The 57,671-nt window shown below is 63.5% G+C and carries 55 protein-coding genes (2 of these 55 running past the window's edge); 29 read left to right on the top strand and 26 right to left on the bottom strand.

From position 1 onward, the window contains the following. On the top strand, window positions 1–25 hold the 3' portion of the coding sequence (locus tag KIT10_03350) for a T9SS type A sorting domain-containing protein (GenBank protein MCW5898283.1). It extends 950 nt beyond the left edge of the window; 25 of the gene's 975 nt are visible here — the last part of the coding sequence; its start codon lies beyond the left edge, outside the window; the stop codon is at window positions 23–25. 7 nt (window positions 26–32) lie between these two features. Here KIT10_03350 and KIT10_03355 read toward each other — a convergent pair whose 3' ends face one another. The 4 genes from KIT10_03355 to KIT10_03370 form a co-directional block, all read right to left on the bottom strand. After that, window positions 33–725 carry a class I SAM-dependent methyltransferase gene (locus tag KIT10_03355; GenBank protein MCW5898284.1) on the bottom strand — a complete coding sequence of 231 codons (693 nt, stop codon included), beginning with the start codon at window positions 723–725 and terminating at the stop codon, window positions 33–35. Window positions 726–859: 134 nt separating this feature from the next. After that, on the bottom strand, window positions 860–2,401 hold the full coding sequence (rny, locus tag KIT10_03360) for a ribonuclease Y (protein ID MCW5898285.1): 1,542 nt from the start codon (window positions 2,399–2,401) through the stop codon (window positions 860–862). A 66-nt stretch (window positions 2,402–2,467) separates the two neighbouring features. Then, entirely contained in the window at window positions 2,468–2,749 is a 282-nt protein-coding gene (locus KIT10_03365; GenBank protein MCW5898286.1) for a cell division protein ZapA, read from the bottom strand. Window positions 2,750–2,768: 19 nt separating this feature from the next. Then, the gene (locus tag KIT10_03370; GenBank protein MCW5898287.1) at window positions 2,769–3,062 is read right to left on the bottom strand and encodes a hypothetical protein; all 294 of its coding nucleotides are present in this window, start codon (window positions 3,060–3,062) and stop codon (window positions 2,769–2,771) included. Between the two features lie 148 nt (window positions 3,063–3,210). Between KIT10_03370 and KIT10_03375 the strand changes: the two genes are divergently transcribed. Further along, window positions 3,211–4,977: a M23 family metallopeptidase gene (locus tag KIT10_03375; GenBank protein ID MCW5898288.1), complete on the top strand. Its 1,767-nt coding sequence runs from the start codon at window positions 3,211–3,213 to the stop codon at window positions 4,975–4,977. Window positions 4,978–4,982: 5 nt separating this feature from the next. On the opposite strand, the gene KIT10_03380 is transcribed toward KIT10_03375, so the two are convergent. The 4 genes from KIT10_03380 to KIT10_03395 form a co-directional block, all read right to left on the bottom strand. Further along, window positions 4,983–6,713 (bottom strand): LysM peptidoglycan-binding domain-containing protein, encoded by a 1,731-nt coding sequence (locus KIT10_03380; protein ID MCW5898289.1) that lies wholly within the window; start codon window positions 6,711–6,713, stop codon window positions 4,983–4,985. A gap of 101 nt (window positions 6,714–6,814) precedes the next feature. Continuing rightward, on the bottom strand, window positions 6,815–8,347 hold the full coding sequence (gene guaA / locus KIT10_03385; protein ID MCW5898290.1) for a glutamine-hydrolyzing GMP synthase: 1,533 nt from the start codon (window positions 8,345–8,347) through the stop codon (window positions 6,815–6,817). Between the two features lie 99 nt (window positions 8,348–8,446). After that, complete coding sequence (bshC, locus tag KIT10_03390) at window positions 8,447–10,033, bottom strand: bacillithiol biosynthesis cysteine-adding enzyme BshC (protein MCW5898291.1); 1,587 nt, start codon at window positions 10,031–10,033, stop codon at window positions 8,447–8,449. Between the two features lie 36 nt (window positions 10,034–10,069). Beyond that, window positions 10,070–10,411 (bottom strand): hypothetical protein, encoded by a 342-nt coding sequence (locus KIT10_03395; GenBank protein ID MCW5898292.1) that lies wholly within the window; start codon window positions 10,409–10,411, stop codon window positions 10,070–10,072. Window positions 10,412–10,461: 50 nt separating this feature from the next. On the opposite strand from KIT10_03395, the gene KIT10_03400 reads away from it, so the two are divergent. The 9 genes from KIT10_03400 to KIT10_03440 all read left to right on the top strand — a co-directional run bounded on the left by KIT10_03400 (window position 10,462) and on the right by KIT10_03440 (window position 22,844). Next, complete coding sequence (locus KIT10_03400; protein ID MCW5898293.1) at window positions 10,462–10,803, top strand: DUF962 domain-containing protein; 342 nt, start codon at window positions 10,462–10,464, stop codon at window positions 10,801–10,803. Between the two features lie 89 nt (window positions 10,804–10,892). Further along, window positions 10,893–12,740 carry a tetratricopeptide repeat protein gene (locus tag KIT10_03405; protein ID MCW5898294.1) on the top strand — a complete coding sequence of 616 codons (1,848 nt, stop codon included), beginning with the start codon at window positions 10,893–10,895 and terminating at the stop codon, window positions 12,738–12,740. Next, the gene (locus KIT10_03410) at window positions 12,740–13,381 is read left to right on the top strand and encodes a response regulator transcription factor (protein ID MCW5898295.1); all 642 of its coding nucleotides are present in this window, start codon (window positions 12,740–12,742) and stop codon (window positions 13,379–13,381) included. Before KIT10_03405 ends, KIT10_03410 begins: the two co-directional genes overlap by 1 nt. A 225-nt stretch (window positions 13,382–13,606) precedes the next feature. Continuing rightward, window positions 13,607–15,847: a hypothetical protein gene (locus KIT10_03415; GenBank protein MCW5898296.1), complete on the top strand. Its 2,241-nt coding sequence runs from the start codon at window positions 13,607–13,609 to the stop codon at window positions 15,845–15,847. Further along, the gene (locus tag KIT10_03420; GenBank protein ID MCW5898297.1) at window positions 15,844–16,758 is read left to right on the top strand and encodes a tail fiber domain-containing protein; all 915 of its coding nucleotides are present in this window, start codon (window positions 15,844–15,846) and stop codon (window positions 16,756–16,758) included. Before KIT10_03415 ends, KIT10_03420 begins: the two co-directional genes overlap by 4 nt. A gap of 24 nt (window positions 16,759–16,782) precedes the next feature. Next, the gene (locus KIT10_03425) at window positions 16,783–16,989 is read left to right on the top strand and encodes a hypothetical protein (GenBank protein MCW5898298.1); all 207 of its coding nucleotides are present in this window, start codon (window positions 16,783–16,785) and stop codon (window positions 16,987–16,989) included. A gap of 119 nt (window positions 16,990–17,108) precedes the next feature. Next, window positions 17,109–18,632, top strand: a complete 1,524-nt coding sequence (locus KIT10_03430) for a hypothetical protein (GenBank protein ID MCW5898299.1) — start codon at window positions 17,109–17,111, stop codon at window positions 18,630–18,632. A gap of 320 nt (window positions 18,633–18,952) precedes the next feature. Further along, window positions 18,953–22,084 (top strand): hypothetical protein, encoded by a 3,132-nt coding sequence (locus tag KIT10_03435; GenBank protein ID MCW5898300.1) that lies wholly within the window; start codon window positions 18,953–18,955, stop codon window positions 22,082–22,084. A 97-nt stretch (window positions 22,085–22,181) separates the two neighbouring features. Continuing rightward, window positions 22,182–22,844, top strand: coding sequence for a response regulator transcription factor (locus KIT10_03440; protein MCW5898301.1), 663 nt, complete (start codon window positions 22,182–22,184; stop codon window positions 22,842–22,844). An 11-nt stretch (window positions 22,845–22,855) separates the two neighbouring features. Here the strand turns inward: KIT10_03440 and rimO are convergent, their stop codons facing one another. The 8 genes from rimO to KIT10_03480 all read right to left on the bottom strand — a co-directional run bounded on the left by rimO (window position 22,856) and on the right by KIT10_03480 (window position 28,455). After that, the gene (gene rimO / locus KIT10_03445; protein MCW5898302.1) at window positions 22,856–24,166 is read right to left on the bottom strand and encodes a 30S ribosomal protein S12 methylthiotransferase RimO; all 1,311 of its coding nucleotides are present in this window, start codon (window positions 24,164–24,166) and stop codon (window positions 22,856–22,858) included. 99 nt (window positions 24,167–24,265) lie between these two features. After that, window positions 24,266–24,613, bottom strand: coding sequence for a hypothetical protein (locus KIT10_03450; GenBank protein MCW5898303.1), 348 nt, complete (start codon window positions 24,611–24,613; stop codon window positions 24,266–24,268). 60 nt (window positions 24,614–24,673) lie between these two features. Next, complete coding sequence (ftsY, locus tag KIT10_03455; GenBank protein ID MCW5898304.1) at window positions 24,674–25,627, bottom strand: signal recognition particle-docking protein FtsY; 954 nt, start codon at window positions 25,625–25,627, stop codon at window positions 24,674–24,676. Window positions 25,628–25,699: 72 nt separating this feature from the next. Then, window positions 25,700–25,852 (bottom strand): DUF4295 family protein, encoded by a 153-nt coding sequence (locus tag KIT10_03460; protein ID MCW5898305.1) that lies wholly within the window; start codon window positions 25,850–25,852, stop codon window positions 25,700–25,702. Between the two features lie 23 nt (window positions 25,853–25,875). Beyond that, window positions 25,876–26,064 (bottom strand): 50S ribosomal protein L33, encoded by a 189-nt coding sequence (gene rpmG / locus KIT10_03465; GenBank protein ID MCW5898306.1) that lies wholly within the window; start codon window positions 26,062–26,064, stop codon window positions 25,876–25,878. A gap of 19 nt (window positions 26,065–26,083) precedes the next feature. Next, window positions 26,084–26,323, bottom strand: coding sequence for a 50S ribosomal protein L28 (gene rpmB / locus KIT10_03470; GenBank protein ID MCW5898307.1), 240 nt, complete (start codon window positions 26,321–26,323; stop codon window positions 26,084–26,086). Window positions 26,324–26,466: 143 nt separating this feature from the next. After that, window positions 26,467–27,753 carry a CinA family nicotinamide mononucleotide deamidase-related protein gene (locus tag KIT10_03475; GenBank protein ID MCW5898308.1) on the bottom strand — a complete coding sequence of 429 codons (1,287 nt, stop codon included), beginning with the start codon at window positions 27,751–27,753 and terminating at the stop codon, window positions 26,467–26,469. A gap of 120 nt (window positions 27,754–27,873) precedes the next feature. Next, a complete protein-coding gene (locus KIT10_03480) occupies window positions 27,874–28,455 on the bottom strand; it encodes a tRNA-(ms[2]io[6]A)-hydroxylase (protein MCW5898309.1) in 582 nt (193 codons plus the stop codon). Window positions 28,456–28,523: 68 nt separating this feature from the next. Here KIT10_03480 and KIT10_03485 point away from each other — a divergent pair, with 68 nt between their 5' ends. From KIT10_03485 to KIT10_03535, 11 genes are all read left to right on the top strand, one after another. Further along, on the top strand, window positions 28,524–29,282 hold the full coding sequence (locus tag KIT10_03485; GenBank protein ID MCW5898310.1) for a DUF2490 domain-containing protein: 759 nt from the start codon (window positions 28,524–28,526) through the stop codon (window positions 29,280–29,282). Between the two features lie 54 nt (window positions 29,283–29,336). Further along, the gene (locus tag KIT10_03490; protein MCW5898311.1) at window positions 29,337–30,164 is read left to right on the top strand and encodes a sulfotransferase; all 828 of its coding nucleotides are present in this window, start codon (window positions 29,337–29,339) and stop codon (window positions 30,162–30,164) included. A gap of 33 nt (window positions 30,165–30,197) precedes the next feature. Beyond that, entirely contained in the window at window positions 30,198–30,815 is a 618-nt protein-coding gene (gene recR, locus KIT10_03495; protein MCW5898312.1) for a recombination mediator RecR, read from the top strand. A gap of 17 nt (window positions 30,816–30,832) precedes the next feature. Continuing rightward, a complete protein-coding gene (locus tag KIT10_03500) occupies window positions 30,833–32,740 on the top strand; it encodes a glycosyltransferase (GenBank protein MCW5898313.1) in 1,908 nt (635 codons plus the stop codon). 81 nt (window positions 32,741–32,821) lie between these two features. Beyond that, window positions 32,822–34,156 carry a 2-oxo acid dehydrogenase subunit E2 gene (locus KIT10_03505; protein ID MCW5898314.1) on the top strand — a complete coding sequence of 445 codons (1,335 nt, stop codon included), beginning with the start codon at window positions 32,822–32,824 and terminating at the stop codon, window positions 34,154–34,156. A gap of 61 nt (window positions 34,157–34,217) precedes the next feature. Next, complete coding sequence (locus KIT10_03510; GenBank protein MCW5898315.1) at window positions 34,218–36,413, top strand: PD40 domain-containing protein; 2,196 nt, start codon at window positions 34,218–34,220, stop codon at window positions 36,411–36,413. Between the two features lie 69 nt (window positions 36,414–36,482). Continuing rightward, window positions 36,483–37,256, top strand: coding sequence for a 3'-5' exonuclease (locus KIT10_03515; protein ID MCW5898316.1), 774 nt, complete (start codon window positions 36,483–36,485; stop codon window positions 37,254–37,256). 90 nt (window positions 37,257–37,346) lie between these two features. Next, window positions 37,347–37,952, top strand: coding sequence for a fumarylacetoacetate hydrolase family protein (locus KIT10_03520; protein MCW5898317.1), 606 nt, complete (start codon window positions 37,347–37,349; stop codon window positions 37,950–37,952). 53 nt (window positions 37,953–38,005) lie between these two features. Continuing rightward, complete coding sequence (gene kdsA, locus KIT10_03525) at window positions 38,006–38,860, top strand: 3-deoxy-8-phosphooctulonate synthase (GenBank protein MCW5898318.1); 855 nt, start codon at window positions 38,006–38,008, stop codon at window positions 38,858–38,860. 65 nt (window positions 38,861–38,925) lie between these two features. After that, window positions 38,926–39,948: a CBS domain-containing protein gene (locus tag KIT10_03530; protein MCW5898319.1), complete on the top strand. Its 1,023-nt coding sequence runs from the start codon at window positions 38,926–38,928 to the stop codon at window positions 39,946–39,948. Between the two features lie 4 nt (window positions 39,949–39,952). After that, window positions 39,953–40,630 carry a hypothetical protein gene (locus KIT10_03535; protein ID MCW5898320.1) on the top strand — a complete coding sequence of 226 codons (678 nt, stop codon included), beginning with the start codon at window positions 39,953–39,955 and terminating at the stop codon, window positions 40,628–40,630. A 5-nt stretch (window positions 40,631–40,635) separates the two neighbouring features. Here the strand turns inward: KIT10_03535 and KIT10_03540 are convergent, their stop codons facing one another. The 6 genes from KIT10_03540 to KIT10_03565 form a co-directional block, all read right to left on the bottom strand. Then, a complete protein-coding gene (locus KIT10_03540) occupies window positions 40,636–41,058 on the bottom strand; it encodes a DUF2141 domain-containing protein (GenBank protein MCW5898321.1) in 423 nt (140 codons plus the stop codon). Then, entirely contained in the window at window positions 41,055–41,657 is a 603-nt protein-coding gene (gene aat, locus KIT10_03545; GenBank protein MCW5898322.1) for a leucyl/phenylalanyl-tRNA--protein transferase, read from the bottom strand. The genes KIT10_03540 and aat overlap by 4 nt, the downstream gene beginning before the upstream one ends. Continuing rightward, entirely contained in the window at window positions 41,651–43,294 is a 1,644-nt protein-coding gene (locus KIT10_03550) for a S8 family peptidase (GenBank protein ID MCW5898323.1), read from the bottom strand. The genes aat and KIT10_03550 overlap by 7 nt, the downstream gene beginning before the upstream one ends. A 2-nt stretch (window positions 43,295–43,296) precedes the next feature. Continuing rightward, window positions 43,297–43,968, bottom strand: a complete 672-nt coding sequence (locus KIT10_03555) for a hypothetical protein (GenBank protein MCW5898324.1) — start codon at window positions 43,966–43,968, stop codon at window positions 43,297–43,299. 29 nt (window positions 43,969–43,997) lie between these two features. Further along, the gene (gene mnmA, locus KIT10_03560; GenBank protein ID MCW5898325.1) at window positions 43,998–45,092 is read right to left on the bottom strand and encodes a tRNA 2-thiouridine(34) synthase MnmA; all 1,095 of its coding nucleotides are present in this window, start codon (window positions 45,090–45,092) and stop codon (window positions 43,998–44,000) included. 77 nt (window positions 45,093–45,169) lie between these two features. Then, window positions 45,170–46,165: a hypothetical protein gene (locus KIT10_03565; protein ID MCW5898326.1), complete on the bottom strand. Its 996-nt coding sequence runs from the start codon at window positions 46,163–46,165 to the stop codon at window positions 45,170–45,172. Between the two features lie 90 nt (window positions 46,166–46,255). On the opposite strand from KIT10_03565, the gene fsa reads away from it, so the two are divergent. Next, a complete protein-coding gene (gene fsa / locus KIT10_03570) occupies window positions 46,256–46,927 on the top strand; it encodes a fructose-6-phosphate aldolase (GenBank protein ID MCW5898327.1) in 672 nt (223 codons plus the stop codon). Window positions 46,928–46,932: 5 nt separating this feature from the next. Here the strand turns inward: fsa and KIT10_03575 are convergent, their stop codons facing one another. The 3 genes from KIT10_03575 to KIT10_03585 all read right to left on the bottom strand — a co-directional run bounded on the left by KIT10_03575 (window position 46,933) and on the right by KIT10_03585 (window position 50,315). After that, window positions 46,933–48,489 (bottom strand): NAD(P)H-hydrate dehydratase, encoded by a 1,557-nt coding sequence (locus KIT10_03575; protein ID MCW5898328.1) that lies wholly within the window; start codon window positions 48,487–48,489, stop codon window positions 46,933–46,935. Between the two features lie 92 nt (window positions 48,490–48,581). Further along, a complete protein-coding gene (locus KIT10_03580) occupies window positions 48,582–49,451 on the bottom strand; it encodes a hypothetical protein (GenBank protein ID MCW5898329.1) in 870 nt (289 codons plus the stop codon). Between the two features lie 216 nt (window positions 49,452–49,667). After that, window positions 49,668–50,315, bottom strand: coding sequence for a protein-L-isoaspartate(D-aspartate) O-methyltransferase (locus tag KIT10_03585; protein ID MCW5898330.1), 648 nt, complete (start codon window positions 50,313–50,315; stop codon window positions 49,668–49,670). Window positions 50,316–50,455: 140 nt separating this feature from the next. On the opposite strand from KIT10_03585, the gene KIT10_03590 reads away from it, so the two are divergent. Genes KIT10_03590 through KIT10_03610 form a run of 5 tightly spaced genes read left to right on the top strand, consistent with a single transcriptional unit; the run spans window position 50,456 to window position 55,199 of the window. Then, entirely contained in the window at window positions 50,456–51,427 is a 972-nt protein-coding gene (locus KIT10_03590; protein ID MCW5898331.1) for a Gfo/Idh/MocA family oxidoreductase, read from the top strand. Between the two features lie 36 nt (window positions 51,428–51,463). Further along, a complete protein-coding gene (locus KIT10_03595) occupies window positions 51,464–52,327 on the top strand; it encodes a hypothetical protein (protein MCW5898332.1) in 864 nt (287 codons plus the stop codon). Further along, entirely contained in the window at window positions 52,324–53,742 is a 1,419-nt protein-coding gene (locus KIT10_03600; GenBank protein MCW5898333.1) for a sugar transferase, read from the top strand. The genes KIT10_03595 and KIT10_03600 overlap by 4 nt, the downstream gene beginning before the upstream one ends. A 51-nt stretch (window positions 53,743–53,793) precedes the next feature. Then, the gene (locus tag KIT10_03605) at window positions 53,794–54,681 is read left to right on the top strand and encodes a 3-hydroxybutyryl-CoA dehydrogenase (GenBank protein MCW5898334.1); all 888 of its coding nucleotides are present in this window, start codon (window positions 53,794–53,796) and stop codon (window positions 54,679–54,681) included. Then, on the top strand, window positions 54,678–55,199 hold the full coding sequence (locus tag KIT10_03610) for a GNAT family N-acetyltransferase (GenBank protein MCW5898335.1): 522 nt from the start codon (window positions 54,678–54,680) through the stop codon (window positions 55,197–55,199). Before KIT10_03605 ends, KIT10_03610 begins: the two co-directional genes overlap by 4 nt. Here the strand turns inward: KIT10_03610 and KIT10_03615 are convergent. After that, complete coding sequence (locus KIT10_03615; protein ID MCW5898336.1) at window positions 55,196–56,524, bottom strand: hypothetical protein; 1,329 nt, start codon at window positions 56,522–56,524, stop codon at window positions 55,196–55,198. The two genes, KIT10_03610 and KIT10_03615, sit on opposite strands and share 4 nt — an antisense overlap. A 340-nt stretch (window positions 56,525–56,864) precedes the next feature. Here KIT10_03615 and KIT10_03620 point away from each other — a divergent pair, with 340 nt between their 5' ends. Continuing rightward, window positions 56,865–57,671, top strand: partial view of a hypothetical protein gene (locus KIT10_03620; GenBank protein ID MCW5898337.1) — the beginning only. It continues 3,114 nt past the right edge of the window; the window shows 807 of its 3,921 coding nt (coding positions 1–807); the start codon lies at window positions 56,865–56,867; its stop codon lies off the right edge, out of view.

Consider the following 57,671-nt stretch of genomic DNA (forward strand, 5'->3'; position numbering starts at 1 on the left):
GGCTTCGCGATTCGTGAAAGAGTAGGCTCGCTTCAGGCCGGCGGAAATGGACCGGCGAGGGCTTCGGGCTTGATCGCCACACCATACCATACCGTGCGCCAGCGCTTTGGCACCATTGGCATCAGCAGGCCATCCAGGCGGGCGAGGAGATCGCGTTGCTTTTCGCTGCGGCCCAGATTGGCGAGCAGACCGGTGCTGCCCGTGTGCAGCTCAGCGAAGGGCGCGAAGAGGTCGCGATCGTGCAGGATGTGCAGGTATCGCCAGCGGTGTTCCCAGGCCACGAAGCGCTTCCGCAGCCAGCGATGGAGGCGGGTCCCTTGCAGGTTCTCCGCGAAGAGCAGCACCCCGCCGGGCTTCAGCACACGGTGCATCTCGCGTATGGCGCGCATCTGCTTGTCCTTGCTGCCCAGCGCCCCGATCACGCTCTTGAAGAAGACCACGTCGAAGGTGGCGTCCGCGTGCGATAGCTGCAGCACATCCTCCTGGCCATACGTGATCCGGCCATCGCCCTGGATGTCGCCGTGCGATGCAAGCGTGGCCGCCGTGAACGGATGCAGGTCGGTGCAATGGGTGTCGAAGCCGAGCGTGGCGAGCAAAAGGCTGAGACCTCCCTCCCGCTCGCCGATGCCCAGCGCGGAGGCCGGACGATGTTTGGGCAAGTGCTGCTCCCACAGCGGCAAGGCCCGCGACCAGGTGCGCACCTCCCATTGGAAGATGTCTCTCAAGGTCGGGATACCCTGGACCGGCATGGTGGCAAAGAAAAGGGGCGGCACAGTGCCGCCCCCTGGTTCGGGTGGGTGGTGGACGTTGGGTCGCGGGGGACGTGACCGTGGCCAAGTGGGCCGGTCATGACCGGCCCCTACTTGGCCACCGCGACCGATCGCTTCTCCCTGATCACCGTGATCTTCACCTGGCCGGGATAGGTCATCTCGTTCATGATGCGGTCGGCGATGCTCATGCTCAGCTCATCGCTCTGTTGGTCGGTGATCTTTTCGCTCTCCACCATCACGCGCAATTCGCGGCCGGCCTGGATGGCGAAGGCCTTGGTGACGCCTTGGTAGCTCATGGCCAGGCTCTCCAGGTCCTTGAGGCGCTGGATGTAGGCTTCGGTGGCCTCGCGGCGGGCACCGGGGCGGGCACCGCTGATGGCGTCGCAGGCCTGCACGATGGGACTGAGCAGCGTGGTCATCTCGATCTCGTCGTGGTGGGCGCCGATGGCGTTGCACACGTCGGGCTTCTCGCCGTACTTCTCGGCCAGCTTCATGCCCAGGATGGCGTGCGGCAGCTCGGGATCCTCGTCGGGCACCTTGCCGATGTCGTGCAGCAGACCCGCGCGTTTGGCCACCTTGGGGTTGAGGCCCAGTTCGGCGGCCATGATGGCGCTGAGGTTGGCCACCTCGCGGCTGTGCTGCAGCAGGTTCTGGCCGTAGCTGCTGCGGTACTTCATGCGGCCCACCATGCGGATGAGCTCGTTGTGCAGGCCGTGGATGCCCAGGTCGATGCAGGTGCGCTTGCCCACCTCCATGATCTCCTCCTCCAGGTGCTTGCGCGTCTTGTTCACGATCTCCTCGATGCGGGCCGGGTGGATGCGGCCGTCCTTCACCAGCTGGTGGAGGGCCAGACGGGCCACCTCGCGGCGAACGGCGTCGAAGCAGCTGAGGATGATGGCCCCTGGGGTGTCGTCCACCACGATCTCCACGCCGGTCATTTCCTCCAGCGTGCGGATGTTGCGCCCCTCGCGGCCGATGATGCGGCCCTTGACGTCGTCGTTCTCGATGTGGAACACGCTCACGGCGTTCTCGATGGCGTGCTCGGTGGCCACCCGCTGGATGGTCTGGATGACGATGCGCTTGGCCTCCTTGTTGGCGGTGAGGCGGGCCTCCTCCTGCGCGTCCTTGATGTGGGCCATGGCGGCGGTGCGGGCCTCGTCCTTGAGGCTCTCCACCAATTGCTTCTTGGCCTCCTCACCATTCAGGCCGCTGATGTTCTCCAGCAGGGACACCTGCTTGGCGTGGAGTTTCTCACTTTCCTCGCGACGACGTTCCAAGCCTTCAAGCTTCTGTTCCAACTCGCCCTTCAGGCGGTCCACCTGCTTCTCCTTGTTGGCGAGTTCCTGCTGCTGGCGGCTGAGCTGGGATTCGCGCTGCTTGGCCTTCTCCTGGGCCTGCTGCACGTTGCGTTCACGCTCGCGCACCTCCTTCTCATGCTGTTCCTTCAGTTGCAGGAACTTCTCCTTGGCCTGCAGGATCTTCTCCTTCTTGAGGGCCTCGCCCTCGGCCTCCGCTTCCTTGAGGATGCCCGAGCGGCGTTTCTTCATCACGCTGTTGAGCGCGGCGAATACGATGGCCCCACCGGCCACGAGGCCGGCCAGGAGGCCGATGATGATGCTGATGATGTCCATGGTCCACGTTTTTTCCGGTGGACCCCGCCGTGGGTCTCCACAAAGGCTCCAGGGGAGCGAAGGGGATCAGACCCGCCGATCGGAGAGCAAGCCTTCGAGCGCGGCCACCGCCGCCTCCACTTCCGCCTCGTGCTCCGGGGTGGCGCTGTTGAGCGCGCGCACCGTCACCTCCAAGGCGGCCATGGCCAGTTGGTCCTGCCGATCGATCAGCGGGTGGCTGGCTTTGAGTCGCGAAATGCTCTCGTTGATCTCATCCACGGCCCTGCGCACGTTCACCTCTTCACCCGCATGGATGATGAGGGGGTACGCACGGCCTGCGAGTTCTATCCTTACCGATCGGTCTTCCATGGTCGCTCGTTCGCCGCCGTCAGGCCTGTATCAAAGCCAGGCAACGGTCGATCTCGTTCACCAGTTCGTCGATCTTTTCCTTCGTTCCCGTGTCGGCCGGCCGGCTGCTCGCCACCCGGGCCTTGCGGAGACCCTCGTTCTCCCTTTCCAATTCCGCCACCCGGGCCTTCAGCACATCGCACATGCGGCGATGTTCCAAGACTTCGGCCTCCAGTTCGGCCGCCTTGCGCTGCGCCTCCCCGTGTTCCCGCACCAGGCGGGTCACTTGTTCCTGGATCGCCACCAAGCGGTCCTTCAGGGGGGGTGCGGTCATGGATCGGTTTCCTGATGACGAGGGTCCGAGGCCAAAGATAGAAGGCGCCTTGGACCAGCCCCTTGTTTTGTTTGAACCCCAAGCTGTTGATGCCACCGAAGAGGTTCCCGGATCGCCTGATACGGCATGGCGATAGCTTCGGGGCCGCTTGCATCTCCACGCCGACCTGCTCCCCATGCGGCCGATCCACTCCTGCGCCCCTATCATCATTCTGCTGCTGCTCAGCACCATAGCCCCATTCGCTTCACGCGCGCAACAGCCGAAGACCCACACGGGCTACATCCAGCCGATGGACATACCGCTGGACCTGAGCGGCAACTTCATGGAGCCCCGTAGCAACCACTTCCACAGCGGGCTGGATATGCGCACCCAGGGCCGGGAGGGTATTCCCGTGCGGGCCGTGGCCGATGGCTGGGTGTCCCGGATCAAGATCAGCCCCTGGGGCTATGGCAAGGCGGTCTACATCGACCATGAGGATGGCCACACCACCGTGTACGGACACCTTCAAAGGCTGGAGGGTGCCACCGCCGAGGCCTGCCTGGATGCCCAGTACCGCGCCAAGGACTTCAGCATCGACATCTACCCGGACAAGGGCAAGCTGCCCGTGAAGCAGGGCGAGACGATCGCCCTGAGCGGCAACACGGGCAGCAGCGGCGGTCCGCACCTGCATTTCGAGGTGCGCAAGACGGCTGGCCAACGCGCCATAGATCCCGAACTCTTCGGGTTGCGCGCCCCGGACCGCACACCGCCGGAGATCGTGGGCGTACGCATCCATCCGTTGACGGACTCTTCGCAGGTGGCCCCCTACCCCGGCAAGGCCCTGGGCTTCGCCGCCCAAGGCGGTGGGGGGCACTACGGGCTGAAGCCCGGCGAGCGCGTGGCCGCCTTCGGCACCGTGGGCTTCTCCATCAACACCTTCGACCGTTACGACAACAGCACCTTCCGCATGGGGGTGCGCCGCATCGAACTCTTCGTGGACAGTGTGGCGGTCTTCACCACCCGCTTCGACGAGGTGGACTTCGACCACAATCGCTACTGCAACGCCCATGTGGAGTTCGGTCTCTTCAAGGAACACAAGAAGGACTACCACCGCTGCTTCAAGCTGCCGCACAACAAGTTGCGGATCTATGGCAAGGAACCCGCCCAAGGCCGCATCGTGCCCGTGCCCGGCCGCGACCATGCCGTGCGTTTCGTGGTCACTGATGGGCGTGGGAACACTTCGGAACTGACCTTCACCCTGCATGGAGCAACGGCGGAAGAAGCCGCCTCCTGGCCCATTCCCATGCTGGAGGGCAGCTTGTTCCGGTATGATGCCGCCAACGTGCTGGAGGAGGAAGGCGTGCGCATGACCCTTCCCGCGATGGCGCTGTACGATGATGTCTTCGTGCGTTATGCCCGCAAGCCGGCGCCCGCCAAAGCATATGGTCCGTTGCACCTGCTGCACGACCCCCTGGAGCCGATCCACGCCAACTGCGGACTGTGGATCGCGACGCCGGACATCCCAGAGCGGCATCGAAGCAAGGCCCTCATCGTGAGCATGGAGGCCGACGGCAAGCTATCCCCACAGGGTGGCACCTGGCAGGACGGCGGGGTGCGCGCGGAAGTGCGGGCCTTTGGCCACTACACCGTGATGCTGGACACCGTTCCACCCAAGATCGCGAACGTGGACCTGCGCGCCGAGATGGCCAACCGCGAGGGCTTCACCATACAGATCACGGACGACCTGTCCGGGATCGCCGGTTGGCGCGGCACACTGGACGGCGAGTGGATCCTGCTGGAGTACGACCCCAAGACCAAGACCATTTACCACCGCTTTGACAAGCATACGAAGGCGCCCGGCAGGAAGACCTTCAAGGTGCAGGTGACCGACGACCGCGGCAACCGCGCCGAGTGGGGCCAGGTGTTCAACCGCTGACGCGGCTATGGCGCCTTCACCAGGCGATACTCCTTCTGTTGCAGCATCACCGCATACTCGTTGCGCCAGCCATTCTCAGGACCGGTGCGCGTGAGGCGGAAGCCCATGTGCAACAGGTCGTTCTGGGGAAGGTCCATGCGCACGGGTGCACCGCCGTCCGTTGCGGCCATGGCGCGCAGGTAATGGCGGGTGACGTCGTAGCCCAGGAAGGCGTACTCGTCCACATCATGGCCGAACCGCTCCCGGAAGGTGCGCGTAAAGGCCTGCACTCGGGCTTCGCCATGGTCCACCCAGGTGGGACTCGCGTACATGAAGCCCAACACCTCCAGGTCCGTCGCGGCCACGGTCTCCATGGTGGCCCAACTTTCCAGGCCCACCAATATGATGCGCTGCTTGGTGGCCAGGCTCTTCAACTTGCCCACCAGGTTGGTGACGAACTCCACATCATCGCTCGGCGCCACCACCACATTCAGCCGATCGTGGCTGAGCTTGCCGGGCAGGTCACCCAGGTCACGGCGGCCGGGCCGGGCCACCAAGGCGGTATCACGAAGCCGTGAATTCTGGTTGGCCAAAGCATCCGCCAAAGCGCGGGACATCTGGTCCTGCGCATCGCGGTCGGCGTGGATGTCGGGCTTCAGCAGGATGATGTTGTCGCGGCCATGGCGCTGAGCCACGTAGCGCGCCGTGTGGCGGATGAGGTCGTTGCGCGAAGCGGTGGCCTTGCTCACGTTGGGGTGGCCCAGGATGACCTTGTTGCTCTGCGGTACCGGACACACGATGTGCGCGCCGGGATGCGCCCGCGCGAGCTGCTCGATGGCACTGCGGTGGAAGGGTCCGATGAACAGGTCCTGGCGCTGCAGTTCGGAACGCTTCAGCACGGAGGCCCATGTGCGCGCGTCCTCACCCATGTCCAGCACGGTCACTTCCGCCAGCAGACCTTCTAGCTCCGCCGCCTCGATGGCCAAAAGCGCTCCGGCATAGAACTGCGCGGCGATGCGCGTGGCCTCGTGCAAGGGCTTGTCGCCCGGCGCCAGGCGAGCCGCACGCAGGCTGTCGTTCCGGTCCAGCGCGAAAGGCAGCATGAGCCCCACCCGGTGCATCGTGCCTCCCATCACCGGCCGGGGATCGGTCGCCACCGGAATTTCGGTCCCCGCGGGCAGCGGGATCCGCACGAAGCTGCCGGCCTTCAAGCCTTCAGGCAGGCCATTGTTGGCGGCAGCGATCCGGTCGGGCTCCACACCGTAGAGTTGACCGAGACCATAAAGCGTTTCGCCCGGCCGCACAAGATGCTCGTGCACGTTTCCTCCCTCGGCTGGCCGCAGCGCGGGATCGCGGACGTCGGTGCGCTGGGCCATGGGGATGATCACTTCCATGCCTTCGCGCAGACCGGAAGCGTTCAATTCCGGGTTCCGCTCGAGCAGGTCGTTGATGTGCAGGCCGTAGTTGCGGGCGATGCCGAAGAGCGTCTCCTTCCTCGCCACGGTGTGCAGCAGTTCGCCATCGCGCAGCAGCACCGGAGCGTTACGTACCTCCTTGCGCACCACGGCATCCTGGGGGATGAGGATCTCCTGACCGATGCTCAGTCCCTCTTTCGCCTCCGGATTGGCGGCGAGGAGGGCTTCGACCGGCACGGCATGGCTGCGGCCGATGGCGAACAGCGTCTGCCCGGCTTCCACCACATGCACCGTGTAGCGCTTGCCGGCGATGGTGCGGGTCTCCTGCGCCTGGGAAAGCATAGGCGCAAACAGGAGCCACAGGCAAGCCACCACCAGGGCGGAACCGGAGCGTAGACCCAAGCTCGCCGAGTTGGATGCAAGGGCGCCAATCGCTTTCAACTTCACTCCCATTCTATCGTGGCCGGGGGTTTCGAGCTGATGTCGTACACCACGCGGTTCACGCCGCGCACCCGGTTGATGATGCGATTCGATATCCGTGCCAGGAACTCGTAGGGCAGGTGGCACCAATCGGCCGTCATGCCGTCGGTGCTGGTCACCGCGCGCAGGGCCACAGCGTTCTCATAGGTGCGTTCATCGCCCATCACGCCCACGCTGCGCACAGGCAGCAGGATGGCGCCTGCCTGCCAGACCTGGTCATAGAGGCCTTCTTCCTTCAGTCCTGCGATGAAGATGTCGTCCACCTCCTGCAAGAGGGCCACCTTCTCGGCGGTGACCTCGCCCAGGATGCGGATGGCCAGACCGGGACCGGGGAAGGGGTGGCGGCCCAGGATGATGGGATCCAGCGCCAACTCGCGGCCCACCCGGCGCACTTCGTCCTTGAACAGCAGCCGGAGCGGTTCCACCACCTGCAGCTTCATGCGCTCCGGCAGACCACCCACGTTGTGGTGGCTCTTGATGGTGACACTGGGGCCGTTCACGCTCACGCTCTCGATCACGTCGGGATAGATGGTGCCCTGCGCGAGCCACTTCACGTCCTGGATCCGGTGCGCTTCGCGGTCGAAGACCTCGATGAAGGTGCGGCCGATGGCCTTGCGCTTCTCTTCGGGATCGCCCAGGCCGCTCAGCGCCGCGAAGAACTCGGCCCTGGCGTCCACCCCTTTGATGTTGAGGCCCAGGTGACGATAGCTCTCGAGCACGCGGGCGTACTCGTCCTTGCGCAACAGGCCGTTGTCCACGAAGATGCAGTGGAGCTGGTCGCCGATGGCGCGGTCCAGGAGGAGGGCCGCCACGCTGCTGTCCACCCCACCGCTCAACGCCAGCACCACCTGGTCGCCGCCGATCTGCTCGCGCAGCCGAGCCACGGTGTTCTCCACAAAGGCGTGGGGGGTCCAATCGCCAGCGCATCCACAGATGCCGATGACGAAGTTGTGCAGCAATTGCAGGCCATCGGTGGTGTGGTACACCTCGGGATGGAACTGCACGGCGAAGGTCATGTGGTCGCGCAGGCGGAAGGCGGCCACGGGCACGTCGGCGGTGCTGGCGATCACTTCCATGGCCTCGCTGGGCGCGGTGATGCTGTCTCCGTGGCTCATCCACACCTGGGTGCCGGCCTGGATGCCGTCGAAGAGGTGGCTTGCCCCAAGGGTGCTGAGGTGCGCGCGGCCGTATTCGCGGGTGTTGCTGCGCTCCACGCTGGCTCCGGCGCGCTTGGCCAGCAACTGGGCACCGTAGCAGATGCCCAGTACGGGCACGCGCCCGAAGAAGCCGGTCAGGTCGGTGTCCGGCGCGTTCTTATCGTGCACGCTGCTGGGACTGCCACTGAGGATGACGCCACGCACGGCGGGGTCGTCCTTGAAACGGGAGGCCTGACTGAAAGGATGGATCTCGCAGTAGACGTTCAACTCGCGCACGCGGCGCGCGATGAGCTGGGTGTACTGCGAACCGTGGTCAAGGATGAGGATGAAGCCGGTCACGAAGCGTACGGCACCGGTGGGTCGGTTGCTGCCGATGCGTGGGCGAAGGTAGCCAGCGCGCCCGAGCGGATCTTCGAATGAACAAGGTGTTCCGGAACGCTATGCCACCTCGAACACGGTGAAGCGTGGGTCCAGCGGATCGAGCCGGTCGAGCAGCAGGTCCAACACCTCATCACCCTGGTCCGCGATCAACTTGATGAAGCTCTCCACACGTTCCTGCGGTTCGCCGCCAGGGAAGAGTTGGGCATGCGTGCGCGTGATGCGTTCGATGGTGGTGCTTTCGCGGCGCTTCACCGCGCGCAGCATGCCCTCCGCGATGCGGTCCAAACCCTTCACGGCTTCCGCGGCCCGGCCCTCCACAAGTCCGCGCAGCGTGGGATCCACGGTGGTGGCACGCGCGGCTAGCCCATCATACATGGCACGCAAGGTGGCCCGCTCCTGCTCCACCCCGATGACGTCCGACGCGCCACGCTCCACCACCTGCCGGTGCACCTCGGCCTCCGGGCGGAACAGATCGCCGATGGTCAGCTCCATATCGTGCCATTGCCGCAGTTGTTTGGCGGCAACGAATGCCGCACTGCTGCGCAGAAGCACAGCGGGCATGGGCACCCGCAGCGCTTGGAACAACCACCGCAATTGCAGCCAGTAGGCGAGCTCCCCTCCCCCTCCGATGGTGGCCACATTGGGCAGGATGTGCTCCTGGTAGATCGGGCGCATCAACACGTTTGGAGAGAAGACCTGCGGATCGTTCTCCAAGGCGGCCAGCAATTCGTCCAGGGTGAGGGCCGGACCACCATCCAGCACCTGGTAGCGGTCATCGCGCAACTCGATGCGTGAACGATGCCCCGGACGCAGGTGGAACAGGTTGATCTCGCGCACATGGGCCTGCGCGCCGTATCGTTCACCGAGCTTGTCGTTGGCGTAGGTCACGGCCCTGAACGCGACCTGGTTCAGCAATTCCTCCCGCATCAGCGGCGCGAAGAGCTGTTTGAGCGCCGGGTCGTCGCCGTCCACGATCACCACACCGAAGCGGCCGAACACCGCGTGCAGGAAATGTCTTGTAGCCTGGGCCAACGTGCGCTCCGGTCTGTAGGCGGCACGCAGCATCTCCACGATCGGGCCGGCATGCGAAGAGCTCCCCAAGGCGGCGATCGCCTCTTCCACCACCGCTGCGACGCCGGTCAACTTCATCACCCCTACGGCCCCACCTGCCTCACCGGGCCATTGCACGTGCCGCCCGCCGATGGTGACGTGGTCGATCTCCGCCCGGTCGTGGTCCTCGCTGGCCATCCAGAACACGGGCACCACGGGGCGGTCCAGCGCGGCCGACAGGTCGCGTGCCAAGCGAACAGTGTTGATGATCTTGAAGGCCACATACAGCGGTCCGCCGAAGAGGCAAAGCTGGTGGCCTGTGGCCACTGTCAACGCGCGGGGATCGGCGAGCGCTTCCAAATTGGACCGGACGGCGGGATGCGGGTCCGGATCGGCATGCTGTCGGCGCAACACCTCGCACAGCACCTGCCGTTGCGCGGGGTCGAAGCTTCTCGCGTTGGCCGAGGCCGTCAGGCCCTCCAAGGTGTGGGGATACGCCCTGAACTCCCCGATCTCCTCCGCATCGGCGAGCAGGTCCAGCACGATGCGACCGAAGCGATGCGTATCACGGTAGGGAATGCGGTGGGCCTGCATGCGGGCGGCAAAGGTAGACCCGCCCCCTCAGCGCCCTCAGCACTTGCCCGTACCCTTGGGCTCGATGTGGATGTGAACGAAGTCGACCTTCGCGGTGATGCCGGCTTCATCGAAGAGCCTGCGGGCCATGGTCACCACATCGGCGCGTTCGCCCGTGCTGATATCGGCGAACTTCACCACCACCAAGCCGCTCCACGCGCAGCTGTACTCCAAGGTGACACCCCTGCGCGGGCCCACCTGCTTGGCCAGGTTCGCCAATTGCGCATCGTCCAGGCCGTCGATCACGGCCACGGCCATGGCATCGTATGTAGCTGCTGCGGTGGGTGGCGTGGCGAGCGGCAGGGCCAGACCCAGAAGAAAGACGATCAAGGACAGCATGACGAAAGGTTTTGGTTGTGCTAATTTCGGATCGAAGCGGAGATCGCCACATGACGAAGGACAGTTCCACCGGACGATTCCGCAGCCTGCGGGAGTTCTATCCCTTCTATCTGAGCGAACACCGGCATCCGGTGAGCCGTGTGTTGCACTTCACCGGCACCAGCCTCATCGCCCTCTGGATAGCACTGGCCATCCTGCAGCGCAACGCCTGGTGGTTGTCGCTCATCCCCATCGGTGGCTATGGCTTCGCGTGGGTGGGCCACTTCTTCTTCGAGAAGAACAAGCCGGCCACCTTCCAGTACCCGGGCTACAGCCTGGCGAGCGACTTCATCCTGTGGTGGCACCTGCTCACGGGCCGCGAACGCTTCGATCCACGCGCCCAAGGGTCATGATGGATGACCCCGGATCGCTTGGGAAGGCACGGCCCAAGCCGCCGCCAGCGGTCGCACGGCACGCGCATGTCCTTTGGATCGCAAGCATCATGTTCTGCGGTTGCATCGGCCAGCTTGCCGCGCAACAGACCGTGGGACGCACCATGCGGCAGCTGCCCTACTTCGCGGACAGCACCCTGCATCACACCCTCCAGCGGATCCTGGTGGAGATGGACGCCTTCAGCGCGGAACGGTCCATGGACCTGATCGGCGATGCGCTGTTGCGCATCGATCATGACCGGGACACCGAGGCGCTCTACTACCTGCTGAGCTACCGCGCCGAAGTGCTCTACTACGAGGGCCTCTTCAATGATGCCATGCGCGACCTGGACCGCTGCATGGAACTGGCACACGAGCTGGCGGACAGCACGCTGGTGGCCAATGTGAACAACTTGCGCGGCCTGCTGCATGAGAACATCCAGGACAACCGGCAGGCCCTGCCCTATCTCCGCGAAGCCTTGGCCTGGTTCCCCCGTTCGCCCGCGGCGCGCTACCCGGTCACGGAACTGCACCACATCCATGGCAATCTGGGCAGTTACCTCACCAACCTGGGGCGCTTGGACAGTGCGGCGCTCCACCTGTGGCGCTCCCTGGAACTGGCCCGGGCTTCGGGCGCGGAACGGGCCGAGGCGGTGGCGCACTGGTCGCTGGGGAACCTCGCGCTTAGGCAGCAGCGGCCCGACAGCGCACTCCGGCACTACGAGCGATCGGCCGCCATAGCACGAAGGGCGAACGACCACGACATCGGTGTGGACGCCTTGGTGGGCCGTGCCAACGCGCTGGTAGTGGTAGGCCGGCGAAAGGATGCCGCCATGGTCCTGGACAGTGCCGAAACCTATCTGGCCACCCACCGCTCGGGGGTGGGCATGGTCACCCAAAGGAACTTCGCCCGGGTGGGTGCCAAGACCGCCCGCGACCTGGGCGATCTGGAACGCGCCCTGCGGCTCACAGGCGAATGGCACCGCATCGACAGCACCATCACGGCCCGCAACATCCACTCGGCCCTGAACACGCAGGCGGAGCTGATGCGCAGCGACCGCGACCTGGAGGTGGCCATGCTGGAACAGCGCCAGCTCTTCGAAGCCCTGGACCACGTTCAGACCACACGCCTCATCGCCATCATCGGCTCGGGCATCATCATGGCGGTCCTGGCTTTGCTCTATCTGGTGAACATGAGCCGTCTGCGCCACAAGGAGCGGCTCGCCGGGCTGGAAGTGCTGCGGCTGCAGCAGGAACGCACTATTGCCGAGTTGCGGATCCGTGAGGAGGTGGGCCGCGACATGCATGACGACCTCGGCGCCGGACTGGGCGCGTTGAAGCTGCGCAGCGAGATGGCCCTGCGTACCGAAAGCGACCCGGAAAGACGTGGGCAGCTTATGGATCTGGCCCAGCGCACCGGCGAACTCATCAGCAGCATGCGCCAGATCATCTGGGCCATGAACAGCGACCAAGGCAGCCTGGAGGACCTGGTGGCCTACACCACGGGGCACGCGCGCAGCTATCTCCTGGAAAATGGCCTCGAAGCCGAGATCGATGCCACAGGCCCATGGCCGGACATGCAGCTCACCACCCAGCAGCGGCGCAACATCTTTCTGGTTGTGAAGGAATGCCTGCACAATGTGGTGAAGCATGCCAGGGCCCAACGGGTATCGCTGGTCATGCGCTGGGACCGCGGATTGCATGTGGCGGTGCAGGACGATGGCACCGGCCTGGTCGTCACCTCGGCCGCTAACGGCGGCAACGGATTGCGCAACATCCGCAGGCGCATCACCGATCTGGGCGGCAGCCTCTCCGTGGGCGGCACGCAAGGCACACGGGTGGAATTCCATGTGCCCCTCGCGGGCACTAACAAAAGTTCCCTTGTCAGTGACCAAGGCTCGGCACCATCTTCGTCCTGATGAATGGTGCGAGCGACATCCGCGTGGCGTTGGTGGAGGACGACCCGGTGATCCGGGAGACGATCGCGCATCTGCTTCGGCTTGAAAAGGGTTTCGATCTGATGTCCGTGTTCGCCAATGGCGAGGATGCTGTGGCCGGTATGCCGCGCAAGGAGGTCGACATCGTGCTCATGGACATCAGCATGCCCGGCATGACCGGGATCGACTGCATGCGCGAACTGCGTGGTGACATGCCCGCCACACAATTCCTCATGTACACCATGCACGACGATGACCACCGCGTGTTCGAAGCGCTCAAGGGCGGCGCCACGGGCTACATCCTCAAGAGCAGTTCGCCGGACCAGATCATCGAGGCGATCAAGGAGCTGCACCAAGGCGGCGCGCCCATGAGTACCGCCGTGGCCCGCCGCGTGGTGGCCCATTTCCGGCCCGTGCATCAGCAGAGCGCCAAGGGCAAAAGCCCCCTCTCCGAGCGCGAGCACGCCGTGCTGGAGCTGCTCTCGCAAGGTCTGCTCTACAAGGAGATCGCCGACCGCCTCGGCCTCACCATCGGTACGGTGAAACAGCACATCCACCGCATGTACGGCAAGTTGCACGTGCAGAATCGTGTGGAGGCGGTCAACAAGTTCTACGGGCGGTAGAAGCCAACCTCCAATGAATTCGCAGGCGAGCGAATGGGCATGACCCAAGGCACCGTAGGACAGCACGTGCGCAGCATCCAACACTGACCGCAGGTGAGGGACCACGTGAAGGCGATGGACCGGTATCGGAGGCGTTAGCGCAATGGCCTCCGCGCGGCATTGAACGAATGTTCTATTGTGGCGGCCCATTGGAGCCGGGACCTTCGCAGGCAAAGCCTGCTATCCATGCGTTCCCTGATCCTGTTCTTGACCCTGATCGCCAGCCACGTATCGATCGCCCAAGGTGTGGGCATCAACAACCCTGCGCCCGACCCCAGTGCCCTGCTGGACCTCACCAGCACCGACAAGGGCCTGCTGGTACCGCGCATGACCACCGCCCAGCGCGATGGCATCCCAGTGCCGGCACTGAGCCTGCTCATCTTCAATACCACCAACGAGCGCTTTGAGTACCACAATGGCAGCGCGTGGGTGCCCTTCATTCTGAACACCGGCTGGCTCACCACCGGCAACGCGGGCACCAATGCCGCCACCAATTTCGTGGGCACCACGGACAACGTACCCTTGGTATTGCGTACCAACAACACGGAACAGCTCCGCATACAGGGCAATGGCAACGTGGGCATCGGCGTCAACGCTCCCATGCACCGGCTGGATGTGCAAGGCGATGCCTTCTTCCGGTCCGCGTTCATGGACCCCGGCCTCAGGATCAGCACCAACGAAGGCTCCCTGACCTATGTGGACCTCATTGGTGAGCAAGGGTTCACCTCTGGTGGGATCCGGTTGCGTCCACGGAACATTGTATCCGACCGCTATCTGTACATGGCACCCAGTGGCCAGATCGGTATAGCGACCATTTTCCCTGAGGAGAACCTGCATGTGGTCGGGAACATCCGCATGGTGGATGGCAACCAGGCCGCCGGGCGGGTCATGGTCAGCGACTTTTTTGGTACGGCGACCTGGACCGACCCCAGTGGATTGGGCGGCGGAACATTGGACGATGCCTACGACTTCGGTGGGCCGGGGGCAGGCCGCACCATCACCGCCGATGCCGGGGCCGTGCGGGTGGAAGGCACCGATGGCCTGCAGGTGACCGGCACCTTGAACAGCGGCGCCACGCTTGACCTGGCCGGACCGGGTACACGCATGTTCTTCCACCCCCGCAAGGCGGCGTTCCGGGCGGGGCAGGTGGCGGGGGCGCAATGGGATGATGCCAGTGTCGGAGTCCGTTCCACCGCATGGGGGCTGAACACCACGGCCTCCGCAGATGGGTCGACCGCCTGGGGGGATCTGACGGTGGCTTCCGGTGCGTTATCCACCGCGTGGGGCTTGAGCAACACGGCGGCATATCTCGGTACGGTGTGGGGCTATGAGAACTTGGCCAACGGGACGCAAAGCACGGCATGGGGGGAAGGCAACAGCGCTTCGAGTTACCTGGCCACGGCCTGGGGCGAGGACAATATCGCTTCCGATCACAATACGACGGTATGGGGACGGCTGAACCAAGCCACGGCGATACGCTCCACGGCTTGGGGGAGCAACAATCTCGCAAGTGGGAATGGTTCCACCGCGTGGGGTGGCGGCAATCAAGCGACAGAGAATTACGCCACCGCATGGGGCAGCACCAACCAAGCCACCGAACTCTACTCCACCGCTTTCGGGAGCTTGAACCAGGCAAGCGAAGTAATGTCCACTGCTTGGGGTTTCATGAACCAAGTATCGGGGAACATGGCCACTGGATGGGGCATGATGAACATCGCTTCCGGGGCCCTTTCAACTGTTTGGGGGAGGGAAAGCACCGCCTCGGGACTCCATGCCACCGCCTGGGGTAATGGCAACATCGCATCGGGGGAGCAGGCCACGGCCTGGGGGGAGTACAACAACGCCTCGGGCCACCGGGCCACGGCCTGGGGCTTTCTCACTGCCGCCAGTGGCGTCCTGAGCTCTGCTTTCGGCAGGAACCATGTAGCATCCAGCTATGGCGAGACCGTCCTTGGAATAGGCGCCACTGCGTACACGCCCAGCGTCAATGGCGCCACGCAATTCAGGACCGCCAATGCGAACGACCGCTTGCTGGTGGTCGGCAACGCCATCGATGCCAACAACAACGATGCGGTGGACGCTGCGGAACGAAGCAACGCCCTGCTCATCCTCAAGAACGGCAACACCACCATCGGCAATGCCAACCCCAACACCCGCCTCGATGTGGTGGCGGGCACCACGGGCACCATCACCCGCGTGATGACCGTGCGCAGCGCCTTCACCGCCAACAACACCGGCACGGGCATCGCCCTGATCAACTCCACGGGCAACGCGAGCGATGTGGGCAGCGAGATCATCTCGGTGACCACCAACGCCACCTCCGGGTTGAGCGATCTGCGTTTCCATGTGCATGGCGGCGGCGGTGCCAATGGTCCCCTCGATGAACGCATGCGCATCCTGGGCAACGGCAACGTGGGCATCGGGTGATCGCCCCCACCCAAAGGCTGCATGTGGCAGGCAGCATCCGCATGGTGGACGGCAACCAGGCCGCCGGCCGCGTGCTGGTGAGCGCCGCCGACGGCACGGCCAGCTGGCAGGCGTTGACCCCCGCCCAGACCAGTGCCTGGAGCCTCAACGGCAACGCCATCACCGCCGCGCATGTGCTGGGCAGCACCAACAACATCTCGCTCAAATTCATGGTGAACAGCCAGACCGCAGGCGAGGTCAGTAATGGGGGATTGCGCACATTCCTGGGCTACCGCGCGGGCGAGAGCAACACCGGGGCCGCCAACACCTTCATCGGCTACTTCAGCGGCCTGGGCAACACCACTGGAGCCAACAACACCTTTGTGGGGGTGGGCACGGGCGAGAACAACCTCAGTGCGAGCGAGGGCACCTTCGTGGGCCGCAGTGCCGGTATCGCTAATGAAACGGGCGAGCGCAACACCTACATCGGCCGTTTTGCCGGCAGCGCCAACATCGCGGGATCGAATAATGCAGCGCTGGGCTGGAGCGCCGGCAACGCATCCAACGGCTATGCGGCCTGCACCTTCGTAGGCTATGATGCCGATGGCAACAACGCCACCGCCTACAGCAACTCCGTGGCAGTGGGCAACCTGAGCCGGATCACCGCTGACAACCAGGTGCGGATCGGCAATGCCGGCAACGCCAGCATCGGTGGCTTCGCCGCCTGGACCAACCTGAGCGATGGCACCTTCAAGACCCAGGTGCAGGAGAACGTGCCAGGCCTGGCCCTGATCATGGCCCTGCGGCCCGTGACCTACCGCCTGGACCGCGACCTGATCAACGAGATGATCAACGTCCACACCGAGGCCCCAATGGGCCTGTCCGATGTACACACCGGGTTCATCGCGCAGGAGGTGGAAAACGCCGCATAGGCGCTGGGCTACGAATTCAGCGGCGTGGACGCCCCCAAGAACAGCGCCGACCACTATGGCCTGCGCTACGCCACATTCACGGTGCCTCTGGTGAAAGCCGTGCAGGAACAACAGCAGCAGATAGAGGCCCAGCGACAGCAGTTGGATGAACAGGGGGAGACCATCGCGCGCCTGCTGATAGAGGTGGAGACCCTGCGTGCCGCGGTCGGCACCAACACCACGGCGCGATGAAGACCATGGGAACATCCGGGCGGGCCATCAAGGGCGGGCGGCACGCCAACGGCCTACTGGTTTTCCCTGTTGCCAAGGCACGGACCGGCGCCTACTTTTCCGGTATCATCCCAAGCAGCATGAAACCCACCCTCACCTTCCTCGCATCGCTGCTCGCATACAACGCCCACGCGCAGTTGCTCACGGCCGACAACGTACCGGTGACCCTCACGGGCGGCGTGACCGTGACCGTGGAGGGCGGCGTGCGACTCCAGAACGCCGCCAACTTCAGCAACGACGGCCTGCTGCGCCTCACCGGCGATTGGACCAACAACAGCGGCAACAGCGGCATCACCCCTGCCTCCGGCGGCGGAGTGCTGCTCTTCGGCGCCAACGTGCAGCAGGTGGGTGGTGGCAGCGTCACGGACTTCCGCCATCTCACCATCACAGGCGGCGACAAGCTGCTGCTTCAGGATGCCGTGGCCGGGCTGCCCACCACCCCCACCGGCACACTCACCCTCGATGGTGCACGCCTGCTGCTCAACGGTCGCACCTTCACCCTCTTCAACCCCACCGCCACCGCGTTGGTGGATGCCGGCGGCAGCATCGTTAGCGAGACCTCCGACCTGCTGAGCCGCTTCCAATGGGCGTTGGGAGCCGATGTGGGCGAGCACCGCATACCCTTCAGCGATGCCGCCGGTGCCGTCTTCCCCTTCGCCTTCACCCCCGCCGCTCCTTACCCCGCCAACACCCTGCTGAGCGTGGCCACCTATCCCACCGCGCCCGACAACACACCCTACCCGGTCACGGCCGTGCAACAGGTCACTCACATGGCTGGCTACTTCGTGGCCGACAACAGCGACAACACCGCCGACCGCTTCTGGCTGGTGGACCTGCCCAATACCGACCTCACCGGCACCCTGTTGCTGAGCCACCTGCCAGCCGAAGACCCCCTCTCAGGCCCCGGCCCCATCCGCGCGCAACGCTGGCTGGAAAGCATCGGCACCTGGCAGGCGCCGCTGCCCGGCCAAAGCAACCCCGGACTGCGCGAAGCACTGGTGCCCGCCGTGCTCTTCTCCGATGGCATCGCCCCGCAGAACGAACACATCTGGGCGCTGGCCTACGACCTCACCCCGCTGCCCATCAGCCTGCTGTACTTCGACGCCAAGGCCGTGGACAACACCTTCGTGCGTTGCACCTGGGCCACGGTGAGCGAGCAGAATAACGACTTCTTCACCGTGGAGCGCAGCCGCGACGGCATCACCTTCGAGGAGGTGGGCCAGGTGCCGGGTGCGGGCACCAGCATCACCACCCTGCACTATGCCTTCGATGACCAGCGGCCATACTCCGGCGTGAGTTACTACCGCCTGCGCCAGACCGACTACGATGGCACAGCCACCTGGAGCCAGACCGTGCCGGTGATGATCAGCCCTGCGGTGGACATCGCCGTGTTCCCCAACCCCAACCAGGGGCAGTTCACCATCGCCCGCAGCGATGCCGATGAGGACCTGCACATCCACTTGCTCGATGGCGCCGGACGCCTGGTGCGCCAATGGGTGATGCCGCGCGGCACCGACCGCCAGTGGGTGGACCTGGGCGCCGCCAGCGGCCTGTACACCCTGCATTGGCCCGGCGGAAGGATCAAGGTGAGCGTGGGGCGGTAAGAATTTGGCAATGAAGAGACTGCGGTGGACCGATGCCTTCGGCCGCGGAAACAGGTTGCTGGCCCGAGGACGTGAAAATGGACGGCATAGTAAAGCACACCGGCATCGCCAACGACCGCGATCCGATCCTCAGCAACATCGGAGGCACGGTGCCTTCGGCGGTGCGCGTGGAGCAGCTGCCGTGATGCCGATCTTGCACAGAAACGCCAGCCACAGTTAACTTGCTTCCGAGGTCCACGTAACCTGAACGGCCCACATTCCTGCGCCCGACAACGGTTCGCCGGGATGTGGCCCGCACGCAGGCGGACCGGTCCGGTCCTGTGCTCCGCTCAACCCCACTCACCGTTCTCGCCGCTTTGGCTTTCGCCTGCTCCGCCTGGGCGCAGCGGCAGCCCTATTTCGACCGCATCACCGTGGAGGACGGCCTGCCTGGCCGGCAGGTGCTGGCATTGGCGCAGGACCAGGAAGGCTTCGTATGGCTGGGCACGGACAATGGTCTGGCACGCCATGAAGGGGTGCGCATCCGTAGCTGGCACCACGACCGGTATGACCGCAACAGCCTGTCCAACGAGCAGGTGAACTGCATCGCCGAGGATGGCCACGGCCATCTGTGGGTGGGCACCGCCAATGGTGTCAGCCGCTTGGATCCCTCGCGGAGCACTTTCCAACGCTACGCCCTGCCTGCGGCCGAGGCCGACGTGACACGTGCCAACCGGGTGCGAGACCTGCTCTGTGATGTGGATGGCTTGACCTGGGTGAGCACCGAGTTGGGTCTCTACATCCTGGACCCGGCGAGCGGAGAGGCGCGATACGTGGAGGATGCGGATGTGGAACGAGTGGGTCCACCCAGTACACGCATCGCCAAGCACGCCCTGGTGCGCGACACCTTGCGACACGGGATCTGGCTCGGCACCGAAAAGGGCCTCGCCTTCCATCACCTGCCCTCCAGTGCCTGGTACCACGCCGGCCATGACCCTCTGGAGTGGGCTTGTTTCACCGATGCGGACGCCGGCTCGCCCCTGCCACTTGCCGATGGAAGCCTGCTCTGGTTCGATCAACGAACGCTCGCACTGATGCATGCCGACCTGCGGGGTTCGATGCGCGTGTTGGACCACCTGGCCGGGGAGCGGATCGCGTTCACGCCCCGTTTCCTGGCGCAGGATCCGGACGGCACCATCTGGCTGAGCACATGGACCTACCGGCTCTACCGCATGAACGCGGACCTGACCGACGTACAGCGGATCGACGATACGCCGGGACTGCCAGGCGCCATGATGGAAAATGGCCCCTACACCACCCTGATGGACCGCAGTGGCGTTCGCTGGTTCGGCACGGCCGAGGGTCTGGCCCTACTGGCGCCCTGGCGGCAAGGCATGCAGGTGGTCAGGCCCATACCGGGCAGCGCCCTGATGGGGGTGGTGGCCCAACATGGCGACAGCTTGCTGGTGGGTACCCAGGACCATGGGCTCCTCACTGTGGACCTGCGGCGGAACACCGTCCGTCAAATACTCCCGGACAGTGGCGACATCGCACCGGATCTGCGGCGCTGGGCACGGCGAATTTCCTGTGCCTTGCACATGGAGCGGGACCAGTACCTCATCGGTTCGGGCCTGGGCCTGCACTGGCTCGACCTGCGCCAAGGCACGCTGCGACCAGCGCTGGAGCGGCTGGCCCAACTGGGTTATCAATTGCCCGACGGATCGAGACGCTCATCCATCACGCGCTTGAAACGAGACGCCCATGGAAGGCTCTGGGTGGGCACCTGGAGCAGGGGTGTCTATCGTGCCACCAACAATGGGGAGACCGTGCATTTCCACAGCAAAGCCCAGGACAGTACATGGCATCTGCCCATGAACGGAATACTCGACATCCTGGTGGCCCGCAACGGCGACGTCTGGTTGGGCCTCAACGATGGCGGTGGTCTGATCCACCTGCGCGGCGGCGAAGGCCCCGGCGATCCGCGCTACCAGGAGCCGGGCAGCGACGGGTTCCATGCGGTGGTGATGGCGCTCGCCGAAGGACCCGATGGCAGCATCTGGTCGGGCACCCACCAGGGAGGTCTTGACCGCATCCGCCCTGGAACGCACCATGTGACGCACTGGACCCGGCGCGAAGGTCTCCCCAGTGACCGCATCGGTGCCGTGCTCACCGATGACAAGGGCGAGATCTGGACGGTGACTTCCGCCGGTGTGGCGCGCCTGCCCGTGGATGCGGAGCGCTTCATCGTATTGAAGCCACCACAAGGCATCAGCCCCCTGCATTTCCTGTCCCGCGCAATGCTGCTGGAGGATGGCAGGCTGGCCTTGGCGAACAACGACCAATTGCTGTTGGTGACCATCGGCGCTGGCATGGCGCCCATGCCGGTGCCCGAAGTACGCATTGTGGAGGTACTCGGCGGCGAAGGGCGCATCTCGGCCGGCCAAGGCCCGCTGAGGCTGCCTTATGACCGCCGCACGGTGGTGGTGCAAGCCGCCACCATCGGTCACGGTGGCTTGGGCGGTATCGTCTTCCGTTACCACATTCCCGGCATCACGCCGGAACCCCAGGACATGTCGCCCACCGGCCGCCTGGACCTCATCGATCTGCCTGCGGGCGATCATGGCGTGGAGATCACCGCCTCGCTGGATGGCCGCCATTGGAGTGCCGCCCCGTCCGTTCTACAACTGACCATTCTGCCACCCTTCTGGGCCACTTGGTGGTTCCGAAGCTTCATCCTGCTGGCGACCGGCCTGACCGTGTACCTGGCCGTTCGTTCCTATGTTGGGCGAAAGCTGGCCGCACAGCGCATCGCCTTTGAACGGGAGCAGGCTTTGCTGGCCGAACGCGTGCGCATCGCCAGCGACATGCACGACGACCTGGGGGCCGGGTTGAGCGGATTGAAACTGCGCGCGGAACTGGCCCTGCGCAAGGAGCAGGACCCTCAGAAACGCTCACAGCTCGAATCACTGGCGGCCATGGCCGGCGAATTGATGGGCAACATGCGCCGCATCATTTGGACCATGGATGGCGGACAGGGCACACTGGAGGACCTGGTGGCCTATTGCTCGAACTACGCACGGCAGTACCTGAGCGAGCACGACATCAGCTGTACGGTGGTGGTGGCCGACACCTGGCCACGCATACAGGTGAACTCCGAAATGAGACGGAACGTCTTCCTCGTGGTGAAAGAGGCCCTGCACAATGTGGTGAAACATGCCGGTGCTCGGGAAGTGGTGCTCGGACTGCGCTTGGAACAGGGGGAACTGGTCCTGGAGGTGGCGGATGATGGGCAAGGCATGGGGATCCCTCCTGTGAAGCCCGCTGCTGATGCCGGGAGCGGCAAGGGTTTGCGCAACATGCGACAACGGATGGAGCAACTGGGTGGCCAACTGGAAATGAACGGGGCGATGCAAGGCCGAGGCACCCTTGTGCGCGGCAGGGTGCCCCTGCACAACGCGGACGAAACCGTGTAGAACAAATGTTCTATTGGACAGATCAGCTGCCCACAGGCACCTTCGCAGGGTCCAGCATCCCCATCCGGACCGGTCCACCATGATGCATGTGACCACCATGAACCAAGCAGCACAGCGGCCCACCCATGCCGGCACCATAGCAGTGGGTCTGGTGGAGGATGACCCGATACTGCGCGAAGCCCTGGCCGGTCTGCTTGGTGATGAGGCGGGCTTGCGGCTGTTGACCGTATGCCAGGATGGTGAGCAAGCCTTGCAACACCTGCCAATGGCACCCCCGGACGTGGTGATCATGGACATCGGTCTGCCGGGGATCAACGGCATCGAATGCGTGCGGACACTCGCCCCCATGCTGCCGCACACGCAGTTCCTGATGTACACCACGCACGACGACGACCTGCGCGTGTTCGATGCGTTGAAGGCCGGGGCCAACGGCTACATCCTCAAGAGCAGCACGCCCGATGAGATCATCGCCGCGGTAAGGGAGTTGTTGACCGGCGGCGCCCCCATGAGCACCGCAGTGGCCCGCCGCGTGGTCGAACACCTTAGGCCAGGCGATGCGATCGACCGAATGGCCGGGACGCAACTGACCGAACGCGAACGTGAGGTCCTGGAGAATCTGGCGCAGGGGCTGTTGTACAAGGAGATCGCCCACCGACTCGGCATCAGCGAGAACACCGTGCGCCAGCATATCCACAAGATCTATGAGAAGCTGCACGTGGGCAATCGCACCGAGGCGGTGAACAGGTACTTCGGCAGGTAGGTCCGGCGGGATCACACCACCACCCCGCGCAGGTCGTGCTCATTCGCCTCGGTGATCCGCACCTCCGCGAAGTCCCCGATCCGCAGGTAGTTCCCTTCGGAGGGGATCAGCACCTCGTTGTCCACCTCGGGTGAATCGAACTCGGTGCGGGCGATGTAGTGTCCGCCCTCGGCCTTATCCACAAGGACTTTGAAGGTCTTGCCCACCTTGGCCTGATTGAGTTCCAGGCTGATGCCACCCTGCAGCTCCATGATCTCCTGCGCGCGTTGCTCCTTCACCTCGGCGGGCACATCGTCGGCCATGGTGTGGGCGTGGGTGTCCTCCTCGTGGCTGTAAGTGAAGGCGCCGAGCCGGTCGAAGCGCATGCGTTCGATCCACGCGAGGTTGTCGTCGTGGTCGGTTTGCGTTTCACCAGGGAAGCCCGCGATCAGGGTGGTGCGGATAGCGATGCCGGGCACCTTCTCGCGGATGGTGCTCACCAGCGCCTCGGTCTTCTCCTGCGTGATGCCTCGGCGCATGCGGGTGAGCATGCGGGAGCTGCCGTGTTGCAAGGGCATGTCCAAGTAGTTGCACACGTTGCTGCGCTCACGCATCACATCCAGCACTTCCATCGGGAAGCCTGAAGGGAAGGCATAGTGCAGTCGGATCCAGTCGATGCCCTCCACATCGCTCAGTTTCGCGAGCAGCTCGCTGAGGTTGCGCTTCTTGTAAATGTCGAGGCCATAGTAAGTAAGGTCCTGCGCGATGAGGATGAGTTCCTTCACCCCTTGTCTTGCCAGCGCTTGGGCGTTGGTGACGAGTTGCTCCATGGGCGTGCTGATGTGCTTGCCGCGCATGAGCGGGATGGCGCAGAAGGAGCACTTGCGGTCGCAGCCCTCGCTGATCTTGAAGTAGGCGAAGTGCGCGGGCGTGGTCAGGAGCCGCTCCCCCACCAGCTCGTGCTTGTAGTCGGCTTTCAGCGTCTTCAGCAGGCGGGGCAGGTCGCGTGTGCCGAACCAGGCATCCACCTGGGGGATCTCCGCCTGAAGTTCGGGCGCATAGCGCTGGCTGAGGCAGCCGGTCACATACACCTTCTCCACTTCGCCGCGGTCCTTGGCATCGGCCCAACTGAGGATGGTGTCGATGCTCTCCTGCTTGGCGTTCTCAATGAAGCCACAGGTGTTGATCACCACCACGTTGTGGTCGTTGTGTTCGGCCTCGTGGTCCACGGCGATGCCACTGGCCTTCAGCTGGGCCATCATCACCTCGCTGTCGAAGGTGTTCTTGGAGCAGCCCAGGGTGACGACGTTCACCTTGGTGCGCTTGCGTGTGCGGGCTTTCATGCTGTGCTCATCGCCCCAGGCGGGGCGTGCTCGGATCCCATGGACCCGAAAGACGGACGCCCCGCCTTGGTGGCAGGGCGTCGCAGGAGTTCCATCCGGTCAATTGAACGCGCCACTGAACCACTTCTGGAAATTCGGGCCAAAGACCGGTGCTGGCTTCAACTCCCCGTTGATGGCCGCGATGAGTCCCATGATCCACATGATCAGGTTGATGAGGCCGAGCACCATGATGGCGATCCATCCCAGGATGGGGATGAAGATGAGAACGTAGGAAGCCATGCCGAGTATCACGATGCCCAGCATCTGGCGCAGATGGAAGGAGCCGAGCGCCGTCTTCTTCGAGCTGTGCAGCACGATGGCCACAATGAACCCGATCAGGGTGATGTACGCCAGAATGGCCACGGTCTTGTCTTCACCTGCCGGTACTGGTGCGCTTTGCTGTTCCATGCTGGAGTAGGGTTTTGGGGTGCGGCCCGAAGATAGACCCGTAGCCGGGCCAGGCAAGTATCAACCCTTGAACAATGCCTCCACGAAGGCCTGCTTGTCGAACATCTGCAGATGATCGATCCCCTCGCCCACCCCGAGGTACTTGATGGGGATCTTGAACTGCTCGCTGATGCCGATGGCCACGCCGCCCTTGGCCGTGCCGTCGATCTTAGTGAGGGCCAGCGCGGTGACGTCGGTCGCCTTGGTGAACTGGCGGGCCTGTTCGATGGCGTTCTGGCCCGTGCTGGCATCGAGCACCAGGAGCACCTCGTGCGGCGCGTCTGGGATCACCTTGCGCATCACGTTGCGCACCTTGGTGAGTTCGTTCATCAGGCCCACCTTGTTGTGCAGCCGGCCTGCGGTGTCGATGATCGCCACATCGGCCCCCCTGGCCTTGGCGTGTTGCACGGTATCGAAGGCCACGGCGGCGGGATCGGCGTTCATGCCTTGCTGTACGATGGGCACACCCACGCGCTCACTCCAGATGCGGAGCTGGTCCACAGCGGCGGCGCGGAAAGTGTCGGCGGCGCCCAGCACCACGCTGCGGCCTTCACGCTTGAAGGCGTGCGCCAGCTTGCCGATCGTGGTTGTCTTGCCCACGCCGTTCACCCCCACCACCATGATCACGTAAGGCCTGATGGCGGGGTCCATCGGAGCGGGATCCTTCATCAGCGCCGCGATCTCCTCCCGCAGTATGGTGTTGAGTTCACCGGTGCCGGTGTACTTGTCGCGTTTCACCCGTTGTTGCACACGGTCGATGATCCTCAACGTGGTCTCCACGCCCACATCGCTCTGGACCAGGGTCTCCTCCAGCTGGTCGAGCACCTCGTCATCCACCTGGCTCTTGCCGGCGATGGCACGTGCCAACCGGCCGAAGATCCCCTCGCGCGAGCGCTGCAGACCGGCGTCCAGCGCTTCACGGCCGGCTTCATCCGCGGTGGATCCCTTCCTGGAGAATAGTCCGAACAATGCCATGGGCTGGTCCTGATGCTCGGAAAGGCCTCCCCTCCATGCGGCGGGGCGGCCTTTCCAGCAGGGTGACGAAGCTTACTTGCCCGCGATCAGCTTGTCGGCCTCATCGCTGGGCAGGACCTGTTCCACGAAGGAATATCCTCCGGAGTCCTTCTTCATCATGCGGATGACCTTCGTATAGGTCTTGCCGCCTTCCTTCTTAAGAGTGGCAACGGTCTTCTTGGCCATGGCTGTAGGGTCTTAGGCGGCGATCACTTGATCTCCTTGTGCACGGTCATCCGGCGCAGGATGGGGTTGAATTTCTTCAACTCCAGGCGCTCGGTGGTGTTCTTGCGGTTCTTGGTGGTGATGTAGCGGCTGGTGCCGGGCTGCCCCGAGGTCTTATGCTCGGTGCATTCCATGATCACCTGGATGCGGTTGCCTTTCGCTTTCTTGGCCATGGTTCAGCGGTGTTCGGGGTCAGGCGTTCAAATAGCCCTTGGCCTTGGCCTGTTTCAGGGCGGCGGCGATGCCGATCTTGTCGATCGTGCGCATGCCTGCGGCGCTCACGCGCAGGGTCACCCACTTCTTTTCCTCGGGAACGAAGTACTTCCGGTCCTGGAGGTTGGGGGCGAAGGTGCGGCGGGTCTTCCGGTTGGAGTGGGAGACCTTGTTGCCGGTGATGACGTGCTTGCCGGTGATCTGGCAGACCTTGGACATGGCTTTCTTGGATAACGGGGCGGCAAATGTAGGGTTTTCGTCGGAAGTTGAGGAGGTTGGAAGTTGAAGGTTGATGTTGCCCCCCCGGTCAACCTCCCCCCGATAGGCATCGGGGCCCTCCACCTGCCAACCTCCAGCAGCGATCATAGATTCTCGTCCACCATCGGCTTGGCCAGGGGTCTGTCCAGCAGGGCACGGCGCAGCATGTTCAGGGCGGCCAGGGCGCTGCGTTTGATCACCAGATCGCGGGTGCCCGGGAAGAGGCCCACGTGGCTGCGAACGCCCTCAGGACCGGCCACGGCGATCCAGACGGTACCCACGGGCTTCTCCGGGGTTCCGCCATCCGGGCCGGCCACACCGCTGAGGGCGATGCTCCAGGTGGTGTGCAGGGCATTGCGCACGCCCAAGGCCATCCGTTCAACCACGGGCCGGCTTACAGCGCCCTCGAGCTCGAGCATATCGGCCGGTATGCCCAGTTCCTCCATCTTCACCGCATTGGCATAACTCACCAACCCGCCGACGAAATAGGCCGAGCTGCCAGGTACGCTGGTGATCAGGTGCCCGACATAGCCGCCCGTGCAACTCTCGGCCACCGCCAAGCTGTCCCCCCGCTCTTTCAATAGCCGACCTGTCACCTGCTCCAGTCGTTCCTCCCCTTCTCCGAAGATCAGTTCCGGAATGAGACGGTAGAGCTGATCGGCCTTGCGGTCCACCCGGGTCCGGGCACCTGCGGGGTCCTGGCTGGCATAGGTGCTCAGGCGCAGTTTCACCAGCCCGGGGCTGGGCAGGTAGGCCAGTTTGATCGCGTCGGCCGCCAGACTCTCTTCCCAAGCCGCGATGCGCTGTGCCAGGTGGCTCTCACCCAGCCCGGTCGTCAGAATAGTACGGTGTACGATGGCCGGAGGCGCCAGCACACGCTTCAGCTCGGGCAGGATGTGCCGCTCCATCATCGCCTTCATCTCGTAGGGCACACCCGGCATGCTCACGTACACACGCCCCTGGTGCTGGAACCACATGCCACTGGCGGTGCCATGGTCGTTGGGGACCACCGTGCAGTTCTCCGGCAGGTCGGCCTGCGCCAGGTTAACTTCCAGGGGTTCCCGGCCAATGCTCTGGAAAAAGGCCGCGATGCGTGCCTCGATGTGGGGATGGCGCTTCAGACCGGTGCCGAAGAATTCGCACAGCACCCGCTTGGTGATATCGTCCTTGGTGGGCCCCAGCCCTCCGGTGATCAGCACCACATCGGTTCCCGCCCCACGCAGGGCGTCCAATATCTCCTCCCGTTCATCGCTGATGGCCAGCACCCGGCGCGGCCGGATGCCGATGAGCGACAGTTGTTCGCCGATCCAGGCCGCATTGGTGTTCACGGTCTGCCCGATCAGCAACTCATCACCGATGGAGAGGATGGTGGCTGTTACTTCGGTGGGCACGTAGCGGTGAAATTGATCGTTGGCGAACTGAGGGGTTGGACAGGAAGCGATGATAGAGGCCGCTGAAGCGGTCGGAAGTCGCAACGACCTCCAACCTCCAATGCCACGACTTCGGCTTCTTCAACCATGCATGGTGGGTGTCTTGCCGTAGCGTGAAACGACCTCGGCCTCATAGGCAAGGAAGGCTTTCCAGCGCGCATCCACATCCACCCTGCCGCCATGGATGCGCGCGAAACCGATGAAGGTGGTGTAGTGGCCGGCCTCACTGATCATCAGTTCGCGGTAGAACGCGCGCAGTTCGGGGTCGTCACATTCCTCGGCGAGCATCTTGAATCGCTCACAACTGCGGGCCTCGATCATGGCGCTGAAGAGCAGGCGATCCACCAGGCGTTCCTCCTGCGTACCATCCTTGCGCACAAAGGCCATCAGTTCGTTCACATAGTGGTCCTTCCGTTCAGGGCCCAGGGTCCAGCCACGCGCGTGGATCTTCTCCACCACCTGGCGGAAATGCTCCAGTTCCTCCTGGGCGATACGCGTCAGTTCGGAGACCAGGTCGCTCAACCCCGGGTAGCGCACGATCATGCTGATGGCGTTGCTGGCGGCCTTTTGCTCGCACCAGGCGTGGTCGGTGAGCAATTCGGGCAGATCGTTGCGCACCAGTGCGGACCAGCGGGGATCGGTGGGAAGCTGTAGGCCGAGCATGCTGGTCCGGAAGTATTGGGCTGGCAAATGTCAGCATACCGGCCCGATGCGCGTACGATCTTGGCCGCGTGTCCCGGTATCACATCGCCTTCAACCCCGTCTGCTTGGTGATGGTCACCTGCACCGCAACGGCCCAGTACGATACGCATCACGGGGAGCTGTGGGCGGGCTACATCGGCACCATCCGCGTGGCGGAGAAATGGTCCGTTTGGCAGGACTACCATGGGGTGCCGGAAGCTTTCGCCGTGGCGCGATATGGCGTGGTGTGGAAACCCACCGCGCATTGGCAGGCGGTGGGCGGTTTCGGGTGGGTGTGGACCTCCACATCCTTCACTTCCGAACTGGTGCGTGGCGAATACCGGCCTTGGGGCCAGGTGCTGGGCCAGACACGCCTGGGCGAGCGGTGGGCCGGGCAGTTGCGCTTCCGCTACGACGCCAGGTTCAGGCAGCGCCTGGGGGACGGCGTGGTGCTCGACGATCATGGTTTCAACCACCGCCTGCGCCTGATGGCCCGCGTGCGCCGCGACCTGCGCACCATGGCCAATGGCGATGTGCTGCATCTGAACCTGATGGACGAACTGCTCTACAACACGGGACGCGAGGTGCGTGACGGCGTTGACCAGAACCGCTTGTATCTGCTGATGGGCTTCACCCACAAGCGGTACACCTTGCTCGGCGGATATCATGTCCGGATGATACCCCAGACCGCCGGTGGCATGCGATACAACCATGGCATCACGCTTTGGCTCCTCCATACCATCGATGTGCGACACCGGTTCAAGCGGCCCGATGAAGAAAAGCCGCCGCCGCTGCCGCATGGTGGCTGAAGCATACGCTGCGCCCGCACCCATGCTACTTTGCACACCGGTCATTCCAGCCGCATGAAGGTCCACGCCATCATCCTGGGTGCGCAGAAATGCGGCACCACCACCTTGTTCGACCTGATGGCCGTGCACCCACGGCTGGTGGGTTGCAGCACCAAGGAGCCGCACTTCTTCAGCACCGCGAAGGACTGGCGCAAGGAATGGCCACGCTACGAGGCCCTTTTTCCGAAGCGTGAGGGCGCTCTCCTTTTCGAGGCGAGCACCTCCTACACCTTCCATCCGCTACGCAACCCGGATATCGCGGGCGACCTGTACGCGCACAACCCGGATATGCGACTGATCTATCTGGTGCGCGACCCCGTGCAACGCGTGCTGAGCAGTTGGATGCACGCCTTCGAGCGCGGCTACACCGACCTGCAGCTGGAACAGGAGATCATCGCGAACCGACTGCACCTGGACGCCACCCGGTACGCCACGCAGATCGGGCCCTTCATTCGCCGCTTCGGCCGGGATGCGGTGCTGGTCCTGGACCTGGCCGAATTGGAGGCCGATGCGCATGGCACACTCCAACGCGTGGCCGAACATCTGGGCATTGATCCGGGTGGTTTCCCTCCACCTGATGGACGCCGCTTGAACGTTTCGGTGGGAGGCGGCAAGGTCCATCACCGTTGGGACCATCCCGGCCTGGTACTTCGTGCCTTGCGGAAATTGTCGCCGGCATGGTGGCGATCGCTCACGGACAACCGCAGGCGTGCCTTCGCCAGCAAGCCCGCCGTGCCGCCCCACCTCAGGCGCCTGATCGTGGACCAACTGAGCGTGGAGATCGACGCCTTGGCGGTGCTGATGGGGCGGGACCTGCGACACTGGAAGCGGCAGGATGGCTGATCGCCGCCCCGGCCCACCGCTACCTTAGCGCCAATGACACTCTCCTCGGCATTGCTGGAACAGGCGGTGGACCAGATCGCCACTCTGCCCGGTATCGGGCGCCGCACCGCCATGCGCCTGGCGCTGGACCTGTTGCGCCGCGAACCCCAGGAGGTATTGCGTTTCACGGAAGCCATCCGCCGCATGCGCGAGGGTCTGCGCCCCTGCACGGAATGTTGCAACATCAGCGACGAACCGCGCTGCGCCATCTGCCGCGATCCCGCGCGGGACAGGAGCCTGGTCTGTGTGGTAGAGGACATCCGCGATGTGATGGCCATTGAGAACACGCGACGCTACAAGGGCCTCTACCATGTACTGGGCGGGGTCATCAGCCCGCTGGACAGCATCGGGCCGGAGGACCTCACCACCGAGCGCCTGCAGGAGCGGATCGCGGAAGGTGGCGTAGGCGAGGTGATCCTGGCCCTGCGCGCCACCTTGGAAGGCGACACCACCGCGTTCTACCTGGACCGCAGGCTGAAGGACCTTGGCGTACGCATCACCACCCTGGCGCGCGGCATCAGTGTGGGCGGCGATCTGGACCAGGCCGATGAGCTCACTCTGGGGCGCAGCATCGAGGACCGCAAGCCATACGCCCACGTCACCCATAATTGAGTACGCCGCCGCAACGCATGAAGCTCTCCGTCATCATCGTCAACTACAACGTGCGCGCCTACCTGGAGCAATGCCTGCGAACGGTGTTCACGGCCATGCAGGGGATCGATGGCGAGGTGTTCGTGGTGGACAACCAGAGCAACGACGGCAGCGTGGAGATGGTGCGCGCCAAGTTCCCGCAGGTGAAGCTCATCGCCAATACGATCAACGTCGGATTCAGCCGGGCGAACAACCAGGCCATACGCGCCGCACAGGGCGACTATGTGCTGCTGCTGAACCCCGACACCGTGGTGGGCGAGGACGTCTTCGCCTTGACCACCGCCTTTCTGGATGAACGGCCGCGGGTGGGCGGCCTGGGGGTGAAGATGATCGATGGCACCGGTCGCTTCCTGCCGGAAAGCAAACGCGGCCTCCCCACCCCACAGGTGGCCTTCTTCAAGATCATCGGCCTCACGCGTCTCTTCCCACGCAGCAGGGTGTTCGGCCGCTACCACATGGGCCATCTGCCGGAAAATGAGGCTGCACCCATCGAGATCCTGTCCGGAGCCTGCATGTTCCTGCGCCGCAAGACCTTGGAGGAGGTGGGACTGCTGGACGAGAGCTTCTTCATGTACGGCGAGGACATCGACCTCAGCTACCGCATCACCCTGGGCGGATACGAGAACTGGTATTTCCCCGAGGCGCGCATCATCCATTACAAGGGCGAGAGCACCAAGAAGAGCAGTGTGAACTACGTGTTCGTGTTCTACAATGCCATGGCCATCTTCGCCCAGAAACACTTCACCCGGCAGAGTGCGGGCATCTTCCCGCTGTTGATCAACGGCAGCATTTATCTCAGTGCCGCAGGCGCCATAGCGGTGCGGTTCCTGAACCGCACCTTGCTGCCCGTGCTGGACCTCCTCGCCGTGCTCTTGGTCCTCGCCTTGTCGCCCCTGGTGCCCGAGCGATGGCCCATGATCACGGAAGTGGGTCTGGACCTGGGTCTGGCATTGGGCGTAGTGGGCTGGATCGCGCTCTTCGGCGCGTATGACCGGCCGTTGCGTGTGCTGGCGCCGGTCGTTGGCCTGGCCACGCTGCTCGGCATCGCCGCCATCGCCCTGTTGTCCACTACCCATGGGCCCAGTGACCTGCTCCCCATCGCCTCCCTCACCGCCTGGACCGCCCTGGTGATGCTCACCGTGCGCTGGATGCTGCACGCATTGCGGCTCAAAGGCTATGGCCTGCGCCACAAGGAAAGGGAACGTGTGCTGGCCGTCGGTTCCGAAGAGCAGGCCCGCAAGGCGCTGGCCCTGCTTTGGCAGACCCATTTCGGACTGGGCTGGACCGGCGTGACCACACCGGCCGAACTGGAGCGGGACCCGGACCGGTTGCGCCAACGCGTCCGCCGGCGCCGTGTGGGGGAAGTGGTCTTCTGTGCCCACGATCTTCCCTGGCGGTCGATCATCGCGCACATGGAACGCGCACGCGACCTGGGGGTGGAGATGAAGATCGCGCAGCCCGACCTGTCCTACATCATCGGCCCGAGCACCCTGGAAAGTCTGAACGACCTGTACGTGCTGGACGACCATGCCCTCACCGGACCGACCGCGCGGCGCATGAAGCGGATCCTGGACGTGCTGGTGGCTGGCGCCGCTTTGCTGGTCTGGCCTTTCGCCGCGCCCTTCGTGGAACGCCCCGCACGCTGGGCCTCAAATGCTTGGGAAGTGCTGCGCGGAGGGCGCAGTTGGGTGGGTTACAAGCTGCCCTTGCCGGCCGGTCTCCGACTGCCCCCCCTGCGCCCTGGGATCATCGACCCCATGCCAGGCGGATACGCCGGGGACCCGATGGTAACGGCCCGGGTGAATGCCACCTACGCCAAGGACTACAGTGTGTGGGGCGATCTGGCGCTGATCCTCAGAAGCTGGCGCAGGATCGGTTCAGCCTGATCGACGGGGCTTTCATCAACTGGCCCCACTTGGAGGGTGGTGGTTACTTTTGGCCGGGCCCTTCCGGGGCCAGAACGGAACATGCCGCAGTTGGAGATCCTCCTGCCCAAAATGGGCGAAAGCGTGGCCGAGGCCACGATCATCAAATGGCTGAAGAACGAGGGCGACCGCGTGGAGGCCGATGAGCCCATTGTGGAGATCGCCACCGACAAGGTGGACAGCGAGGTTCCCGCACCCGAGGCGGGGGTGCTGGTGAAGCGCCTGGTGAATGAGGGCGACGTGGTGAAGGTGGGCCAGGCCATCGCCATGCTCGGCGCCGAGGGCGACAGCGCCGCACCACAGGCCACCGCCCCGGTGAGGACCGAGGTGCCAACCGCACCGGCACCCGTGATGGCCGGCAACGGCCATGCGGCCCCCACCCCCACACCCATGGCCACGACAGGCGGCACACCCGTGGGCCGTTCCGGGCCCAGCGGCAAGTTCTACAGCCCCTTGGTGCGCAACATCGCCAAGAGCGAAGGCATCAGCCTGGAGGAGTTGGAGGCCATCGCTGGCAGTGGACAGGGTGGCCGTGTGACCAAGAAGGACGTATTGGACTACCTGCCTGGCCGTGGCACCGTGAAACCCAGTGCGCCCGCCTCCCCGCCAGCCCCTGGTCTCGCCCCACCCCCCGCACCCGCTGCGGCACCCGCCCTCGTTCCCGCACAGGGGGATGAGATCATCGAAATGGACCGCATGCGCCGCCTCATCGCCGACCACATGGTGATGAGCAAGCGGACCAGCCCGCATGTCACCAGCTTCGTGGAAGCCGATGTGACCAACCTGGTGCTTTGGCGCGAACGCGTGAAGAAGGAATTCGAGAAGCGCGAGGGCGAGAAGCTCACCTTCACGCCGGTCTTCATCCTGGCCATCGTGGAGGCCATCAAGGAGATGCCCATGGTGAATGTGCAGGTGGACGGCTACAACATCATCCGCAAGCGCGACATCAACATCGGCATGGCGGCGGCGATGCCCAACGGCAACCTCATCGTGCCGGTGATCAAACAGGCCGACCAGCTGAACCTCACCGGGCTGGCCAAACGCGTGAACGACCTCGCCAACCGCGCCCGCATCGGCAAGCTCCAACCCGATGAGATCACCGGCGGCACCTATACGGTGACCAACGTGGGTACCTTCGGCAATGTGCTGGGCACGCCGGTGATCAACCAGCCCCAGGTGGCCATCATGGCCACAGGCGCCATCCGCAAGAAGCCTGCGGTCATCGAGACCCCACAGGGCGACATGATCGGCATTCGGCACATGATGTTCCTCTCCCACAGCTATGATCACCGTGTGGTGGACGGGGCACTGGGCGGCCGCTTCGTTCGCCGCGTGGCCGACATCCTGGAGGCGTGGACGATCGACCGCGCTTTCTGACGCTGTTCCCCTTCGAGGAAAAGTCTACATTTATCCGCCGCCCGGCAACTCCGGTACACACATGAGAACGCTGCCATTCAAGCTCTTCGGACGATCGCTCCTGGGCATGCTCGCCCTCACCTGCGCACTCCTGGTACAAGCCCAGGGCGACAACGCCTCCTTCAACTGGAACTTCGAAGAGGGCAACAAGCTCATGGAGGAGAAGTTCTACAACCAGGCCGCCGAGGTCTGGGCCAAACTATTGGAACAGGACCCGGACAACGCCAACCTGAACTACAAGCTCGGCCTTTCCTATTTCAACTCCTACAACCAGCGCGCGAAGGCCCTGCCCCACCTGAAAAAGGCCTCCGACCTGCGCAAGGCGGGAGGCTACGGTTCGTTCAATACCAGCGGCTATGACCCCTTCGATGCCCGCGAGCGCAATTGCCCGGTGGAGGTGGAGTACTACCTGGGCCGCGCCTACCATCTGAACAACGAGTTCGACAAGGCCGACGAGCACTACGCACGTTTCAAAGGCGAGGTGGACGGCAAGCATTTCCTTCACGACCAGGCCACGCGCGGATTGGAAATGACGGCCAACGCCCGCACCTTGCGCGCCACGCCCCTGCCTTACGCCGTTTCCAACGTCGGCCCCGTGATCAATGGCGACCACCCGGACTTCAGCCCCGTGCTTTCCGTGGATGGCAACGCGCTCTTCTACACCTCCCGCCGTATCCGCCCGGACAGCAGCAACCTGAACGTGCTAGATGCCATTGCCGGCCTGCCCTTCGAGAACATCTATGTGAGCTACAAGGACCGGGACGGCGTGTGGCAGTCACCCGAACTGCTCAACATCAACCCCGCCGGTGCCGGCCACCTGGCCACGGTGAACGTCTCGGCCGATGGTCAGATACTCTTCATCTACCGCGACGACGGTGGCGATGGCAACCTTTACGAAAGCAAGCTGATCGGTGAATTGTGGAGCGACCCCGTGCTCATGGGCAGCGACATCAACACCAAGGCCTGGGAAACGCACGGCGCCCTCACCGCCGATGGCAACACCTTCTATTTCATCAGCGACCGGAAAGGCGGCTACGGCGGTCGCGACATCTACCGCGTGGTAAAGCTGCCCGGCGGAGAATGGAGCAAGGCGCAGAACCTCGGCGGCATGGTGAACACCAAGTACGACGAGGACGGCGTGTTCATCCACCCCAATGGACGCACCATGTACTTCAGCTCCATGGGCCACAACTCCATGGGCGGCTTCGACATATTCATGACCGAACTCGGCGAGGACGGTACCTGGTCCAAGCCCAAGAACCTGGGCTACCCGCTGAACACGGTGGACGATGACGTCTTTTTCATCACCACCGCTGATGGCCGCCGTGGCTACTTCAGCTCCGACCAGATGGGCGGCTTCGGTGAGAAGGACATCTACTTCGTGGACCTGCCCACCGAGATGGAGGCCGAGGGTCTCACAGTACTCAAGGGCTTCATCATCCCGCCGCCCGGCGAGGACCTGCCGCCCTCCACCATCCTGTACGTGACGGACAAGACCACCGGCGAGGTGAAGTCCTACAAGCCCCGCCAACGTGATGGGGTCTATGTGGCCATCCTGCCGCCCTGCCGCGAGTACAACCTGGACTACCGCGTGAACGACAAGACCGTCCACACCGAGGACATCTTCGTGGAATGCGAGACGGCCTACCAGGAGATCAACAAGGAGATCTACCTCAACCCGGTATCGCTGGGTGGCCCGGCCAGCATCGTGGATCTGCCCAAGGGATCGCCTCCTGGCGGCAAAGAGCCAGGTGTTCTCGTGACCAAGCCGGCTACGAAGCCCGATCCGAAGACCGACGCGCAGATCAAGGATACCGGCGTGGGGCATGTGACCCCGGACGCCAGCTACGCCGACGAGTACAGCAAGTATTACGCTTACAACGTCAAGGATATCGACCAGGGCGAGGCGCGCTGGAAACAATTCATGGACATTGTGGCGGGCTTGATCGAGAAGAACGGCCAGGCGCGTGTGGTGATCGAGGGCAGCGCTTCCAAGGTGCCCACCCGCACCTTCGGCACCAACGAGAATCTGAGCCGACAGCGAATGGAAGATGCCCGCAAGCGCTTGGTGGAGGCCGTCTCCGCCCGCGGACTCGACCCCAACAAGCTGATGCTCGAGGCGGTGAACAACCTGGTGCAGGGTCCGCGCTATGTGGGCGACTACCAGGATACCGAGAAGTACGGCAAGTTCCAGTACGTGAAACTCAAGGTGCGGTAGGCGCCGATCGTGGAAAGATCATGCGACCCCGGCTGGTGCCGGGGTCGCTGCTTTACAGACCTTCGTGTCATGCCACTCACCCTCACACGCCCCCTCGCCTTCTTCGACCTGGAGACCACCGGCACACGCATCGGCCAGGACCGCATCGTGCAGATCGGCATCGTGCGCCTGCTGCCCGAAGGCGCACGCGACAGCTACCAGACGCTCATCAACCCGGGCATCCCCATTCCACCCGAAGCCAGCGCAGTGCATGGCATCACCGATCTTGACGTGGCCTTCGCTCCGCCGCTGGAGGCGGTGGCCGCCGAGGTACTGGAACGCATCGCCGGTTGCGACCTGGGCGGGTTCAATGTGCTGCGCTTCGACATTCCCATGCTCGCCGAGGAGTTGCACCGCGTGGGTGTGGCCTGGGACCATGCCAGCGTGCGCGTGGTGGACGTGCAGCGCATCTTCCACCGCATGGAGCCGCGCGACCTGAGCGCCGCCCTTCGCTTCTATTGCGGCCGGGAACACGATGGCGCGCACGACGCGCTGGCGGATGTGGAGGCCACCGCAGACGTGTTGCTGGCCCAATTGGACCGCTACCCGGACCGGCTGCAGGGCACCGTGGACCATCTCGGTGAACTCAGCGGCGACCGCCAACGCAGCCCGGACCCAGCAGGCAAACTCGCCTTCGACGACCGTGGCCAGATCTGTCTCGCATTCGGCAAATACCGGGGTTGGAGCCTGGAGAACATCGGCCGCAACGATCCCGGCTACTTGCAATGGCTAATGACCAAGGCCGAATTGCCGGCCACCACGCTCGCCGTGATGCGCGGCGCGCTGGCGGACATCAAGGCATGATCGGGCCGGAGCTGTGATCGATCCCACAAGCAATTCCAACCCTGTGGCCCAACATCCAACCTCCAACCGTTCTGATCTCCAACTTCCGTGATGAAGATCGTCTGCATCGGCCGCAACTATGGCGAACACGCCCGCGAGCTTGGCAACGCGGTGCCCGACGAGCCGGTCGTCTTCCTCAAGCCCATCACCGCGCTCATCCACGCAGCCGGCCCGATCCGCCTGCCCGCCTTCAGCCGCGACGTGCATCACGAGTTGGAACTGGTGTATCGCATCGCGCGGCGCAATGGCAAAGCCATCGCCGACCAGGTGACCATCGGACTCGACCTGACCGCGCGCGATCTGCAGCAGGAGCTCAAGTCCAAGGGCCTGCCCTGGGAGAAGGCCAAGGCCTTCGATGGATCGGCCTACGTGGCGGACACCTTCCTGGCGGTGGAGTCCTTTCCAGCCGGGCATCACCTGGAGTTCATGTTGAAGCGTAATGGCCACATGGTGCAAAGCGGCCATAGCGGTCAAATGATCTTCGATGTGGCCACGCTCATCGACCATGTGGAACGCTATATGGCGCTGCAAACCGGCGACCTGCTCTTCACCGGCACACCGGCCGGCGTGGGTCCGTTGGCTCCCGGCGACCGGCTGGAGGGCTACCTCACCGGGGAGCTCTCCTTCGAATTGGACGTGGAGGGGCCCGCTTCCTGAGGGACGGATACCTTTGCGTCCTTGTTCGCAGCAGCGAACTTGCAAGGAAGATCATGACCCGGATCGTCAACGTCGGCAACATCGCTTGCGGCAGCGAGCAGCTCTTCCTCATCAGCGGCCCCTGTGTGATCGAGACCGAGGATGTGATGCTGCGTACCGCCGAGAAGCTCAAGGAGGTGAGCCAGCGCATGAAGGTGCCCTTGATCTTCAAGAGCAGCTTTACCAAGGACAACCGCAGCAGTGCTGATTTCTACCAAGGACCCGGGCTGGAGGAAGGCTTGAAGGTGCTCGCGCGCATCAAGAAGGACTTCGGCTTCCCCATCCTTACCGACATCCACTACCCCAGCCAGGCCAAGCCCGCCGCCGAGGTGTGCGATGTGCTGCAGATACCCGCCTACCTGGTGATGCAGACCACCCTGGTGACCGAGGCCGCGAAGACCGGCGCCGTCATCAACCTGAAGCACGCCCAGTTCCTGGCACCGGAGAACATGATCAACCCGGCCAAGAAGTGCGAGAGCGTGGGCAACAGCAAGATCATCCTCACCGAGCGCGGTTACACCTTCGGTTACAACGACCTGGTGGTGGACCCGCGCGCCTTCTACCACATGCGCAAGACCGGCTACCCGCTGGTCTTCGACATCACGCACAGCATCCGCAAGTACGGCATCCCCAGCGCCGACCCGCGCGGCGGCAACCGTGATGTGATGCCCACCATCGCCCGCGCCGGCGTGGCCGCTGGTGTCGATGGCGTCTTCATTGAGACCCACCCCGATCCCGGCAAGGCCCTCTGCGATGCCGCCAGCCAGCTCTGCGTGTACGACCTGGAAGAATTCCTCAAGCCCTTGCTCGAGATCCACGCGGTGGAAGTGAAGCATCGGGAAAAAGCCGCAGAGACGCAGAGTCGCTGAGAAACCCAAGAACAACCCAACCGCATTCTCCGCGCCTCTGCGCCTCTGCGGCCCACACACCCACCATGGAACTCTACCTCGACAGCGCCGACATCAAGGAGATCGACGAAGCCTTCAAGCTCGGCTTCCTCACCGGTCTTACCACCACGCCCACCTTCATGCACCGTGGCGGCGTCACGAACATCGACAAGATGATCCTGGACCTGGCGAAGAAGGTCCCCATCCTGCAGGTGGAGGCATTGGGCGAGACCGCCGAGGAAGTGGTGAAAGAGGCCAAGCGCCAGTTGAAGATGGGCCTGAAGAAGGACACCACCGTCTTCAAGATCCCTGTGAGCCTGGAGGGGCTGCGCGCCTGCCGCATGCTGCGCAATGAGGGCATCATGGTGAACGTCCATCTGGTCTACACCATCCAGCAGGCCTACATGGCCATGCAGGCCGGGGCCTCCTATGTATGCCCGCTGGTGGGCCGCCTCCAGGACCAGGGCCACGACGCCCTCGCCTTGGTGGAGCAGTGCGTGCGCGCGGTGAACTACTACGGCTACGACACCAAGATCATGTTCAGCAGCGTGCGCACCGTGGAGCACATGCGCAACGCGGTGGAGCTCGGCGTACACACGATCACCGTGCCCTGGAAGCTGATGAAGCAGCTCACCGACAACCACTTCACCGCCATCGGCACCAAGCAGTTCTATGTGGACACGCGCCTGATCACCATGAAGGTGAAGGACGTGCTTTCGCGCAGCAACCCCATCGTGAAGGACAGCGCCACCGTGAGCCAGGCCTTGGTGGAAATGACCAGACACGGCTTTGGTGCGGTGATGGTAGTGGACGCCAAGGGCAGGAACGTCGGCGTCTTCACCGATGGCGGCCTGAGGCGCGGCATCGAAAAGGAGGGCAACAAGTTCCTCGCGAAGAAGCTCAGCGCCCTGAAGTTCAATGCGCCATTCACCATCAGCCCGGAAGCTCTGCTGGATGAAGCGCAGAAGGCCTTCAAGGAACACAAGGTGGACACGTTGAGCGTGAGCGAGAACGGCAAACAACTCGGCATGCTGGACATCCAGGACCTGATGAAGGCCATCGCCGGATAGGCCCATGGACTACCTGAAAGCCTTTGCGAACCTGGGCACCCGTTTCCTGCGCCCGCCGGAGGCCCTGCAGCGCCAGCTCGGCCAGATCCGGGCGCTGCTGCTGGACTGGGACGGTGTGTTCAACGACGGCTGGAAGGACCAGGACGGCGGCAGTCCCTTCAGTGAAGTGGACAGCATGGGCCTGAATCTGCTCCGCTTCACCATGTGGCACCGTGCGCAGAAGATGCTGCCGTGCGCCATCATCACCGGCCAGCGCAACCCCATCGCGGAGCGTTTCGCGAAGCGGGAGCACCTCGACGGCATTTACATGGGCTTCACGCACAAACCCGAAGCCTTTGAAGCCTTCCTGGCCAAGCACCAGTTGGACGCGCGGCACGTGGCCTTCTTCTTCGATGATGTGCTGGACATTCCCGTGGCACGGCAATGCGGCTTCCGCGTACTGGTGAAACGCCGCAGCAGCCCATTGTTGGAGAACCATGTGGTGGCCAGTGGCGATGCCGACCTGCTGACCCACCACAGTGGTGGTGGGCATGGCCTGCGGGAGGTTTGCGAACTGATGGTGGGGCTCACCGGCCGGCCGGGCGAGATCCTGGAACACCGCATCACCTTCAGCGCCACGTACAGGAGCTATCTGCAGGAGCGCGCCGCCATCACCACGGAAGTGGTGTGGCAGGACCGTTGAATGTTTCAGTTCCTCAGGCGCACGTGCAACACCGTGGCCTGGCGCACGGGTACACGCGCCTGTTCCCAGGTGGGCGGCCCGAAGGATCCCATGGCGTCCCTGCTGAATCCATAGGACTCGCGCGGCATGCCCATCCAGTTCGTGTCCAACTTGCCATTGCCGTCCACATCGTGGAAGACCTTCACCGCATGATCTCCCGCGTTGACGCCGGTGAAGGTGACACGCACCTCAGGCCCATCGGCGCCCGCTTTTTTGAGAAGACAACCTAGGTCATTCGTGAATGAAGCCTTGTCCGGACACAAGGCCACGAGGACCGATCCACCCGCATCAGGCCTGGAGAGCCGCACCAGCACCTGCACTTCATGCTGCGCCATCATGCTTGTAGCCGCCGCGATGGATGCCACAACAACAAGTAGTGCCCTTTTCATGCGGGCCATGCTGGCGCTGGTGTTTGGACAGCCTTGGCAAGCATCCGCCTAAAGGTGCTGCGCGGCACTTCGGTGGCGCCCAGGCGAGCCGTATGGTCGTTGATGTACTGCGTGTCGAACAGCAGACACCCCCTGTCGCGAAGAAGGCGAACCAGCGCGAAGAAGGCCGCGGTGCCGGCGTTCGGCACGAGCGAGAACATGCTCTCGCCGAAGAAGGCCTGCCCGATGGACACGCCATAGACGCCACCCACCAGCCGGTCGCCGAGCCAGGTCTCCACGGCATGCGCGTGGCCTGCCTGGTGCAACGCAGCATAGGAGGCGATGATCCGGTCGTCGATCCAGGTGTCCGGCCTCCCGGCGCATGCCCGCATTACGCCGGAAAAGTCGAGGTCCACCGTGGTCCGGAAGCCGGCCTTGCGGATATGCCGCAGCAGGCGGGCATTGGGCCTCAACTGGTCCAAGGGGAAAATGGCGCGCGGGTCGGGATCGTGCCAGTAGAGTTCGCCGTCCTCATGGCACATGGGGAATCTTCCGCTGGTATAGGCGCTCATCAAGGTCTCCACCGGAATGAGAGGCACGTTGTCGCGAACTCTCACCATGTCTTGACCAAAGTGCGGGTCATGGAAGATCCTTCGTGCCTCAAGCGTAGCACGAATGACCCAGGAGCCAGCCGATCAAGGTCCCCGACGGTGATCACACCATCGGCCATGGCGTCCTTCCGCCACGCGCAGCGGCCCAAGGCATCGAACAACTCAATGTGCACCAAGCCCTGCAGGCCGGTCGCTATGATGGTGATCCGATCGTGGAATGGGTTCGGGAAAACCGCCAGGTCCGTGGCCGCAACAGGTGTGGACTGCGTGGTGAGTGTGAGCCATGCATGGGCGGACATGAAGTCCGGGATGCCATGGCCCAGCTGCGGCTGGGGGTCATTGTAGTGCGAGGCGCTCTGACGGACGGCCTCCATGATATCGGTGGCGGTGCGCTGCGGATGCAATTGCCACAGGCATGCCACCAGGCCCGCCACCAAGGGCGCTGAAAAGGAGGTGCCGTTGAGCGGTTGCACCTCCAGGCCATCGATGCCGAGTGCCAAAGTGCCCTGCCCCATGGCGGCGACATCGGGCTTCACACGGCCGTCGGCACTGGGTCCATGGCCGCTGAACCAGGCGGGATCGCCGTCGGCGTTGACGGCCCCCACCGCGAGTATGCCGATGGCGTCCGCCGGGGCGCTGATGTGGTACCAGTCACTGGCGCCCTGGTTGCCAGCGCTGGTCACTGGGATCATGCCCCTGCTGGCCGCGATGCCACTGGCCATGCTGATGCGCGTCGTGACGCCATCGAGGTCCTCGTACGAATGGTCCTGTTCCGGGTCGTCAAAAGTGGTGTAGCCCAGCGAGGTGTTGATGATGTCCACCCCCAAGCTGTCGCACAACTCGGCCCCGCTTGCCCAGTGGTCCTCCTCCACCACATATTCCATGGCCGCCACTTCGGTACGCAGCAGCACGTAGTCGGCGCGTGGTGCGGTGCCCATGTACACGCCCGGCATTTCCACGGCCATGCACGAAAGCACGCTTCGGCCATGCCAATGGTCCAGGTACACGTCGCCATCGTGTTCGGCCATGTCGCGTGTGAAGAGGATGCCTTCACGTTGGCGAAGGCTCTCGAATCCGGGGAGCACATCCACGCCAAGGAATCCTGAATCGAGCACCCCTATGACCATGCCCTCGCCCCTGGCCTCCAAGCCGTGCAGCAGTTGACCGTTCATCATCGCCACCTGGTGGAAGGACGCGCCATACTCCTCTTCATCGCCACCACGCGGACCCGCGCCCGGCATGGGTCCGAACTTCTCGATGGGCGGCGATGGAACGGTCGCGGAGCGCGCGCCCCGCATGCCACTGACGAAGGGGAGCGCGGCGATGGCCACCAGCGCATCCTCGTCGGTGGTGCGGATGGTGATGGTGTTGAACCATTTGCTGCGGTTCACCAGCTGCACATCGCCCTGGGCCAGCACCTGGGCGATGTAGGCGGGATCCACCGGCAGGTCCAAGGCATCCAAGGAGATGCCCTGCGCCTGTCTGCGCTGGATGGCACGCTCGCTGAGGAATGCGCTGGGATCCGAAAGGCTGTATGGTGTGTTGTCCTTGTCCGTGAACGATACCAGCCAGGTGTCGGGTGCCGTCTGCGCGGCGGCTTGCGCGGCGAACGAACCGATGAACAGGAGCGAAACGATACGGCGCATGGTCATGGATGGCCGTGGGCGACGGCGGTCATGCGCAGCCAGAACCCCTTGACCCTGTAGATGATCTGGCCGTTGGGCAGGAACTGTGGCTGGGTGATGGTCTCGGTCCAATGCTTTTCCACCAGGCCGATGTGCTTCGCATAGCGTTCCATGAGGTCGCGCCGCTCCACAAGATTCGCCGGGATGGTGTTCTCCAGCACCAGTGTGCTGTCGAGGGCCATACTGCCCAACGAAGCCTGGACATCGATATCCTTGATCGCCACCGGAAGTTCCTTGTCGGTATTGTAGATGTTGGTGTCCCAGGTCCGGCCTTTGCGCAACGGGAAGGAGAGCTTCAGGCGCCGCATGTTCTCCTCGAGCTTTTCGGCGTAGCGTTCGGTAAGTGTGGCCGTCCAGACATCGCGCACCACCCACTCGTCCTGATCGTCCAGCACGTAGCGCAGTATCCGCTGGGCGGGCCGACCCGCCGGGTCCACATAGTGCTCCTCGATCCTTTCCAGAAGTCGGAAGCTGATGCTGTCGTGCACCTCCTGTTCATCGTCCCGCCAGATGGAATCCACCTGGTATTCCACCCAGGTGCCAACGGCCGTCGGGAAGTAGGCGAATCCGGGATCGCGTGGGCCGGCCACATCGTCCTTGCAGGCAACGAGCAGCAATGTGCCCATTCCGAGCATCGCTTGAATGGATCTTGTCCGCATCATGGTCATGGCCTGTCGATGAATCCTCCGCCGATCACGTCATCCCCGTCGTAGAAGACGGCGCTTTGGCCCGGTGCGATGCCTGTGACCGGTGCATGGAACTCCACTTTCACGCGTTCGCCTTCCATGGACAGTGTGGCGGGTGTGCCGACATCCTTGTAGCGGATCTTCACGTGGGCCTCCGCCCCGTCATGCAACGCCGCCACCTTCTGGAAGTTCGGGCGGCGCACCCACATGGTGGTACGCTTCAGGTCGTCCTTGCGCCCCAGCACCACGGTATTGGTCTCCGGCACGATCTCCGTCACATACAGCGGCTCACCGGTGGCGATCCCCAGGCCCTTGCGCTGCCCGATGGTGAAGAAGGGGTAGCCATCGTGCTCGCCCAGGACCTCGCCGCCCATACCCACCAGTTTGCCTTGGGCCAACGCCGCGATGGTCTCCGGTTCCTTGCGGCGCAGGAAACCCCGGTAGTCGTTGTCGGGTATGAAGCAGATCTCATAGCTCTCGCTCTTGCTGGCGAGTTCCGGGAATCCGCTGTCGAGGGCCATCTTTCTGATCTCGCTCTTGCGGAAGTGTCCGATGGAGAAGCGGGTGCGGGCGAGGTTCTTCTGCTCCAATCCCCACAGCACATAGCTCTGGTCCTTGGTCCTGTCCACGCCCTTGCTCACTGTCCAACGGCCATTCCCAAGCTGGCGCACCTGGGCGTAATGGCCCGTGGCGATGAGTTCGCAATCCATCATGTCGGCACGCTTCAACAGCGCCTCCCACTTGATGAAGGTGTTGCAGAGCACGCAGGGATTGGGTGTTCGCCCGGCGAGGTATTCCCGCGTGAAGTCGCCGATTATCGCGTTGCCGAACTCCTCGCGGATGTCGATGATCATATGGTGGAAGCCACGGCTCACGGCCATGTTCCTGGCATCGTTGATGCTGTCCAGATCGCAGCAGCCGGTGATGCGCTTGCCACCGCTGGCATCGGCGTAGTCCCAGGTCTTCATGGTGACACCGATGACCTCGTAGCCCTGCTCATGCAGCATCAAGGCGGCCACGGAACTGTCCACCCCGCCGCTCATGGCCACCAATATGCGTCCGTGCTTGCTCATCTATCCAATCGTCGATCCCTTCGTCAACAAGGTCAGCTTCCAACCTTCGATACATCAACATCCTTGGCGACCCCCCATCACTGCTCCACACCGGCCTTGTATACCACCCGTTTGGTCAGCTTGCCCTTCTCGTCGTATTCCTTCACCTCACCGTCCAACAGGTCGTTCCGGTAGGTGCCTTCACGCTTCTTGGTCTGTCCTTTCAACACGCGCTGTTCGAAGGCCGGTACACCCAACACGGGGTCGGCAGGCACTTTCTCCATGCCCCAGCGGCCGTTGTCGTACCACTCCGTGAAGGGCCCCTCGCGCAAGCCCTTCCTGTAATTCACTTCGGAGCGGAGCTGTTCATCATCGTAGAATTCCTGGAAGGTGCCGTTCTCCTTTTTCTCCCGCACCAACTTGCCCCGGCTGTAGAGGACCTGCATCTGCACCGTGCCGTCCTTGTTGTAGTAGATCCAGGCGCCGTCGCGGTCGCCGTCCAGCATGCGACCCTCGATCTCCTTCTTCCCGCCGGGATAGTAGAAGGTCATGGTGCCGTTGGCCACCCCGTCCTCGTAGCGTGCCTCATTGCGTGGCGACCCATCGGCGAACCACGCCTGTTGTTGCCCATGCAGCCTACCGTTGCGGTAACGGTCATGCTCGGCCACCCTGCCATCCGCATAGTAGCTGATGCGGTCGCCGTGCAGTGTGCCGTTGCGGAATTCCTCCTTGCGACGCATGGCCCCCTGCTCGTCGAAATAGCTCCACACGCTGTCCTTCCGCTGATCCACATACCTGCCTTGGGCCATGAGCTTGCCACCCGGGTGGAAATGCTCCGCCCGGCTCACGCGGCCGTCACCAGTATGGCGCTGGATGGTGGTGAGTACACCCGCCTCATCGTAGTGCCGGAACTCGCCCACCGGCTTGTCGTCCTTGAAGGTGCCCGCGTAGCGCAGGCGCCCGTTATGGTCCCAAGCCCTGGCCCATTCACCCTGCTTGCGGCCCTGGGCATCAGTGCGGTTGGGCGCCGGCTGGGCCAGGGCCACAGCGGCCATGTACAGGAAGAGGCCGGGCAACAGCAGGCGGAGGGTCATCGCAGGCAAAGTTACGGGCGCACAGGCAGGGCGTTCCGGCGCGGTGCTTCTACCTTTGGACACCGCCATCCACCAACGGGCGCATCACCCATGAAATTCTTCATTGACACGGCCAGCCTGGCCCAGATCCGAGAAGCCCGCGACCTCGGGGTGCTTGACGGGGTCACCACCAACCCTTCCCTGATGGCCAAGGAGGGCATCAGTGGTACGGACGCCGTGATGAAGCATTATGTGGACATCTGCGAAATAGTGGACGGCGACGTGAGCGCCGAGGTGATCGCCACGGACTTTGAGGGCATCGTGCGCGAGGGGGAACATCTGGCCGCCCTGCACCCGAACATCGTGGTGAAGGTGCCGATGATCCGCGATGGTGTGAAGGCCCTGAAGTACTTCAGCGGCAAGGGTATCAAGACCAATTGCACCCTGGTATTCAGCGCCGGGCAGGCCCTTTTGGCGGCGAAGGCGGGCGCCACCTATGTATCCCCATTCCTGGGGCGGCTGGATGACGTGAGCACCGATGGCGTGGCACTGATCGAGCAGATGCGCACGATCTACGACAATTACGGTTTCGGCACGGAGATCCTCGCGGCGAGCATCCGGCACCCCATGCACATCATCCAATGCGCCGAGGTGGGCGCCGATGTGGCCACCTGCCCGCTGAGCGCGATCACCGCGCTGTTCGACCACCCGCTGACCACCATCGGGTTGGAGAAGTTCCTGGCGGACCACCGCAAGGCCGCCGAGCGCGGCGTGAAGGCCTGAGCCAACTAGCGGGCTTCGACTCCATCGACCTCCAGGTCGCGCAGGTATTTCCAGGCCTCCGGCACGCACTGTATGATGTCCCCGGCGGTCATTCCGTCCAGACCATGATGCAGGGCCGCGAGGTCGCCCGCCTGACCATGCGCCCAGACACCCAGCAGCGCGGCATGCAAGGCGGACAAGCCCTGGGCGCGCAAGCCGGTGATCAAGCCCGTCAGCACATCGCCTGAGCCGCCCTTGGCCATGCCCGGGTTGCCGGTAGGGTTGAAGAACACCTGGCCGTCGGGAGCGCATATCGCTGTCCAAGCGCCTTTGAGGACCACCACCGTCTGATACCGTTGCGCCATGGCACTGGCACTGTCCAGGCGCTCGGCTGCGGAAGTGGCGCGTGCCCCGTGCAACCGATCGAACTCCCCTGGGTGGGGTGTGATGATCGTATCCGGAGGAAGAAGCGCCGCCCAAGTGCGTTCCTCGGCCAACAAATTCAAGCCATCGGCATCGATCACCAGAGGGGCCGAGGGAACCTGGATTAGTCGCTTGAGTACCGCCTTCGTTTCCTGGCGCGTTCCAATCCCAGGGCCGAATCCTATTGCCGTGATCCCCTTTTGATCGGACACTTCCGATATGTATCCTGAAGCGATATCGAGCCTGCACAAAGCCTCTGGCGAGGAGGAATGAAGCACCGCCATGGCCGCTTGGGGCACATGCGCGGTGACCAGGCCCACGCCCGTGCGCAGGGCGGCGCGGGTGGCCAATACGGCCGCGCCGTACATGCCGTGTGATCCTGCCATGATCATCGCATGTCCGAACAGGCCCTTGTGCGCGAACCGCGGCCTGATCGGGAGCAGGGAGGCAAGGTCCCGATCCTGGATCAACCAGCGTTGAGTGCCGGATGTCCGCAGGGCCAGTGGGTCCAGCCTGATCTGGACCAGCTCCCATTCGCCCACCTGCAGCGCATGATCGGCCAGGAAGAATGGCAGCTTGGGCAGTTCCACCCCAAGGGTCAGGGTGGCGCGGACGACCGTGGAGGCATCGTTGGCGGTATTGTCACCAGCGAATAGACCGGAAGGAATATCAATGGCGATCACCTGGCACCCGGACCGGTTCATCGCGCGGACCAGGTCGGCGGCCATACCCTCCAACGGACGGTCCAGCCCTGTACCGAACAGCGCATCAATGATCACCTCACCATCGCAGGACCAGCCATCGGCCGTCCTGATGTCACGGATGCTAACGCCCGATGCGGCCGCCTCGGCCAGCATGATCACATGCTCCGTGCTGGCGGTGCTGCGATGAAGCAGGCGATCCACGGTGACTTTCAAACCCCTCGACTTGAGCACCCGTGCGATGACCAGACCATCGCCGCCATTATTGCCCATACCCACCACGACGCGGTAGGTGATCGAGGCGGGGTCACCCCATCTGCCGCGACGATGATGGTGAAGGATCCTCTCCGCCAGGCGCTGACCAGCGCGCTCCATCAGGTCCGCCGACGTTATCGGCTCGCGAAGGATGGTCGCGGCATCCACCAAGCGGATGCTTGCGGCGTCCAGTACGGGCAGCATGGTGCGTGAAAGGTAACCTCGATGGGAATGGCCGTAAAAAACAAAGCCCCCCGGAAGATCCGGGGGGCTGTTGTCAAAGCCTTCGTCCAGAATTACTGGAAGTAGAAGTTCAGGTTGATGGAAGCACCGCTGATACCGGTGTCGAGGCCGAAGGCGCTGCCCTTGGGTCCGCTCTCGATGGTGCGGGTCTCCAGACCACCGCTGGTGCCCAAAGCGGGGTTCCAACGCTCTTCGCTGCGCTCGCCGTAGCCCTGGCTCGACAGCATCAGGCCCCAGGTGTATTCGGCACCCAAGGAGATCTTCGGAGCGCAGAACCATTCCACGCCGGCGAAAGCGTTCAGGCCGAAGCCGAAGGTGCTGCCGTTCTTGCGCTCGGTGGTGCGGCCATTGCCGAAGCTGCCCGTGCCGGGCTCTTCGCCGTCACCCACGCCGGGGTTGTCGGCGTTCAGCGCGTTGCCATAGGTCCAGGCGGTCTTGCTGCTCATGAGCATGATGTTGGCTTCGCCACCATAGACGCCCACCACGCGGCTGCTACCGATCCGCTTTTCCAGACCGCCACCCAGCACCAGGGCGAAGTAGTTGTCCTTGCGCTCGTTCTCAACGGTCACCGGCGCCAAGGGGGCGGGATCCGGCTGGATCGTGGCGTTCACCAGATCGGTCACTTTCGTGGAGCCGAAGCCGATGCGCAGTTTGCCACGGTAGGCGGTATTGGCATCCACCAGCTTCTTGCCCTGGATCGCCCAGTAGGAGTTGGGGAAGTCGAACGAGGGACCACCATTGTTCATGTTGCCATTGAACAGGTTGCCCACGTATTGCAGAAAGGGCTGAGCATCGATGGTCAGGCCCCAATCACCATCCTGGCTCAGCCAGTTCTCACCGCGGTTGCTGGTGATCTCACCCGTTTGGGCGGACACCGCTGAAGCGGCGACGATCGCTGCAGCGAAAAGTACAGTCTTCTTCATGACGAACGTTTTTGGTTTGCGTGCTTTCGGTTTGATCGCGAAGGCTCTTGGCGTCCAAAAGTAGCCCCTCTCGGTTCAAGCCTTGGTGAGCGTATCCTGTGATTTCAACAGTTGGATGTTCGGAGTGGCATCGTAGCTGCCCATTCGTCGATCCCAGAGAGGCATTCGTCCGCCAAAAGCCGGGGCAAAAATAGAAAAGTCCGTTCAACGAGCAAGTCAACCTTCACGATGTTCCAACATGGGCACGAACCTGAAGCGCCCGTGTTCGGTCTGGACATGGTCCTCCGGGCCGCGGCGCACCAAGCGCAGCATGGTCTGCTCCGCACCGGCGCCCACAGGCACCACCATGATGCCCCCCACTTTCAGCTGGCCTTTCAAGGCCTCCGGTATGAAGGGTGCGCCACAGGTGACAAGGATCCTGTCGAAAGGGGCTTCCCGGGGCAGCCCTTGGAAACCGTCGCCATGGTAAAGGAAGGCCTTCACCCCCAGGCGCTTGAGGCGGTCCTTGGTGGCCAGGTACAGGGGTTTGTGCCGTTCGATGGAGAAGACCTTGGCGCCCATGGCGGCCAGCACGGCGGTCTGGTAGCCGCTGCCAGTGCCGATCTCCAGTACGCGCATGCCGGGAGATACGGTGAGGAGCTGACTCTGCATGGCCACGGTCCATGGTTGTGAGATGGTTTGCCCGCAACCGATGGGAAAGGCCGAATCGACATAGGCCATTTCCAGGAAGGCCGTATCATCAATGAACAGATGGCGGGGCACCTGCTCCAGCGCGGCGAGCACGCGGGCATCGGTGATCCCCTTCCGGGCCAGATCGGCCACCAGCTTCTTGCGCAGGCCCTTGTGCCGGTATCCGTCCTCCATCGCTTCCTTGCGGTGGCAAAGCTAATCGCCCTGCCCGCCGGCGCGCGGCGACTACTTTTGGCGGCCCGCTTCGGGGCACTGCTCGGAAAGGCTTCGGCATCACCATACTCAACATGAACAACCCGGTCAAGCTTGGTGTGATGGGTGCGGGACATCTGGGACGCATCCACATCCAGCAGGCGCTGCAAGCCGAAGGTGTGGAACTCGTCGGATTCCACGATACCGATGCCGAACGTCGCGCGGCCATCACCGCCGAGTTCGAGGTGATGGCCTACCCGGATGTGGCGAGCCTGATCGGGACCTGCGAGGCGGTGGACATCGTGACCCCGACCACCACACACCATGCGCTCGCCTTGCAGGCCATGGAGGCCGGCCGGCATGTCTTCATTGAGAAGCCCCTCTCCACCGACATGGCAGAGGCCAGGGACATTATGGATCGCGCGCGCAAGGCAGGCGTTATCGTCCAGGTGGGCCATGTGGAACGCTTCAATCCGGCATTTACCGCGGCCCGGCCCCACTTGAAGGACCCGATGTTCATCGAGACGCACAGACTGGCGCAATTCAACCCGCGGGGGACCGATGTGAGTGTGGTGCTCGATCTCATGATCCACGATATCGACATCGTGCTGCACACGGTGGGGCATCCTGTGAAGGATGTCATCGCCAGTGGCGTGGCCGTGGTGAGCGATACGCCGGACATCGCCAACGCGCGCATCGTCTTTTCCAATGGATGCGTGGCCAACCTCACGGCCAGCAGGATCAGCCTGAAGAACATGCGCAAGTCGCGATTCTTCCAACGCGACGCGTATATCTCGGTGGACATGCTGGAGAAACGCACCGAGATCGTGCGCATGCGAACCCTTGAAGGGGAGCCGGACCCCTTCGCCATCACGGTGGATCTGGGACAGGGCAAAGGACGAAGGGAGATCTCCTTCGAAAGACCAGAGGTGCCCGCCACGAACGCCATCCGGGACGAACTGCAGGCCTTTGCCCGCAGTGTTCGCAGCGGCCATGAGCCCCCGGTGACCGCCGCCGATGGCGCGGCGGCCTTGGAGGTGGCGCTGAAGGTCCTGGCCTGTCTGGACCAGCCAACTGGAGGGCCCGCATACTGATCGACCGCTTCCATGCGTTGCCCGCCCGAAAGGAGGATGACCCGACCCCTACCCCTGCTGCCCCTGGCATTCTTTGCACTGCTCGCCTGTAACAAAGGCGACAAGGTGCCCTCCTACCTGGACATTCCGAGCGTATCGCTGACCACCACCGGACAGCAGGGCAGCGCCACCAGCAAGATCACCGACGCTTGGGTCTTCGCGGATGAGGAATTGATCGGCGTGTGGGAACTGCCGGCCAGGGTGCCTGTGCTGCGCGACGGGGCCTCCACGATACGTGTCACGCCCGGCATCAAGCGCAACGGCATGTTCGACGATCGCCTGCGCTACCCCTTCTATTCATCCTGGACCAGCCATGTGGAGTTTTCCCTTCGGGAGGTCACCGCCGTGCAACCCACCGTCAACTACATATCGCAGGCCGGCTTCTGGATCGAGGCCTTCGAGGAACCTGGTTCGGCCTTCATCACATCCGAGGCCAGCGACACCACTTTGTTGCGTTTCACCCCCGCACAGTATCCGGAGGTGGTCCTGAACAACTCGCCATGCGGCGGCTTCATCCTCGACGCCGACCACCGCTACATCAGGATATACACGGACGAGGACTTCCAGGTGCCCGGCGGTCCGGTGTTCCTGGAAATGGACTACCGCAACGATATCACTTTCACGGTGGGCGTGTTGTTCAACTCGGGTGGCCAGCCCGTATCCCTGCCCTATGTCTATGTGGTACCCACCACGCGGCCCGATGGCCAGACGGCATGGAACAAGATGTACATCGACCTGTCCCCCGTCTTCAACCAGGGTGTGACCGAACGCGACATCTATTTCGAAGCCTCCCTGCCGTCGGATATGGGGCATGGCCACGTCTATCTGGACAACGTGAAACTGGTGCGTCTGACCCCATGAACAGCAAGCGCGCACAGGTGGCCAAGTACGTGCTGAGCGATCTGCTCGGTTCAGCGGTCGCATGGGCGCTCTTCTACACCTACCGCAAGACCTATTTGGAGCCGATCAAGTTCGGCATGCCGGTGCCCATCGAGTACGACGCCAACTTCTTCAAGGGACTTGCGTTCGTTCCGCTGTTCTGGTTCGGCCTCTACACGGCCATCGGTGGATACAGCGACGTCTTCCGCCGCTACCGCACCAAGGAATTGGGACAGACCCTGCTGATCACGTTGATCGGCACCGTGTTGATCTTCTTCTCCCTGCTGCTGGACGATGTGGTGGCCACACCGCGGTATTACATCCAGTCCATCCTTGCGCTGTTCCTCATCCAGTTCGCCTGCACCCTCCTGCCGCGCTTCGTGCTCACCAGCCAAACGGTGAATCGTGTCCACCAGCGGAAGATCGGCTTCAACACCGTGATCGTGGGTGGCAACGAGCGCGCGCTGGCCACTTTCGAGGAGATCGAGGCCATGCCCAAATCGCCCGGCAACCGCTTCATCGGTTTCGTCAATGTGAACGGTGGCGATCAACTGCTGGCCGCGAAAGGCCTGGCCAGGCTGGGCAAATGGAATGAATTGAGGGGGATCATCGAACGCCACCAGGTGGAGGAGGTCATCGTGGCGGTGGACTCCGGTGAGCACGAGCACATCAGCCGCATCATGAGCGAATTGGAGGGCAATACGGTGCGGGTGAAGATCATACCGGACATGTACGACATACTCTCGGGCTCGGTGAAGATGACCAGCATATTCGGCACACCGCTGATCGAGGTGAACCCCGAGATCATGCCCGCCTGGCAATTCAGCTTGAAGCGGCTGGTCGACATCGCCGTGAGCTCGCTGGCCTTGCTATTGCTCGCACCGGTCTTCCTGGGGATCGCCATCCTGGTGAGATTGTCGGGCCCCGGTCCGATCTTCTTCCGCCAGGAGCGCATCGGCAAACACGGGCGGCCCTTCATGATCGTGAAGTTCCGCAGCATGGTGCACGACGCCGAGAAGGACGGCCCCCAATTGAGCAGCACCCACGATCCACGCATCACCCCCTTCGGCCGCTGGTTGCGCCGCACGCGCATGGACGAACTGCCGCAATTCTGGAACGTGCTCAAGGGTGAAATGAGCCTCGTGGGGCCAAGGCCCGAGCGCCAGCACTTCATCGATGCCATATCGGAAGTGGCCGCCCACTACCACCACCTGCATAAGGTGCGGCCCGGCATAACCAGTTGGGGGCAGGTGAAGTTCGGCTATGCCGAGAACGTGGACCAGATGGTGCGCCGCCTGAAGTACGACATCCTGTACATCGAGAACATGAGCCTGGCCGTGGACCTGAAGATCCTGGCCTACACCGTGCTCATCATCCTCAAGGGCGACGGCAAATAGTGGCGCAAGATCCTGCGCCACTACATTGCCGCGCCAAATACGTTCCCTAACATGAAGATCTCCGTCATCGGTGCCGGCCAGATGGGCAATGGCATCGCCCACGTCTTTGCCCAGAGTGGTCATGGCGTCACGCTCATCGACATCGCCCAGGCCAACCTGGACAAGGCCCTGGCCAACATCGCCAGGAACATGGACCGCCAGGTGGCCAAGGGTGGCCTCACCGAAGAGCAGAAGAAGGAATCCTTGGGGCGCATCGCCACCAACACGGACATGAAGGCCGGGGTGAAGGACGCCGAACTGGTGGTGGAAGCGGCCACCGAGAACATCGACCTGAAGCTCCGCATCTTCCATGACCTTGATGCGAGCGCACCGGCGGGTTGCATCCTCGCCACGAACACCTCGTCCATCAGCATCACGCGTATCGCCTCAGCCACCAAGCGCCCCGGGCAGGTCATCGGCATGCACTTCATGAACCCCGTGCCGGTGATGAAGCTCGTGGAAGTGATCCGCGGCTACGACACCACGGACGACGTGACCAGGACCGTGGTGGACCTGAGCACGGCGATCGGCAAGGTGCCCGTGACCGTGAACGACTATGCGGGTTTCGTGGCCAACCGCATCCTCATGCCCATGATCAACGAGGCCATCCAGACTCTCTGGCAAGGCGTGGGCGGTGTGGCCGAGATCGACACCATCATGAAGCTGGGCATGGCACATCCCATGGGGCCGCTGCAATTGGCGGACTTCATCGGCCTGGACACCTGCCATGCGATCCTGAAAGTGCTGCACGAAGGGCTGGGTGACACCAAGTACGCGCCCTGCCCCCTGCTGGTGCAGATGGTGACCGCTGGCAAACTGGGCGTGAAGAGCGGCGAAGGCTTCTACAAGTACACCCCGGGGAGCAAGGACCTGGTGGTGGCTCCGGCATTCCAGCGTTGAAACGCATGCCTCAGGAAGTGCTGCTCCGCGAAGCCGGGGTAGCGGATATCCCTGTGATCCGCGATATCGCGTTGCGCACCTGGCCTGTGGCCTACCGCGATATACTGTCCGCGGAACAATTGGCCTACATGCTGGAACTGATGTACAGCGTGGCCGCCTTGCGCGCGCAGTTCGCCAGAGGCGATCGGTTCCTGCTGGCCGGCATGCGCGATGGTGAGGTGGGCTTCGCTGGGTTCACACACCATCACGATGGCGTGCGCACCACCAGATTGCACAAGCTGTATGTGCTGCCCGGAAAGCAAGGTACCGGCGTTGGGATGGCCTTGCTGAACGCGGTGGTCGCCGCTGCGAGGGAAGCCGCGGACGAAGCCGTGGAACTGAACGTGAACCGCTTCAACCCAGCGCGCCACTTCTACGCACGCCAAGGATTCCACATCGAGCGCAACGAGGTGATCGACATTGGCCTTGGCCACGTGATGGACGACCACGTGATGCGCCTGGACCTGGCCAGCGCCTAATCGAACACCAGCACGGTGATGCCTTCGCTGGCGGAGGGCCAGTTGCGCGCCCGCATGGTCCGGCCGTTCAGGGTCACCTCGGCGGCACCACCGGGAACGAAGAAAAGGTCCACGCCGCTGAGGAAGGGGAACGACCCGAAAAGGCCCGCCGCCGTCCCCTCGCTCTGCCCATTGTTGTTCGCATCATAGAGGAACCAGGCGATGGTGCAATTCGAGGCGGGGGCGAAAGTCGGTGTGGCGAGGTAGGTCCCGTTGGCCGTGAGGTCGTCGCGGCCCGCCTCCACCGCCTGGCTGGCGGTGAACACGGTGAGCACGCCCTGGGCGTCGTCGGTGGGCAGTGAAGAAAGCAGGATGCCCGCCAACGAAGTGGGCGGCGGCATGGTGCGCAGGTACACCAGCCGGTCCGAGGCGATGAAGGGTTCGCGGTAGTAATGGATGCGGCGGCCACCCGGCGGTGTGATCTCGAACTCGTACCATGTGTTCGCTTCGGCGGAGAAAGGTCCCCAATGCCCGGTGGTGCTCGTCGTGAAGGAATGAGCTGGCTCATTGCTCAGGCGCATCCCCGTGGCGGGGTCGGTCTTGAAGACAAGAACCGGTGCTCCGGAGATCGGCTCATTCTCGCCGAAAGTGACGGCCCTGCCCGCCACGGTTCGTGCGCCGTCAGCCACGAGGTCCGTGGTGGCGGGAGCTTGACCCCTGAAGAACGCGAACATGGCCGCGAACGCTTCAGCACTGGTGGCCACTTGATAGTGGTCCTGGCCGGGGAGTTGCACGTTCACCGCCCCATTGATGTTCCCGCCGGAAGCGATGGCGTCATCAGGCGACCAGATGTTGAGTGTGGGCACGTTGCCACCCGGGCCAGCCGGTCCGGCGGCCGCCGAACTGCCGATGTGGACATAATGGGCCACCTTGGCCGCCCGGCCAGCATCCGCCAGATAATCGTAGCCCAGGCCGCCACCTGCACTATGGCCCACCAATTCCACTTGTGCAGCACCGGTTTGTGCCAGAACCTGGTCTATGAAAGCATCCAACAGGGCCACATGACCGCTTCCTCCGACCGTATTGCGGTCGTGCACGAAGATGCGGTCGGTGCAGTAGCCGTTCTGCACCATGCGCTTGGCCTGGCCCGCCCAGGTATCGCCGGAGGCCAGTGCGCCATGGCACATCACCACGGGAAGCCATTGCGCCTCGCAGCTGGATCCTCCCCCACCACCGCCTCCTGTGGGAGGAGCGGGTGGCGTGGCGTCGTCCTTCTTCTTGCAGCCAAGGGCCAGCAGCAGGGTGCCGGCCAATAGGATCCGGGAAATGTTGGCAGTGCGCATCATGTAAAGAGGTATTGTGCGAATGTAGGTGGCAACCACAAGCGCCGATCGCGTCTATCTATCCAGATGGACGTGGGTGGGGTCCGGGCAGGGAGCTTCACCATCAGCGCGTAACGGATCGTACACCTCGAACATGCCCATGTTCGCTGCCCACAACGCATTCGGACCATTCTCCATGGGGAATGAATTTTCAAGCCCGGGGTGTTGTATGCCCCCGGGAGCGCAGCCTATTTTCAATGCGGTTTCCCTGAGAGCGCCCTTGGTGCACCCTTGATGCATGGTCGAAACGGTCGTGCAAAGAGCGCACCCCCCTATCCCCAGAACCCCAAACCCCCTATCGCAAATGAACCGAAGCCTACCCTTGAAGCTTGCCCGGCCACTGCTGGCGATCCTGCTTCCCCTCGGCCCTTCGGTGGCCCAGGAACATTCCATCGTCCGGAAATGGAACGACCAGTTGCTGGGCGCCATTTCCCGCGATTTCGCGCGACCGCCCATCCATGCCCGCAACCTGTACACCACCTCGGCGGCGATGTACGATGCGTGGGCCGCGTACGACCCCACCCACGAGCCCTTCCTCCTGGGCCGTGTACGTGGCGTTTATGATTGTCCCTTCAATGGCGTGCCCATTCCCGCCACGGCGGAGGAGGTCGAAGCGGCGCGCCACATGGCGATCAGCTACACCATGTACCGTATGATCAGCCAAAGGTTCGCCAGTTCACCCGGTGTGGCCGTGACCATGCAGAACATCAACGACCTGATGGCCTCCTTCGGGTACGATGTCTCGAACACTTCCACCGACTATATCAACGGCGGTGGGGCGGAACTGGGCAATTATGTGGCCCAGCAGTACGTGGCCTTCGGCTTCACCGATGGCTGCAACCAGGCGAACAACTACGCCAACCTCAACTACACACCGATCAACCCGCCCATCGAGGTGGAACTGCCGGGCAACCCGAACATGATCCACCCCAACAACTGGCAGCAGATCACGCTGACCAACGCGATTGACCAGGCCGGCAACCCGGTTTCCGGAACACCCAACGCCATCGGCCACAATTGGGGCTTGACCCTGCCTTTCGCCCTGAAAGCGGAGGACATGACCATGTACGAGCGCGATGGCTTCCCCTACCCGGTCTATCACGACCCCGGC

This window comes from Flavobacteriales bacterium (assembly GCA_026129465.1).
In the GTDB taxonomy this organism is placed as follows: domain Bacteria; phylum Bacteroidota; class Bacteroidia; order Flavobacteriales_F; family PHOS-HE28; genus PHOS-HE28.

Excerpts from the sequence above, each read along its gene's own strand:
- bshC (MCW5898291.1), bottom strand. The coding sequence starts at position 10,033 with ATGCAGGCCCACCGCATTCCCTACCGTGATACGCATCGCTTCGGTCGC.
- rimO (MCW5898302.1), bottom strand. The coding sequence starts at position 24,166 with ATGAAAGCCCGCACACGCAAGCGCACCAAGGTGAACGTCGTCACCCTG.
- KIT10_03605 (MCW5898334.1), top strand. The coding sequence starts at position 53,794 with ATGAAGATCTCCGTCATCGGTGCCGGCCAGATGGGCAATGGCATCGCC.
- KIT10_03460 (MCW5898305.1), bottom strand. The coding sequence starts at position 25,852 with ATGGCCAAGAAGACCGTTGCCACTCTTAAGAAGGAAGGCGGCAAGACC.
- ftsY (MCW5898304.1), bottom strand. The coding sequence starts at position 25,627 with ATGGCATTGTTCGGACTATTCTCCAGGAAGGGATCCACCGCGGATGAA.
- KIT10_03515 (MCW5898316.1), top strand. The coding sequence starts at position 36,483 with ATGCCACTCACCCTCACACGCCCCCTCGCCTTCTTCGACCTGGAGACC.
- KIT10_03370 (MCW5898287.1), bottom strand. The coding sequence starts at position 3,062 with ATGACCGCACCCCCCCTGAAGGACCGCTTGGTGGCGATCCAGGAACAA.
- KIT10_03380 (MCW5898289.1), bottom strand. The coding sequence starts at position 6,713 with ATGCTTTCCCAGGCGCAGGAGACCCGCACCATCGCCGGCAAGCGCTAC.
- KIT10_03510 (MCW5898315.1), top strand. The coding sequence starts at position 34,218 with ATGAGAACGCTGCCATTCAAGCTCTTCGGACGATCGCTCCTGGGCATG.
- KIT10_03450 (MCW5898303.1), bottom strand. The coding sequence starts at position 24,613 with ATGGAACAGCAAAGCGCACCAGTACCGGCAGGTGAAGACAAGACCGTG.
- KIT10_03555 (MCW5898324.1), bottom strand. The coding sequence starts at position 43,968 with ATGCTCGGAATGGGCACATTGCTGCTCGTTGCCTGCAAGGACGATGTG.
- recR (MCW5898312.1), top strand. The coding sequence starts at position 30,198 with ATGACACTCTCCTCGGCATTGCTGGAACAGGCGGTGGACCAGATCGCC.
- rpmB (MCW5898307.1), bottom strand. The coding sequence starts at position 26,323 with ATGTCCAAGGTCTGCCAGATCACCGGCAAGCACGTCATCACCGGCAAC.
- KIT10_03400 (MCW5898293.1), top strand. The coding sequence starts at position 10,462 with ATGACGAAGGACAGTTCCACCGGACGATTCCGCAGCCTGCGGGAGTTC.
- KIT10_03580 (MCW5898329.1), bottom strand. The coding sequence starts at position 49,451 with ATGAAGAAGACTGTACTTTTCGCTGCAGCGATCGTCGCCGCTTCAGCG.
- rpmG (MCW5898306.1), bottom strand. The coding sequence starts at position 26,064 with ATGGCCAAGAAAGCGAAAGGCAACCGCATCCAGGTGATCATGGAATGC.
- KIT10_03430 (MCW5898299.1), top strand. The coding sequence starts at position 17,109 with ATGAAACCCACCCTCACCTTCCTCGCATCGCTGCTCGCATACAACGCC.
- KIT10_03520 (MCW5898317.1), top strand. The coding sequence starts at position 37,347 with ATGAAGATCGTCTGCATCGGCCGCAACTATGGCGAACACGCCCGCGAG.
- KIT10_03395 (MCW5898292.1), bottom strand. The coding sequence starts at position 10,411 with ATGCTGTCCTTGATCGTCTTTCTTCTGGGTCTGGCCCTGCCGCTCGCC.
- KIT10_03615 (MCW5898336.1), bottom strand. The coding sequence starts at position 56,524 with ATGATGCGCACTGCCAACATTTCCCGGATCCTATTGGCCGGCACCCTG.
- KIT10_03600 (MCW5898333.1), top strand. The coding sequence starts at position 52,324 with ATGAACAGCAAGCGCGCACAGGTGGCCAAGTACGTGCTGAGCGATCTG.
- KIT10_03575 (MCW5898328.1), bottom strand. The coding sequence starts at position 48,489 with ATGCTGCCCGTACTGGACGCCGCAAGCATCCGCTTGGTGGATGCCGCG.
- KIT10_03550 (MCW5898323.1), bottom strand. The coding sequence starts at position 43,294 with ATGCGCCGTATCGTTTCGCTCCTGTTCATCGGTTCGTTCGCCGCGCAA.
- fsa (MCW5898327.1), top strand. The coding sequence starts at position 46,256 with ATGAAATTCTTCATTGACACGGCCAGCCTGGCCCAGATCCGAGAAGCC.
- KIT10_03365 (MCW5898286.1), bottom strand. The coding sequence starts at position 2,749 with ATGGAAGACCGATCGGTAAGGATAGAACTCGCAGGCCGTGCGTACCCC.
- KIT10_03415 (MCW5898296.1), top strand. The coding sequence starts at position 13,607 with ATGCGTTCCCTGATCCTGTTCTTGACCCTGATCGCCAGCCACGTATCG.
- KIT10_03585 (MCW5898330.1), bottom strand. The coding sequence starts at position 50,315 with ATGGAGGACGGATACCGGCACAAGGGCCTGCGCAAGAAGCTGGTGGCC.
- aat (MCW5898322.1), bottom strand. The coding sequence starts at position 41,657 with ATGGTGAGAGTTCGCGACAACGTGCCTCTCATTCCGGTGGAGACCTTG.
- KIT10_03410 (MCW5898295.1), top strand. The coding sequence starts at position 12,740 with ATGAATGGTGCGAGCGACATCCGCGTGGCGTTGGTGGAGGACGACCCG.
- KIT10_03535 (MCW5898320.1), top strand. The coding sequence starts at position 39,953 with ATGGACTACCTGAAAGCCTTTGCGAACCTGGGCACCCGTTTCCTGCGC.
- rny (MCW5898285.1), bottom strand. The coding sequence starts at position 2,401 with ATGGACATCATCAGCATCATCATCGGCCTCCTGGCCGGCCTCGTGGCC.
- KIT10_03530 (MCW5898319.1), top strand. The coding sequence starts at position 38,926 with ATGGAACTCTACCTCGACAGCGCCGACATCAAGGAGATCGACGAAGCC.
- KIT10_03500 (MCW5898313.1), top strand. The coding sequence starts at position 30,833 with ATGAAGCTCTCCGTCATCATCGTCAACTACAACGTGCGCGCCTACCTG.
- KIT10_03590 (MCW5898331.1), top strand. The coding sequence starts at position 50,456 with ATGGGTGCGGGACATCTGGGACGCATCCACATCCAGCAGGCGCTGCAA.
- kdsA (MCW5898318.1), top strand. The coding sequence starts at position 38,006 with ATGACCCGGATCGTCAACGTCGGCAACATCGCTTGCGGCAGCGAGCAG.
- KIT10_03595 (MCW5898332.1), top strand. The coding sequence starts at position 51,464 with ATGACCCGACCCCTACCCCTGCTGCCCCTGGCATTCTTTGCACTGCTC.
- KIT10_03565 (MCW5898326.1), bottom strand. The coding sequence starts at position 46,165 with ATGACCCTCCGCCTGCTGTTGCCCGGCCTCTTCCTGTACATGGCCGCT.
- KIT10_03505 (MCW5898314.1), top strand. The coding sequence starts at position 32,822 with ATGCCGCAGTTGGAGATCCTCCTGCCCAAAATGGGCGAAAGCGTGGCC.
- KIT10_03405 (MCW5898294.1), top strand. The coding sequence starts at position 10,893 with ATGTTCTGCGGTTGCATCGGCCAGCTTGCCGCGCAACAGACCGTGGGA.
- KIT10_03540 (MCW5898321.1), bottom strand. The coding sequence starts at position 41,058 with ATGAAAAGGGCACTACTTGTTGTTGTGGCATCCATCGCGGCGGCTACA.
- KIT10_03490 (MCW5898311.1), top strand. The coding sequence starts at position 29,337 with ATGAAGGTCCACGCCATCATCCTGGGTGCGCAGAAATGCGGCACCACC.
- KIT10_03440 (MCW5898301.1), top strand. The coding sequence starts at position 22,182 with ATGAACCAAGCAGCACAGCGGCCCACCCATGCCGGCACCATAGCAGTG.
- mnmA (MCW5898325.1), bottom strand. The coding sequence starts at position 45,092 with ATGAGCAAGCACGGACGCATATTGGTGGCCATGAGCGGCGGGGTGGAC.
- KIT10_03480 (MCW5898309.1), bottom strand. The coding sequence starts at position 28,455 with ATGCTCGGCCTACAGCTTCCCACCGATCCCCGCTGGTCCGCACTGGTG.